This is a genomic window from Niveispirillum sp. KHB5.9 (assembly GCF_048066115.1).
GTDB lineage: Bacteria > Pseudomonadota > Alphaproteobacteria > Azospirillales > Azospirillaceae > Niveispirillum.
The window spans coordinates 1-47,895 of sequence record NZ_JBLTYX010000031.1; the positions used below are offsets into that span (position 1 = coordinate 1).

Here is a 47,895-nt window from a genome sequence, read left to right on the forward strand (position 1 = left end):
GAGACCCAAAATGACCGATATTCCCGGCCTGACCGCCGAACAGCTCGCCTTCGTTGCCCAGGCCCAAAAGGATGCGCGCAAAGCCTTCCGCGTGCTGCGGGAGACGCGCACCATCTCCCCCTCCGGCACGCTGGGTTTCACCATCCGCATTCCGGACAGCCAGATCCTGGCCAACCTGAACTATGCCGGCCCCTGGGGCGACGACCTGGACGAGGTGAAGACCAGCGTCGTCGGTTTCGACGGCACCGTCTATCTGGGCAAGGGCGGCGGGCCCGGCGGCGGGCGCTATACCAAGCTGTTCCGCCAGCATGACGACGTGGTCGCCATCAGCCATGTCCACACCCCGCATCTGGGCGCCTATTCCCAGGCGCATGCGGAACTGCCGCTGCTCTATGTGCCCAACCGCCGCTTCCGCAAGACGGCAGCATTGCCCGTCTATATCAACCGCCGTCAGGCGGAGGTGGATTTCATCCTGGACAGCATCGCCAAGGATGCGGAAGTCCCCGGCATCATCGAGGCCAATGGCGGCGCCACGGTGTGGAGCAAGAAGGGCATCATCGACCTGGCCAACACCATCCTGTTCCTGGAGGAAGGTGCGCATTTCCAGGTGCTGGCGGCGGCCCTGGGCGGGTCCAAGCCGTTCGGCTCCGGCGTGTTGCAGCAGCAATGGCGCATGGGCGGCCTGATCCCGTCCAACGCCACCGTCGATGATGACGGCACCATCCAGTACGCCGCTGCCGAGTAAGCGGGGTACGGAAAGGAAACCGGCCGGTGGATCGCTCCACCGGCCGGTTTTGTTTTCACAACATCCCGTACTGCTTCAAGCGATGGCGCAGGATATTGCGGGTGATGCCCAGCATCTTCGCGGTCTGCAGCTGGTTGCGGTGGCAATATTCATAGGCGGCCTGGAAAAGCTTGGCCTCCACCAGCTCATACAGGTTCTCTGCCCCGCTCTCGAACAAGGGCAGCAAGGCCGCCTCCAGCCCCGGCGCCACCGGCTCGGCCGCTTGCGTGAAGACCGGCGCCTCCACCGGCAACCTCTGCCCCGGCAGGTTCAGGTCGGTAGGTCCGATCGCCTCTCCGTTCATCACCAGCAGGGCATGATGGATGATATTTTCCAGTTCGCGGATATTGCCGGGCCAAGCATAGGCACCCAGCAGCCGTTCCGCCGCCGGCGACAGGCCGACCCGGCGCATGCGCAGCCGGTCGCCATACATTTTCAGGAAATGCCCGGCCAGCGGCAGGATGTCGGCCGGCCGCTCGCGCAGCGCCGGCACCCGGATCTGGGCGACGTTCAGGCGGAAGAACAGATCCTCGCGGAACCGCCCCGCCCTGACCGCCCCTTCCAGGTTCACATGGCTGGCGGCGATGATGCGGACATCGATGGGGATCGACGCGCGGCCACCCACCCGGCTGATCTCGCGTTCCTGCAGAACCCGCAGCAGCTTGACCTGCATGGTCAGCGGCAGATCACCGATCTCGTCCAGGAACAGGGTGCCGTGCTGCGCCGCCTCGAACCAGCCGCGCTTAGCGCTGATGGCGCCGGTGAAGGCCCCGCGCTCATGCCCGAACAACTCGCTCTCCACCAGGTTCTCCGGCAGGGCGGCACAGTTGATGGCGATGAAGGGCCGGGCGGCACGCGGACTCAGCCGGTGCAGCAGCCGGGCCACCAGTTCCTTGCCCGTCCCCGTCTCCCCGGCCACCAGCACGGTAGCCTCCGACGGGCCGATGCGGCCGATCCGGTCATAGAGTTGACGCGAGGCAGAATCCTCGAAGACCAGCGCGCTGGCCCGGATGCTTTGCGAATGAAAGCCCGGACTGTCGAAAGTCATCAAACCCGGCGGTTCGCCCCGCCCCTCCGGCTGCAACGGCATCGGCGCCCCCATCCTCCAGGCTCGTGATGTGCAGGGTTAATTCCTACTATCACGCTGTGGATTTTAAGGACGATTAAACGCGCGTGTCAAACAGTGAATTATAATAATATACAATCAATCAAGTGTTTATAAGAGGTATATCGCAGGTCACGGGTGAACGACCCCATACGGAGCCTCGGACTTGGCTCGACCTGACATGAGGGCCCTGCTATATCTCCCGCCCACGATGCAGGACATGGCGAACCGTTCAGATCAATTCTCCACCGGCCCGGTTTCCGTGGGCGGGTCGCTCCGGCGCATCATGGGGATGGTGTTGCGCAACTGGTTCCTGATCCGGCAGAGCTGGCCGCGCATTCTGGAGCTTTGCTACTGGCCCACGGTGCAGTTGATGGTCTGGGGCTTCATGTCCCAGTTCCTGCGCGGGCAGACATCGCTGCTGGCGGGAGCCGCCGGTGTGCTGATCTCCGCCGTGCTGTTGTGGGAGGTGCTGGTGCGCACCCAGATCGGGATGAGCATCACCTTCCTGGAGGAACTCTGGTCGCGCAACCTGGGCAATCTGTTCGTCAGCCCGTTGCGGCCCTGGGAATGGGTCGTGTCGCTGGTGGTGATGGGGTTCATCCGCGTCCTGCTGGGGCTAGCCCCACCGGTGCTGCTGGCCGTGCTGTTCTTCGATGTATCGATCTTCGAACTGGGGCTGCCGCTGGCGGCATTCTTCGCCAATCTGATGATGCTGGGCATCAGCGTGGGGCTGCTGACATCGGGCATGATCCTGCGCCACGGCTTGGGGGCGGAGTCGCTGTGCTGGATGGCGGTGTTCGTGCTGGCACCGTTCTCGGCGGTCTATTACCCGCTCTCATCCCTGCCGCCGCTGGTGCAGTATATCTCCGTCGCCATCCCCGCCACCCATGTGTTCGAAGGGATGCGGGCCGTGCTGTTCCATGGAACGCTGGACTGGTCCAGCCTGGCGCTGGCCGTCATTCTGAACCTTTTCTATCTGGGGCTGTCGTCCCTATACTTCCTTGGGGCGTTCCGCAATGCGCGGCGGCGCGGCGCCCTGTTGCAGGCGGGTGAGTGAGGGACGGCATCGGTGGCGGATCGGAAATATGCGGTGCAGCGGCCGAAGGGGGCGAAGTGGGAAACCCTGTCGCTGGTCGATGACCTCAAGGCGGGCAAGCAGGAGTTCCGCAACGCGATCAACCTGCACGGGGCCGGGCCCGTCCGCCTGATCCAGGTGGATTTCGTCAGTGACGAGGCGCTGGCCGATTTCGACTGGCGCCTGATCGAACTGCATGACCCGCGCAAGGATGGCAGGCCCAAGCCCACCCTGGTGGCGGGCAGTGAGCGGGCCAAGCCCAAGTCCAAGCCGGCGGCGCAGGGGACGGGCAAGCCCGGGCCGGACGAGAAGGTGCCGGTACCGGTGAAGACCTATATGCTGGCCTTCATGTTCGGGGTCGTGGCGCTGGGCGTGTGGGCATTGTTCTACAGAACGTGAGGGCACCATGGTGCGTATCGCCGTCATCGGGGCCGGTTCTATCGGCTGTGTGGTTGCCGCCCGGCTGGCCGCCGATCCGGGACGCGAGGTGACACTTTGCCTACGCAGCGGTGGGTTCACCGAGTTGCAGGTGACGGGACCCGATGGACTGGTGACGGCGCGGCCGGTGCTGCTGTCCGATCCGACGCAGGCCGAGCCGGTCGATTGGGTGATCGCCGCCACCAAGACCTATGACAGTTTGGCGGTGGCTGAAAGCTGGCTGCCCCGGTTGATGGGGCCGGAGACAAGGCTGGCGGTGCTGCAGAACGGGGTGGAGCATGTGAAACGTTTCACACCCTTCGTGCCCCCTGCCCGCATCCTGCCCGCCATGGTCGATATTCCTGCCGAACGCCAGGGGCCGGGCCGGGTCCTGCAGCGTAATGCCGGTACCATCATCGTGCCGGCGGAACCGGACGGAGAGGATTTCATCGGCCTGTTCGCAGGCACCGGGATCAGTGTGAGCGCCAGCCCCGACATCACGACGGTACTGTGGCGCAAGCTGTGCCTGAATGCGGCCGGGGCGGTGTCGGCCCTGCTGCTGCAACCGGGCGGCATCGTCCATCAGGCCGGGGCCGCGTCGGTGATGCGGGCGCTGGTGGCGGAATGCGTTTCCGTGGCGCGGGCAGAAGGGGCGCTGTTGGTCGAGACCGACATTGATAAGGTGATGGATGCCTGCCGCGCGGGCGCGCCAGACGGGATCAATTCGCTGCTGGCCGACCGGATGGCCGGTCGGCCCATGGAACTGGATGCCCGCAACGGGGTGATCGTGCGGCTGGGACGCAAGCACGGCATCCCGACGCCGGTGAATGAGACGGTGCGCGATCTGATCGAGGCGGCGGTGGCCAAGGCTCAGTAGAGCCGCGGCACCTCGATCATCGGGCAGCGATCCATGATCACCGTGCTGCCCAAGGCCTCGGCCTTGGCGGCAGCCTCGTCATTGCGGATGCCAAGCTGCATCCAGATATAGGGAATGCCGCGTTCGGCGGCGTCGACGGCCACCTGCCCTGCCGCATCCGGACGGCGGAAGATATCGACCATGTCCGGCTTTTCGGGCAGGTCGGCCAGGCTGGCATAGGCTTGCTGGCCCAGCACCGTCTGCCCGGCCAGCGCCGGGTTCACCGGGATCACCCGGTGGCCGCGATCGGCAAGGTACTTCATCACATAGAAGCTGGGCTTGGCCGGATCGGCCGTGGCGCCGACCACCGCAATGGTGCGCGCACTGTCCAGAACATGGCGGATCAGGTCGTCGGAATAATGGTCGTGGTTCATGGCGTCGGTCCCTGCCCTTTTCGCCGCAACAGCATGAGGGGGATTTGGGGGCGGGCCAAGCGCCTTGCCACCCGGCCCAAAGTCCAGGGTGCCATGCCGTATCCGCCTGCCTAGGATAGCCGCACCTTATAAAGGAGGGATCATGACGAGCCAGGAAAGGCCACCGGCGCTGGCGATCGCGGATTTCATCCACCTGCTGGACGAACACATGCCGCAGGTGCGGGCCGGCGGGTTCAGCGTCGTGGACATGGGCTGGGGAAGCTGCACCATGCGGGTGGCGGCGAGCGAACGGACCAGCCGGGCGGGCGGCACCATTTCCGGCCCCACCATGTTCGCCCTGGCCGACCTGGCGCTCTATGGCGCGGTGCTGAGTCAGGTCGGCAATGTGCCGCTGGCGGTGACCAGCGACATGAATATCCATTTCCTGCGCAAGCCGCCGCTGCGCCCACTGCTGGGCGAGGCGCGCATCCTGAAACCGGGCAAGCGCCTGGCCTATGGCGAGGTGCTGATCCGATCCGAAGACGACCCGGTCCCCGTGGCCCATGCCACGGGGACTTATGCGATACCCGTTGGTTAAGTTCCCTCAGGCGCCGGGCGCCCACATCCGTGGGCTTGGCTTCACGCCGCACGAGCGGCGCGGCGGCAGTCGCCGCCGGAGCGGTTTCCGGTGGACCGAAAACCGCTCATATCGCCCGACCCTGTATCGGCTTAGCGGCGGCGCTTCTTCTTGTCGTTGCTCTTGTCGACCTCGTTGACCACGGCGCCGGTGCCGGCACCCGCCAGGGCGCCGATGGCGGCACTGCCGACGCTGCCGCCCAGCACGGCGCCCGTGCCGGCGCCGATCAGCGCGCCGGACGCGACGCGTTCTTCCATGTTGTTACCGCACCCGGCCAGGATACCGATCAAAAGCAGACCAGCCGCAGCCGTTCGTCCGATAGTCGCGTACATTTTTGTCTCCGTCGTTATTGGACAACTGGCAAGTGAACGATGGCGACGGCGGGAGGTTCCCGCGCAACCGCACCATGTCACCACCGCATGCCCAGGCGGGAAGACGACAAACGGCCAGATGACGGTTTAAAAATATCCAATGAATTCAAAGGGTTTCTGAATAAGGTATTATAATACCGTTTGACAGCCCATTGGTGATGCTGCATTTTTTGCTTGCGATGGATGATGATTGGCCCTACATCACCATCCGCTTCGGTGCCAGCCCGGTGGTTGGCGCCTTCATCCGTATAAGCCCGAGTGCTCCGATGAAGACCTTTAACCTGAAGCCGTCCGAGATCGAGAAGAAGTGGATTCTCATCGATGCGGAAGGCGTTGTCCTGGGTCGTCTCGCCAGCCAGATCGCTCTGATCCTGCGCGGCAAGACCAAGCCCACCTATACCCCGTTCCTGGATTGCGGTGACAATGTCATCGTCATCAATGCCGAGAAGGTCGCCCTGACCGGCAACAAGCGCCAGGATGCCATGTTCTACTGGCACACCGGCTATCCGGGCGGCATCAAGGGCCGTTCCGCCGGCCAGATCCTGGATGGCCGCTTCCCCGAGCGCGTCATCATCAAGGCCGTCGAGCGCATGATCAAGCGCAGCCCGCTGGGTCGTCAGCAGATGAGCAACCTGCGCGTCTATGCCGGTGCCGAGCACCCGCACGCCGCCCAGACGCCCGTCGTGCTGGATCTCGCCGGCAAGAACGCCAAGAACAAGCGGAGCGCCTGATAAATGGCCACGATCAACAGCCTCGCTGACCTGAAGGCCGGCGCCGCCCCCGGCGTCGTCGCCACCGCTTCCGCCCCGGTCGAGCCCAAGCTGGACGCTTTCGGCCGCGCCTATGCCACCGGCAAGCGCAAGGACGCCGTCGCCCGCGTCTGGGTGAAGCCCGGCACCGGCAAGATCACCGTGAACGGTCGTGAGCTGGCGGTTTATTTCGCCCGCCCCGTGCTGCGCATGATGATCAACCAGCCGTTCCAGATCACCAACCGCGTCGAGCAGTTCGACATCATCGCCACCGTTTCCGGTGGTGGTCTGTCGGGCCAGGCCGGTGCGCTGCGTCACGGTATCTCCAAGGCCCTGACCTTCTTCGAGCCGGGCCTGCGTCCGCCGCTGAAGGCCGCCGGCCTGCTGACCCGCGATCCGCGCGTCGTCGAGCGTAAGAAGTACGGTAAGGCCAAGGCCCGCCGCAGCTTCCAGTTCTCCAAGCGCTAATCGCGTTTGGCCCCGGTTCGCCGGGTTTGTACGGAGAAAGGGCGTTCCCTGGTGGGAGCGCCCTTTTTCTTTGCCCGGCGCCGTGCGAATTTCCCCCATCGGAACTAAAGGGGTGGATGGTGCAGGCGGATAAGGACTGGCAGGGCGAACTGCGCCGGACGGGCATCGCCCTGCTGCGCGATCCCACCGATGCCCACGCCCTGAACGACCGCGCGGAGGCTGCGGGTGCACTGGGCAACTGGCCGATGGCGGTGGATTGCCTGGTCCGGCTACGGGACGTGATCGGCGACAATCCCGTGCTGCTGCGCAATCTGGCCCGCACCTATCTGAGGGTGCATGACACCGATGCCGCCCTGGCGGTGATGGAACGGCTGGTCGCATCCAATCCGGACAGCGAGGAAGTGGAGACCTGGGCGGTGCTGGGGGCGGTGCTGCTGACGGCCGGACGCACAGAGGCGGCGCTGGACGCCATCCGGCGCTGCGAGGCCCTGCACGGGCCCGGCCACGCGGCCAACGATATCAACCTGGCCACCGCCCTGATGCGTCTGGACCGTTGGCAGGAGGGGTTTGCCGCCTATGAACGGCGCTGGCAGGTGGTCGATGGCGAGACACGCGCCATCCGCAGCAGGCTGTCCAGCCTGCTCGACTGGAATCCCCGTGACGGGGTCGGGGCCGATCTGGTGATCGGGACCGAGCAGGGTTATGGCGACATGATCATGGTCGCACGCTGGCTGCCGATCATCGCGGCCCGCGCGCGCCGCGTGACGTTCATGGCGCGGCCGCTGCTGCTGGAACTGTTGGAAGGCAATTTCCGGCATATATCCAACCTGCGCTTCGCCCTGCCGGAGGATGTGAGGGAATGGACGTACACCCACCATCTGATGGCAATGTCCATCCCGCATGCCATGGGGGCGAAGCCGGACAATCTGCCGGGCCGTCACGGCTATCTGTCGGCGGCCCGCTGGGCCGGCCATCGCCGCCGCACACGGCAGCGCCCGGCCGTGGGCATTGTCTGGCGGGGATCGAACCAGCATGCGGAGGATAATGTCCGCTCCATTCCCGATGCCCTGGCGGTTTCGTTCCTGGTGCGGTCGCCGCATATCGATTTCTACGCCCTGTCGCCACCCGGCCTGCAGTCCTTGCGCGGATCGGTGCCGGACAATCTGTATTATCCCTTGAAGGACGGAGAAGGGTTCGAAGCGACGGCGGCCGTGATCGAGGAGATGGATCTGGTGATCAGCGTCGACAGTTCACCTTGCCATTTGGCCGGCGCGCTGGGCGTACCCGTTTGGACATTGCAGCGGCGCGAACCCGACTGGCGCTGGGGCAAGGCCGCGGAAGAGCGGACACCCTGGTACGCTTCCATGACCCAGCTGCGCCAGCCGGCGACGGGCGACTGGGCGGGATTGCTGGAGCAGGTGACGGCGCGGCTGGCGGGCCTGGGCGCCCGGGCCTGACTATGACGCCGCCGCCTGTTGCGGGATCAGGGTATCGACATGGGCTGCCACGGTGGCCCAGGCGGCGGGCGCCAAGTCCAGCAGGCGGGTTGCCAGCACGGTGCCCTGGTCATGATCGCCGGTGGCAAGGCTGGTTTCAATGCCGCCGGCCAGATGCTGGATCTGGCGCAGCCCCATATTGCCGGCCAGAGAGATCATGGAATGCGCCTCGCGCCGCAACGTATCCCAGTCCGCCTCGCCCAGCAGCCGGGCCATGCGGTCCGTGCGGTCGCGCCCGGCAGCCAGGAACCGCTGCATCAGGTCGGTGAATTCGGCAGCGTCGGTGAAGGAAAGCAGCCCCGCCAATACGGAAGGGTCGAGGACGGGATGGTCTGTCAGGTCCATGATGGGTTCCACGGGACTGCGGGGCCCGGCATGGACCGCGGCCCCGTCGCGGTTGCCGGCCCAATGCGCCGCCGCCAGCAGCAGCGCCTTGGGTTCATAGGGTTTGGAGACGTAATCGTCCATGCCCGCCTCCAAATAGCTTTCGCGCATGCCTACCATGGCATTGGCGGTCATGGCGATGATCGGGGTGCGGCGCTGGCCGGTCTGGCCTTCCTGGATACGGATCAGGCGCGTCGCCTCGATCCCGTCCATGCCGGGCATCTGCACATCCATCAGGATCAGGTCGTAACGGTGCTTCTCCGCGGCCAGGATGGCCTGCATCCCATCCTCCACCAGATCGACTTCATAGAGGTCGCGTTCCAGGATCAGGCGGGCGACATTGCGGTTGACGGGATTGTCATCCACCACAAGCACGCGGCGCCCCTTGCCCCGGTCGGCGGCCAGTGCCTCCACCGGGCGCGACGGTTCGGCGTTGGCGGGGGCGAACAGCCGGCCCAGCAGATCGCGCAGATCGGCGGGCCGCGCCGGCTTGGCAATCATGGCGTCGAACAGGTCTGAAGCCGGGTCCCCCGCATCCAGACCACCGGTGGAGGAGACGAGCACCAGCTTCATGTCCGCATAACCGGGATGGCCGCGCAGCCAGCCGGCCAGCGCGTCACCGGTCATGCCCGGCATCGTATGGTCGATCAGCACCACGTTGGGCCTGGCCGCCGCCAACAGGCTGCGTTCCAGTTCCGCCAAGGCGGCGGGCGCGCCATTGACGGCACTCACCTTCATGCCCAGCCGTTCCAGCTGTCGCGACAGGATGCGGCGATTGGTCTCCACATCATCCACCACCAGGGCGGCCAGGCCCTGCAAACGTTCCAGGATATCCTGCCGGTCGGGCAGCGGGGCGGCGGCGGGCGGCAGCGTGATGGTGAACCAGAAGCGGCTGCCCTCCCCCGCCTGGCTTTCCACCTGCACGTCGCTGCCCATCAACTGCACCAGCTGGCGGCAGATGGCCAGGCCCAGACCGGTGCCACCGAAGCGTCTGGTGATGGAATTGTCGGCCTGGGTGAATTTCTGGAACAGCCGGCCCATCTGGTCTGCCGTCATGCCGATACCGGTATCCGACACGGTGAAGCACAGGCGCGTGGCCCCGGGCAGCAGGACGGACCCGTCATCCACCCTGCGGACATCGATGGCAACCCCGCCCTCCTCGGTGAATTTCACGGCGTTGCCGGCCAGATTCAGCAGGATCTGGCGCAGGCGGGCCGGGTCGCCACGATAGGCGCGGGCAGCGGCGGGATCGATTTCGGCCGTGAGCGTAACCCCCTTCTGCTGCGCACGCGGTGCCAGCAGGGCGACGACCCCGTCCACGATCTCGTCCAGCGCGAAATCGATAGTGTCGAGGTCGAGCTTGCCGGCCTCCAGCTTGGAAACGTCGAGGATATCGTTGATGACATAGAGCAGGGCGTCGGCACTCTCGCGGATCGTCTCCGCGAAGCCGCGCTGTTCGGGCGAAAGGGCCGTATCCAGCAGCAGGCCGGTCATGCCGACGATACCGTTCATCGGCGTGCGGACCTCATGGCTCATATTGGCCAGGAACTCCGACTTGGCCTGATTGGCGGTCTCCGCAGCACTGGCGGCGGCCTCGGCCACGCGGCGCGCACGGTCCAGGTCGGCGGCCAGCGCCTGCAAACTGCCGGCCTGTTCGCCCAGCCGGTCACGGGCGGCACGCAGTTCCTGTTCCTGCAATACCCGTTCGCCCACATCGCGGGTGGCCGATACGATACGCTGCCCCGCCAGATCGTCGGCAGCCAGCGCGAAGGCCGTCTCCACCCAGATCCAGCGCCCGTCGCCGTGGCGCAGCCGGTAGGTCACGGGCGCGCAGGGCATGCCGGCCAGGAGGATGGGCGGCACGCGTTCAATGGTCTGTACGTCATCGGGATGACAACGGTCCTGCGGCGCGCCACCCACCAGTTGTTCAGGCGTATAGCCCAGCATCCAGGCGCAGGTGGGCGAGACATAGAGATAAGTCCCGTCCAGCCCGTGCAGTGCCACCACATCGCTTCCCTGTTCGGACAGGAGGCGGTATTGCGCGTCGCGGGTGGCAAGTTCGGCGGCCTGGCGCTGCAGGTTGGCCGCCATGTCGTTGATGGCACCCGCCAGCGCCCCGACCTCCCCCCTGCCGGCGGCGGCGCGCAGGCCCAGTTCACCCCGCCCCAGGCGGCGCACGGTACCGATCAGGCGGCGCAGCGGATCCAGGACCGTATGCGCCACGCCCACATAGACCAGCAGCATGGCCAGCAGCGCCAAGGCCAGCAGAATGCCCATATTGCGGCGGAATTCCCGATCCGCCCCCGCCAGCGCCTGTTCGCGCGGGTAGGAGACGATGATGCGCAGATCGCCGTTGGCCAGCGGCACGAAACCCATCAGCCGTTCCACCTGGTCCAGACCCGGCCCCACCCAGGTACCGCCGCCGGGCTGGTCCAGCACGGCACGGACGAACGGCACCTCGGACATGTCCTGGCCATTGACCCCAGCCAGGGTGGGATAGCGGGCGATGATGGTGCCATCGGCATGCAGCGCCACCAGGGTGGCGCCGGGCGTCACCTCCAGCAGGCGGGCGGCGATGCCATCCAGCCAGTCCAGCAACAGGCCGGCGAGAGCCACGCCCTCGATCCGGCGGCCTTCGGCCATGATGGGCTGGGCATAGACCATGACGGGCCGGCCCGTGGCCCGGGCCCGCAGATAACCGCTGATCGCCGGGCGGCCGGTTTCCAGCACGCGGCGGAAATAGTCCCGATCGGCCAGGTTGATTTCCGCATCGTCGGGTGCGGTCGAACAACGGATCGACCCGTCGGGGCGGGCGATGAACATGTTGGAGACCCAGGGCTGCGTGCCCTTCAGGGTCGCCAGGCCGCGGTCACAATCCTCTTCGCGTGAGACGCGGCTGGCGGCCACCGCCACCAGCCTTTGCAGGTTGGACATCAGGTCGGCATGCTGGGCGGCGGCGAAGCGGGCCATGTCCATGGCCCGGGCCAGGCCGTTGGCTTCCGCATCGGCGCGGCGCGACCGGTTCTCCAGCACCAGCACGACGGACATGGTCAGGATCACCGCCGACAGCAGCAGGACCAGCCTTCCCCTCAATGACAGTGATGGCAACCGCATCGGCATCGACCCATCGAACGGCGGCACAAGGGGCCGCGTTTCCAGGGGCAGAATACGCCGCTATGTGCCGCGTCGCGGCAGTGCATCGGGATAGATCGGACACCACCCGACGTGGAAACGGTATAGAAACAGCGAACCGTCCCGACCATAGGGATAGGGCGACATTCATTGGTGCTTTTAACCTTTCCGACTTCGGCTATATTCGATAGTGATTTCGCTGATCGACTGTCTTGGAAACGCCGGCCCCATATGGAAATTCTTGGTTTGTGCTTCACCAGCGCCGATGGCGCCGCAACCAGCCATGACAACTGGCTGGTGGCACTCTCCTTTCTGACGGCGGCGTTCGCCTCCTATGTGGCACTGGACCTGGCCGAACGGCTGCGCAGTGCCGAGGGGATGTTGCGCTGGGCCTGGCACGGGGCCGCGTCGGCGGCGCTGGGCGGCGGCATCTGGGCCATGCATTTCCTGGGCATGCTGGCCTTCAACCTGGACGCCCCCTTCACGTTCCATGGCGGGCTGACGCTGCTGTCGCTGGCCGTGCCCATCCTGGTGGTGGCCGTCGGCCTGTGGGTGGTGAAGAGCCGCATGAGCCCCATCCGCCTGCTGTTGGCGGGGGTGATCGTCGGCATGGGCGTCGTGGTCATGCATTATACGGGCATGGCGGCGCTGATGCTGCCCGGCACCATCGGGTACAAGCCCGGCCTGTTCGCGCTCTCCGTCGTCATCGCCCTGGTCGCCGCCACGGTGGCCCTTTGGCTGGCACTGACGCCGCAGCGCTTCAGCCTGCGCGTGGTGGCCGCCCTGGTCATGGGTGTCGCCATCTGCGGCATGCATTATACCGGCATGGGCGCCCTGGTCGTGACGCTGGACCCCACCCTGCCCGATGCACATGCGGGCATTCCGCGCCTGATCCTGGCCGCTGCCGTGGCGGCCGCCACCTACGGCCTGCTGGTGCTGGCCCTGGTGGCCGGTATCGCCGACCGCCGCATCTCCGCCGCCGCCGCGCGCGAGGCCGAACAGCTGCGTCGGTCCTTCCTGGCGCTGGGTGAGGAGATGCAGGCCCGCCGCCTGATCGAGGCGGAGCTGGAACAATCCAAGCTGGCGTTGGAACAGCGCGTGGCCGAGCGCACCGTCGACCTGGAAGAGGCGCGCGCCCGTGCGGAAGCGGCCAGCCAGGCCAAGTCCGACTTCCTGGCCAGCATGAGCCATGAGCTGCGCACGCCGTTGAACTCCATCATGGGGTTCGCGCAGCTGCTGCTCTATAACCGCGCCAAGGAACCGCTGACCACCAAGCAGGAGCGCGCCGCCATCCAGATCGAGAAGGCGGGCACCCATCTGCTGCACCTGATCGACGAAGTGCTGGACCTGGCCAAGGTGGAGGCCGGCCGCCTGTCCCTGTCGCTGGAGCCGGTGGATGCCGCCGCCGTGGCCCGCGACGTGGCGGTCAACATGCAGCCGGTGGCCGACAATGCCGGCATCGCCCTGGTACTGGACATAGCCGATGCCGGCACCGGCATCGTCGCCGACCGCACGCGCCTGGTACAGGTGCTGAGCAACCTGACCAGCAATGCCATCAAGTACAACCGTCCCGGCGGGCGGGTCACCGTCTCCATCCGGCCGGGCACGGACGGGCGGGTCACGCTGGAGGTCAGCGATACCGGCCTGGGCATTCCCGCCGACCGCATCGACCAGTTGTTCCAGCCCTTCAACCGGCTGGGCCGCGAGCATGGCGCGGTGGAAGGGACGGGCATCGGCCTGACCATCTGCCAGCGCCTGGTCCAGGCCATGGGCGGCACCATCATCGTGGAAAGCCGGGAAGGTATCGGCAGCCGCTTCCTGTTCGAGCTGCCTGCCGCCGCACCCGCCGTGGCGCTGGACGCGGCGCGGGCCAACCTGCCCCAGCGCGGCGCGGGAACGGGCGGGGACCGCACCATGCTGTATGTGGAGGACAATCCCGCCAATATCCAGCTGATGCGCGACCTGATCGACAGCCTGGGCGGGTTCCGCCTGCTGGTGGCGGCCGATCCGGGATCGGGGCTGCAACTGGCACGCACCCATCTGCCCGACATCATCATCCTGGACATCAACCTGCCCGGCATGGACGGGTTCGAGGTGCTGGCCCGGCTGCGCGCCGATCCGGCCACGTCCGGCATTCCGGCGCTGGCCTTGTCGGCCAATGCCCTGCCGCGGGAAGTTGAACGCGGCAAGGCCGCCGGCTTCCACCGTTACATGACCAAACCGCTGCGCGTGCCGGAATTCATGGCGGCATTGGACGAGGCGCTGGCCGGAGGGGCCGTCGCATCATGATCGAACTGTCCTCCCCGCTCAGCGACGAACTGTGCGCCGCGCGCATCCTGGTCGTCGACGACCTGCCCGCCAATGTCGAGCTGCTGCTGGGCATGCTGGAGATGGCGGGGTTCGAGAGTATCGAGAGCAGCACCGACCCCTTTGAGGGGCTGGCCATGGCGGTGCGCAATCCGCCCGACCTGATCCTGCTGGACTACCGCATGCCGGGACTGGACGGTCCGTCCTTCATCACCCGCCTGCGCGCGGAGATGGGCATCGATGCCCCGCCCGTGCTGGTCGTCACCGCCCAGAGCGATGAAGGTTCCCGAAAGCGCGCTCTGGAGGCGGGGGCGCGTGACTATGTCACCAAGCCCTATGCCTTCTGGGAACTGGTGGCGCGGTCGCGCAACCTGCTGGAACTGCATCTGCTGCACAAGGAACAGCGCCAGCAGGCCGAAAGGCTGGAGCGCCAGGTGCAGGACCGCACGGTGGAACTGGAACGCACGCGGGCCGAGATCATCCGCCGCCTCTGTTCGGCCGGGGAGTTTCGCGACGAGGATACGGGCCAGCACGTCACTCGTATCGGCCGCATGGCGGGCGAGCTGGCGCGGCTGGCCGGGCTACCGCCGCTGATGGTCACCAAGATCGCCAGTGCCGCCCCGCTGCACGATATCGGCAAAATAGGCATCCCGGACCGCGTGCTGCTGAAGCCCGGCAAGCTGGACGCCGAGGAATGGGCGATCATGAAGACCCATGCCGCCATCGGCCAGCATATCCTGGCCGGCAGCGGCCTGCTGCTGCTGGACCTGGCGTCGGAGATCGCCGGCACCCACCATGAGAAATGGGATGGCAACGGCTATCCCAACGGGCTGGCCGGGGAGAATATCCCCGTCAGCGGCCGCATCGTCGCCATCTGCGACGTGTTCGACGCCCTGCTGTCCCGCCGGCCCTACAAGGAGCCATGGAGCGTGGAAGCGGTGCGCGCGCATCTGGAACAGGGGGCCGGCAGCCACCTGGACCCGAAACTGACTCGCCTGTTCCTGGACAATATGGATCAGATGCTGGCCATCCGGGCGGAGCTGGCGGATTAATTAAGTCATCTCTGTCGTCATCCCAGTGAACGCCGAGATGACGGAGAGGGGGGCGTTCACAGGCTCTGCTCCATCACGCCCCCAGATGCTGCACCAGGATCTTGGTACCCAGCAGCACCAGCCCGACCCCGCCGATGCCCACGGCCCAGCGGCCAAGCAGCGGGCCCACCGCACGGCCCAGCATGACGCCGAGCGTGGACAGCGCGAAGGTCACCAGGCCGATGACCAGGGAAGAGGCCAGGATCGGCTCATCGAAAAAGGCCAGCGGCACGCCGATGGCCAGCGCGTCCACCGAGGTGGCGAATCCGGCCATGAAAAGGGCCGACATTGTCAGGGCCATGCCGGCGGCACCATCCTCCCCCGCCTCGTCACCGCCCTTCCAGGCTTCCAACGCCATGCGGCCACCGACGACGGACAACAGCACGAAGGCGATCCAGTGATCGACGGCGGCAACGATATCGGCGAACGCCATGCCCAGCGCGAAGCCGACCAGCGGCATCACCATCTGGAAGCCGCCGAACACGGCCCCCACAGTCAGGGCGTGGCCCATATGGGGACGGCGGAGTGCGGCGCCCTTCCCCAGCGCCGCGGCGAACGCATCCATGGCCAGACTGATGGCCAGGGCGAAGGTGGTGGTGGCGATCACGGCATTATCTCCGGGGACGAGCGGGCGACGATGCACGCGATCCTTCCCCGGGTCCCTGCCGGGGGGATCGCGCCATCGGTCTCGTCGAACAGGCCTGTGCCGGCCTGTCGTCCGCGCCATGAGGCGAACCCCAAGTCTGTTGACACGGACACCACCGGTTGGGGCCGGTGGCGGACTACTCCCCAATTGACGGGGGCGGTATAGGTGTGGGGCCCCCGGCCCGTCAAGCCCGATCGGGTGCGGTCAATTGCCCCCGCCGCTGCTTTCCGCAGCCAGCCAGGCCAGATAATCAGGCAGGCCGGCCATGATCGGCAGGGCGATGATGCAGGGCAGGTCATAGGAGTGCAGGGCGCGCACGCGGGCGGACAGGGCATCGAACCCGTCGGCACGACATTTCAGGATCAACACCACCTCCGTAGCGCGCTCCACCACGCCCTGCCATTTATAGACTGATTCCATGCCCGGCAGGATGTTGGCGCAGGTGGCCAGCCCTTCCTCTACGATCCACGTGGCGATGGTCCGGGCCATATCGGCATCGGGCGTGGTGACATAGACGAGGCAGGTGGCGGTTTGCATGCAAGGGATTCCTTGGGTTTGCGCCCTGACGGCAGCACAGGCCGGCGGCACTTTCCGCCATGATGGCGGAAGGCTTGCCCCGCGCTCCGGGCAGGTCAGGCAGGAAAATGCATTTTCCCCGACACAAACGTTGCATCCCCAAAAACTCGTGTCTATATTCCGCGCCCGAACGACGGCCGGCCCAAACCGGACGATGTTCGATCGAGAGGTCGGAGCGTGGCGCAGCCTGGTAGCGCACTAGACTGGGGGTCTAGGGGTCGCAGGTTCGAATCCTGTCGCTCCGACCATCTCTCGATAGCCTGATCAAAGGGTTACGCGAAAAGCCGCCGTCAGGACTGACGGCGGCTTTCGTGTTTTTACCGGCCCTCAGCCACCCGACGGGTCCACGCGCTGCCATTCACGGTCGACACATTTCACGCTCTTGCCATCACTGTCGCGCTCCAACTGGCCGGGGCGGGGGCAGAAGCCGCCGGCGCGGACGCTGCCGGAGCTTTCCGACGGTGGCGGGGCACCACCGGTGGCAACCACCCAGACGGTATCGCAGCGGACCAGCCCCTCCTTCACGACCTTCGACATTTGCATGGCGCCCTGCGGCCAGCATTTCTCCCCGATCGTCTGCGCCGCACCGGGTGATGTGAACAAGGCCAGGGCCAGGCCGGTCGTCATGATCGCCTTCATGGCGTAACCCCCTTCCCGTCAAGTCCCAGCATTTCCATGAATTCCGCCTCGTCCAGCATACGCAGGCGGCCATAACGGCGCTGACGTGCCTGAGCGGCGGTCAGCTTGGTTCTGCCTGGCGACAGGCCCACCACCAGCCAGTCGGTATCCTGGCGGATATAGGCCTGGAACGTGCCGCCGGCCCGGGCGATGGCGCGGGCCGCGTCGGGGCGCGAGCAGGCCACCAAAGTGCCGGTAACGGCGAAATTCTGTCCGTCAACGCGACGGGTGGGCGATGGCAAGGCAACGGAGGTCTGAACGGTAACGGGAGGACGGCCGGGACGGCGGGCACCAACACCCAGGCGGTCGGCGGCTTCCGCCACGGTGGCCACGCCCAGCATGTCAGCCACATGCCGGCCGATGGCGGCGCAGGCGGAGGCATCGCTGCCGGCCTCATGATGGTTCAGTTCTATGCCCAGGTGGTGGGCGACAATGTTCAGCTTGTGGCTGCGCAACTGCGGGAAGGCGGCGCGGGCCAGATCGACCGTGCAGATGAAGCGCAGGGGCGGCACGGACAGGCCCGCGGCCAGCAGGCAGGCGTTCAGCACCCCGGCATCGAAGCTGGCATTGTGGGCCAGGATCGTCGCCCCCTCCAGCAGGGGCGCCAGATCGGGCCAGATACCGGCGAAGACCGGTTCGTCGGCCACGTCGTAGGGGCGGATGCCGTGCACGGCCACGCAGAACGGGGAGAATCGTGCAGGTTCCGGGCGGATCAGGCGGCGAAAGATGGGGGTGTCAGGCTGGAACACATCGGCCAGGCCCACGGCGCAGGCGCTGTCCCGCCGTTCATTGGCGGTTTCGAAATCGATGGCGCGTTCGATCAAGCGGAGCTCCTGTCATTCCGACCATCGGTTTAGCCTATTCCTTGCGCGCCTTGAAGGCTGTGATGGCGTCGGCAGCGAAAGCAGGTACGGGGGCGGCGATGGCAGGTGGTGCCGGTGCCAGGACCAGATTCATGGGCATGGCATAGCCGCCATAGAGCGACGGGTTGCTGCCATCCAGCGACAAGCGGGAACCGTGCGGGGTAAGCGACAGTTCCAGCGCCCGATAGCGGTAATCAGCCAGGGCACGGGTGACCAGGGCCAGACTGTCATTGCGGGCCGCATCCAACCAGTGTGCACCGCCGGTCAGGGACAGGCGGCCAGGGGTGGTGGCGCGCAAGGCCCCCGGACCGGGACGGGCGCCTGTGGCATTGATTAGAACCGGTATCGAACCGATCAAGGTTCCGTCGGCATTCAGATCATCCACGCCCAGAGCTGCAAGGGCAGATGACAAGGGTGTGGCAGGGATATCCACCGTCAGGTCCAGATGATCGTTGCCCAGACGGAACAAGGTCGGCGGGATGGCGACACGCTGGCCCGCCCACAGGAAAGGTTCCGGAACCAGGCGCAGCACACCGTCGCCCGGCATCGACAGGCCCAGGGATCCGCCGGTCAGGGACAGGCCAGGATCGAACAGACCGATGGCGACGGATTGCTGGGGCATGGAAAGCGGCGACAGCCGGTCGAAATGCAGGACGCCGTTGATGCCGGCGACGCGCAAGCCCGGCAGGGTCAGGCCCGCCCCCTCCAGCAGCAGATCGGCGGAACCATCGGTCGAAGAGTCGGTCCAGCCGGCGGACAGGCGACCGGCGATCGTGCCGTGGAAGCCCGCCGGCAAGGGCGCGCCGGGGAACAGCCGGGGGGTGTCGCCAGATTCCAGGCGGAGCGGTGCCAGCCTTGCCACCAGCCGGCCGCCGGCAGGGTCCAGGTCGATGCCGCCGCTGAGCTGGGCGCCGCCATCCTTGCCGGTGGCCTTCCATTCCAGGCGCAGGTCGCTGGCGGGATCACCGCGCAGCCTGGCCGCCAGCGACGCGGGCGCCAGCCAGGGCAAGCGCAGGCTGGCGGCACGAAGATCCAGGTCCAGCGGCAGAGCGGCGCGGCCGGTCAGCAGCAGGCCCTTCGCCTCCACCCCCAGGGTGGGGATGGACAGGGCGCCGGGCTGGTCCGGCGCCGCCGACAGCCACCATTGTCCCTCGATCCGCCGGGCCGTGGCACCCAGCGACAGTGCGTTGTCGCGCGGTCCCCGGCCCAGGCCGATGTCGCGCGCATCCAGACGCAAGGACAGGTCGGGCCAGATGGCAGGCAGTGCTGCCAGTGAGAAACCCCGGGCCGACAGGGTGACCTCCAGCGGGCCGCCGGTGAAGCCGGGGTCGGGTTGGCCCGCGCGGGCGGCAAAGGCGGCGAGGTCGGTGACCCGCAGCTGGGCGTTGAAACGATGGCTACCCTGGTCATCCGGGTCCAGCAGCGCATCCAGGCGGGCGGCCCCCTTCCAGTCCAGCACCGCCTGTCCCTGCCCGTCCTTCCAGCGCAGCGACAGGTCGGGCAACTCGTCCGGCAGGCTGGCGGCCGTCACGTCCAGGTCGCCGGTCCAACTGCCGGTAGCAAGACGGCGCAGATTGCCCTGGCCCGACAGACGGGGGCCACCGGGCGTGGGGGTGAAGGAGAAGCCGGCCGCAACCAGGCCACCGTCGCGCCAGTCAGCGGTGAAGCGGGCGGGCACGCCGGTGGCGCCCAGGGCAACGATCCCCTGCCCTTCACCATGCCAGCCATCGGGCCCGGGCGTGAAACCGGCATCCAGGGTCAGTGGCAGGATGCCGATACCGCCGGGCAAGGCCAGGGTCAGCCGGGCATCCTGGAAATAAAGGGGGCCGTCCAGGGGCATGTCGGCCGGCAGGCCGGAGCCGGACAGGCCGACCGGCCGGGACAGGCGCAGGGCACGCACCATCAGACCCGACAGGCGGCCGCGCCAAAGGCCGATGGGGGTGAAGTCGGCCTCGAACCGGTCCGCCCCCTCCTCCCCACCCAGGGAGAAGGCACCGGTGGCATGCGTCCAGCCCAGATCGTCCACGGCCAGTTCGGCCTGGGGATATCCCAGCCCCCGCAACTCCGCCGTCCAGCGCGTGGCAAGCAGGCCGGGCGCCGCCAGCCACAGGGCCAGCAGCGCCAGGGCCGGCAGGCCGGCCGCGATCATCGCCTTCTGTTTCAGACGCAATTCGATAGTCCCGGCAAATTCCGCCGCCCGGCGCGGCAACCCGCATCTTTCCATGCAAGGATGCGGCCGCTATCGTGGCGAACGCAACGCAAGAGAGACGATGCCGCCCATGCTTCCGCGCCTTCTGCTTTTCCTCTGCCTGATCCTGGCCGTGCCTGTGGCCGAGGCTGCCCGTCCGCCGGCCAATCCCGACGACACGCTGGTCATGGAGCTGAAATCCGGCACGGTCATCATTCAGATGCGGCCTGATCTGGCACCCATCCATGTGGCGCGGATCAAGCAGCTGGCGCGGCGCGGATTCTATGATGGGGTGCCCTTCCACCGCGTCGTGGCCGGCTACATCGCCCAGGCCGGCGACCGCAGCGGCACCGGCCGGGGCGGCACCGGCCGATGGCTGGAACTGGAACCCAGCAAGGAACCGCATGTCCGCGGCTCCGTCTCCATGGCGCGCGGCCTGAACCGCAACAGCGCCGACAGCCAGTTCTTCATCCTGATGCGGTCGCAGGAACCCACGCTGGACGGCAATTACACGCTGTGGGGCCATGTCGTGAAAGGCATCGAGCTGATCGACAAGCTGAAATCCGGCGACAAGACGAAGGATGGCTGGGTGAAGGAAGCGGACCGGATCATCAGCATGCGGGTGCAATCGGACCCGCCAGCACCGCCCAAGCCTGCTCCCGCCAGGCCCCAGGCTCCCCCGAAATAGCAGGTGGGCCATCCCCTGCCCCCTGTTCACATACCGGCGACATATCGCTATGGTGCGCAACGGCATGCAACCGAGAGCCGGGGCAACCGGTGCAAGGATGATTGAAATGGATCTGGAAAATACCCTCTATCTCGACCTGGCCGGCGGCCGCGTCACCATCCAGCTGCGCCCCGATCTGGCGCCCAAGCATGTGGCCCGCATCAAGGAGCTGGCGCGCGAGGGCTTCTATGACGGCCTGACCTTCCATCGCGTCATCGAGGGCTTCATGGCCCAGGGCGGCTGCCCCGACGGCAATGGCATGGGCGGTTCCGGGCAGAACCTGCCGCAGGAATTCTCGCGCGAGCCGCATGTGCGCGGCACCTGCTCCATGGCGCGCGCCGCCAATCCGAACAGTGCCGACAGCCAGTTCTTCATCTGCTTCGCCGATGCCCGCTTCCTGGACGGCCAGTACACGGCCTGGGGCAAGGTGACGGACGGCATGGAGCATGTGGACGCCATCAAGCGCGGTGCGGGCCGCAATGGCGAGGTCAAGGACCCCGACATCATCGTGAAGATGAGCGTCGCCGCCGACGTGGACGCCGCCTGATTTTTGGGCTTGGTTTCAAGTACAAACGCCGCCGCGGAGGATTCCGCGGCGGCGTTTTGCTATTCTGGTATCCCAACGACGAAGCGGGGGAACCGGGATGCATAGCACCAATTATCACAACACCCTGATCACCGTGTCGGCGGATTGCCCGGTCAGTGTCGGCACGCCGCCGGCAAAGCCGGGGACCATCGCGGAACGGCAATTCGCGCTGTTGGCCCAGAACCCGTACCAGCTGACCTCCGACGCATTGCTGCTGGCGGTGGAGAATGAACGCAAGCAGCCGGTGACGGCGGAAACGTTCTTTGCCAAGCCCCAAGCGTGCCTGCGCGCCTCACCGCTGGTCAAGAAACAGGGATATGGCCTGCATCATGATGCCGAGGGGTGTGTGGCGCTGGTGCCGGTGGAGAGCGAGACCTATGCCAACCTGCTGGCCGATGCTTCGGTGATAAAGCGGCCGGGAATGCGTAGCGCACGAGGGTGATAGGTAACAAGGCTTCAATCCGACCGGGATTATTGTTAACTATGTCTTCCCTTTGGCATTACCCCGGTCGTGACAGATGAACCAAGCCGCCCCCGCCCTGGAAATCCGCGGATTGCGCAAATCCTATGGCGAGAAGGAGGCGGTGAAGGGCATCGACCTGACCATCCGGCCGGGTGAATTCTATGGGCTGCTGGGCCCGAACGGGGCCGGCAAGACCACGACTCTGAAAATGGTGGTCGGGCTGCTGGCACCCAGTGCCGGCACCATCAGCATATTCGGCATCGACAACGCCGCCGACCCGGTGGCGGCCAAGCGGCAGGTCGCCTGGTTGCCGGACGAGCCCATGCTCTATGACAAGCTGACGCCGCTGGAATATCTGGAATTCGTGGCCGGGCTATGGGGCATTGACGCGCGCACGGCGGCCGAACGCGCCGAGGAACTGCTGACCCGGCTGGAGCTGCATGAGCATCGCAACGAGCGGTGCGAGGGTTTCTCTCGCGGGATGAAGCAGAAGGCGGCATTGGCCGGGGCGTTGATCCATGATCCGCGCCTGCTGATCCTGGACGAGCCGCTGACCGGTCTGGATGCCGCCATCGCCCGGCAGGTGAAGGATTTGCTGGCAGAGAAGGCGCGGGCCGGCTGCACCATCATCCTGACCACCCATATCATGGAAGTGGCGGAACGGCTGGTCGATCGGATCGGCATCATCCAGCATGGCAAGCTGCTGGAGGAAGGCACGCTGGCGGAGCTGCGCGCACGGCACGGGCGCGACGGCGCCTCGCTGGAGGAGCTGTTCCTGGACCTGGTTTCCGGCAAGGCGGTGGCGGCATGAGCCTGATGGCACCGGGCAGCCTGCCCTGGCTGCTGCGGCATGAGCTGCGGCTGGCGTTTCGTACCAAGAAGACGGGGCCCTGGGCCTGGGCCGTGCTGATCGTCGGTGTGCTGTTCATGCACGGGATCGGCTTCCTGTCGATCTACGGATTGTCCAAGCTGAAGGTGACGGAGGAAGGCATCCAGCTGATCTTCGGCAGCATGGGCCTGTTCGCCGCCGCCATCATGCTGGCGGCGTCGCTGCAGCTGACGGTCAATGCCATCTATACGCGCGGCGATCTGGACCTGCTGCTGTCCTCCCCCTTGAAGCCCGGCACGATATTGCCGGTGCGACTGCTGGCCGTGGGGCTGGCGGTGATGGTGGGCAGCGTGACCATGTCGGCTTGTTTCATGAATCCCGGTGCCATCATGGGGTCGGCGCGCTGGCTGGTGGGCTATGTCACCCTGCCCGCACTCTGCATGCTGTCGGTGACGCTGTCCTTCCTGCTGGTGCTGGCGCTGGTCAAGCTGGTGGGCGCGCGCCGTGCGCGGACGGTAGCGCAGGTGATGGGCGGGGTGATCGGCATCGGTGCCGCCCTGGCCGCCCAGATCCCCAACATGAACAGCACCGCCGACAAGGCCACGCAGAAGCGCAATTTCCAGGCGCTGGCCGATCTGGGCGACAATCCCGCACTGGAACCGCTGCGCTGGCTGGGGGCCGCGATTACCGGTGAACCGCTGCCGCTGCTGATTCTGCTGGTCGTCTCCGTCGGCGGGTTCGCGCTGGTGACGATGAGCCTGGGACCGGCCTTCGTCCGCTCCATCAACGCCGCCGCCGGGGCCGATGCCACGCCGCGCCGCAAGGTGGGGGCCGATACCGGTCCGCTTTCCTTGGCGGTGCGGGGCGTGACCGGTACCGTGCTGTGGAAGGAATGGCGCCTGATCTTGCGCGATCCCAGCCTGTTGACCCAGGTCTGTTCCATCCTGCTGGTCGCCGCCCCGATCGCGCTGCCCGGCCTGGGCAAATCCGTCAGTACGGCGTCGGGAGAAGTGATGGCCTTCGGCTGGATGGGTGTGGTTCCGGTGGCGGGGCTGCTGGCCGGCGCCCTGGTCTGGCTGGCCTTCGCCGGGGAGGATGCGCCCGACCTGCTGGGCACGGCACCCGTACCGGCGCGGCGCATGCTGCGCGACCGGCTGCTGGCCGCCGCCTTGCCGGCCATCGTGCCGGCAACGGTCGCGTGCCTTTACGTGGCGACGGTGACGCCCTGGTCGGCGCTGATCCTATGGCTGGTGATGCTGCTGTCGGTAATCCTCTATCTGCTGATGGATATGCGGCAGGGACCGGTGCTGGGCGGGCGCAAGGCGTTCCAGAAACGCTATCAGAGCAATGTCATCGCCCTGTTCGGGGAGATGCTGCTGGGCTTTGCCGTGACCGGGTTGGGCTGGCTGCTGCTGAAGTTCGTGCCGCCGATGCTGGCCGTGCCGTTGCTGGTGGTGTTGGTGGCGGGGGGAGTGGCCGGGGTGCTGCTGCCCAAGCGGGCGGTGGCGTAGGCGACGTTCCCCTTCCCACCGTCCATGTCCGAAAACCGCGAGCCGTGAGGCGGGTTCCATGACAGGATCAGGCCCATGGAAACGCTCGACCCCATCGCCTGCTACCGCGCCGTTGAAACCAGGGACGTCCGCTTCGACGGGCGGTTCTTCACCGCGGTGCTGACCACCGGCATCTATTGCCGGCCGATCTGCCCGGCGCGCACGCCCAAGGCGGAGAATTGCCGGTTCCACCCCACGGCCGCATCGGCGCAGGAGGCGGGGTTCCGGCCCTGCCTGCGCTGCCGGCCGGAAGCCGCCCCCGATCTGGCCGTGTGGCGCGGGACGTCCAATACCGTCTCACGCGGGCTGGCCCTGATCGCCGAGGGGGCGCTGGACGGGGAGGATAGCTCCGTCGATGTGCTGGCCGGGCGGCTGGGCGTGGGGGAACGGCAGTTGCGGCGGCTGTTCAAGCAGCATCTGGGTGCCAGCCCCATCGCCGTGGCCCAGACAAGGCGGGTACTGTTCGCCAAGCAGTTGCTGCATGAAACGGCACTGCCCATGGCGGAGGTGGCGCTGGCGGCGGGGTTCGGCAGCATCCGGCGCTTCAACGAGACGTTCCAGTCGCTCTATAGCCGTGCGCCGCGTGAGCTGCGACGTCAGGCGCTGGCATCCGACAAGGCGGAGGGCAGTGTGGCCCTGGACGGGGTGGTGCTGCGCCTGCGCTATCGCCCACCTCTGGACTGGCCGGACCTGCTGGACGCGGTGGCGGCGCAGGCAGACGCGGCTGAAAAGGTGGTGGATGGCGTCTGGCGCCGGTCGCTGGCGGATGGAGAGGTGACGGTGACCGCCCTGTCCAGCCAGGACATGCTGAAGGCGGTGATCCGCACCGGCGATATCAAATCCCTGTCGGGCATCGCCACCCGGCTGCGGCGGCGGTTCGACCTGTCGGCCGATATGGCCGTGATCAATGCGCACCTGGCGCAGGACCCGGCGCTGGCCCCACTGGTGGCGGACCGGCCCGGACGGCGCGTACCGGCACCCTGGGACGGGCCGGTACCGATCTATGAAGGGGAGCGACGATGGCACCCCTGGGGCGCCTATGCCCGCCGTCACCTGAACCTTCCCGACTTCCCGCTTTCCCTGGAAAAGGCATCATGAGCGACAATTTCTCCACCTTCCACACCCTTCACACCGGCGAAAGCCCGCTGATCCTTTGCAATGTCTGGGATGGCGGCAGCGCGCGGATGATGCGCAGCCTGGGTGCCAAGGCCATCGCCACCACCAGTGCGGGCCTTGCCTGGGCCCTGGGTGTCGCCGATGGCAACAAGCTGCCGGCCGGCCTGCTGCTGGGTGCCGCCGCCAATATCGTGCGGATCGTCCCCGACCTGCCGGTCAGCATCGATATGGAGGCAGGCTACAGCGACGATCCCGCCGCCGTGGCCGATCTGGCGCGGCGCATCGTGGCGACCGGTGTGGTCGGCGTGAATATCGAGGATGGGGCGGGCACGCCGGAACTGCTGGCCGAAAAGATCAAGGCCATCCGGGCCGCCGTGGGGCCGGGCCTGTTCATCAATGCCCGCACCGATGTCTATCTGCGCGGTCTGGCCCCGGTGGGGGAACGGGCGACGGAAGTGGTGCGGCGCGGCGCGATCTATGCGGCGGCGGGCGCGTCCGGCCTGTTCCCGGCGGGCGTAACCGATCCTTTGGAAATCAAACACATCGTGACCGGTGTTAACCTGCCGTTGAATGTGATGGCGCGGCCCGGCCTGCTGCCGGCGGCGGAGCTGGGCAAGCTGGGCGTGAAGCGGCTGTCGGCGGGATCGGCGCTGACCGAGCATATCTGGGGCCGGGTGGCTTCACTAGCGGGGCCGTTCCTGGCAGACGGGATTTCCGATCCGATCTGCGCCGATGCCATGCCCTATGGTCAGGTCAACGCGCTGATGGCGGGGGGACAGGGCTGAATTCGGCGGCAAGTGCCAGCAAACGGTCCCGCGCCTCCGCCACGGCGGGGCGCGGGGTGCCGGTGCGGGTGACCAGATGGTAGAGGTACGGGTTGGGCACCCAGAGCGGGCTGATGGGTACCAGCCGCCCGTTGGCCACCCAGGGATCGCCCAGGGGTGAACGCAGCATGCCGATGCCCAACCCCGCCTCCAGTGCCGCCAGCACGGTATCGTAATCCTCGAACCTGATATCCTGGGGGCGTGGCTTGCTGTAGGCGACGCCATGCGCCGCCAGCCAGGCCCGCCAGGAGGTGACGGTACTGTCATGGACCAGGGTTTCGGCCAGGATAGCCTGTACACCGGCGTCACGGCCCAGCCGGGCGGCGAGCGACGGGGCGGCCACGGGATAGACCATTTCGCGGAACAAAGGCGTGGCGCTGACATCGGCCCATTGGCCGTTGCCGCAGCGCACGGCGATATCCACCTCCCCCTTTTCCAGGTCGGCGAGGCGATGTTCCACCTGCATGTCGAAGCGCAGATGCGCGTCCTGAAGCTTGTCGAGTGCCCGGAACAGCCAGAGCTTGGCAAAGGCCGGCAGGATGGACAGGCGCACGATCTCCGTTCCCCGCCTTTGCCGCCACTGGTCGCCGGAGCGGGCGATCATGGTGAACGCCTCCCCCACCCGCGCGATGAACCGGTCGCCGTCGGGCGTGGTGCGCACGCCGCGCCCATGCCGTTCGAACAGGGCCACGCCCAGCCAGGCCTCCGCCGCCTGTACCCGGCGGCTGATGGCGGCGTGGGTGACGCCCAGTTCCAATGCGGCGGCGGAGAAGGACCCGGTACGCCCGGCCGCCAGCACGGCGGTCAGGCTTTCCAGCGGCGGCAGGGACAAGCTGTGCGTCATGCGTACAGGTGTCGCCCTATCGGTGCGCTATGTCAACAGCTCGCGATGGGGCATGATTTCCCCATCGACCCATCCACGGACCCATCATGACCGCGATCTGCACCGAAACGCCCCGCCCCAGCCTGCTGCCGGCCCTGGCCGTGCTGGTCACCGTGACCAGTTGGGGCAGCGCCTTTCCTGCCATCCGGGTCGCCCTGGGCGGCATGGACCCACTGCCGCTGGCGGCTTTGCGCTTCGCGCTGGCCGGCCTGTTGGTGCTGGGCTTTCTGTTGTGGAAGCAGCCGGTGCTGCCGCGCGGGCTGGACGCAGTGCGGTTTGCCGCCTGCGGCGGCATCGGCATCGCCATGTACAATATGCTGTTGAATACCGGGCAGAAGAGTGTGTCGGCGGGGGCGGCCAGCTTCATCGTCAATGTCGCCCCGGTGCTGACCGTGATCTTCGCCACCCTGTTCCTGAAGGAACGGTTCCGGCGCTGGGCCTGGGTGGGCATGGGGATCAGCATGGCGGGCGTCGGCCTGATCGCGTCGGGCCAACCGGGGGGCTTGCGCCTGGGCAGCGGGGCCAGCCTGCTGCTGGGGGCTGCCGTCTGTACGGCAACCTATTTCGTGCTGCAACGGCCGCTGGTCGGGCGGTACGGGGCGCTGACTTCATCGGCCCTGACGCTGTTGACCGGTGCGGTCTGGCTGTCACCCTGGCTGGGCGAAGGGGTGCGGCAGTTCCTGGCGGCACCGGTGACGGTGCAGGGGGCACTGCTGTTCCTGGCCTTGTTCCCGGCCGCCATTGGTTATGCCGCCTGGACCTATGCCCTGGGCCATTTCGGCGCGGCACGCGGGTCGAACTTTCTCTACATGGTGCCGGTCGTCGCGTCCGCCGTGGCCGTGCCGCTGACCGGGGAATTGCCCATATGGACAACCCTGGCCGGCGGAGCGATGGCGCTGGGCGGGGTCGCGTTGGTCAATACCAAGGGGCGGGGGTGAGGTGTTTGTCAGGGCTCGCCTTCGGCTCGACCTGACCTACGGCATCAAGCCGTCACCGTAGGTCAGGTCGAGGGGTATTACCCCGAGCCCTGACAGACCACATCCCCGAAAACTCACACCTGACCGGCGACCAGAACCTTCCCAGGATCATAGGTCACGCGGTCGCCGCTGGGGTCGCTTTCCAGCGACAGCAGCGGGGCGGTGACGCGGCCCAGGACGCGGGAGCCGCCCTCGGACAAGCGGATCACTTCCGCTTCTTCCGCCATGATGGCGGACTGGCAGCCGGCGGCGCGGGCCAGACGGGCATGGGCCTCCAGATGCATTTCCGTGCCGTGGACCGGCAGGGCGATGCGGGGGCGGACCAGGGCGTAAAGGTCGCGCAGTTCATTGGCACCGGGATGGCCGGAGACGTGCAGCGGCTCGCCCCCCATCAGGTCGGTGCCCATCAGCACCTCCACACCGCGCGCCCGCAGCTTGGAAACGACCTTCTCCACCGCTTCCTCGTTACCGGGAATGATACGGGCGGAGAGGACGACGGTGTCGCCGGCGCCGAACGGCGGGAAGCGGCGTTCGCCGCGCGCCAGCTTGGCCAGGGCCGCTTTCTCTTCACCCTGCCCGCCGGTGCAGATCAGGGCGACCTTGTCGCGGTCCAGACCCTTCAGGTGGGCGGGTTCGGCCAGCGGTACCGGCACATGGTCCAGCATGCCCAGGTCGCGCGCCGTCTCCTCGCTGTTGCGCATGGAGCGGCCGGCCAGCGCCACATGGCGGCCAGCGGCCTCCGCGGCGGAAATGGCCGAGGCGACGCGGGCCACGTTGGTGGCAAAGCAGCAGATGGCGATCTGGCCCTTGCGGGTGGCGAACAGCTTGTCGAAAGCGCGGCGGACCTGCGCTTCCGACGAAATGGGCATGTCCTTGTGGGCGTTGGTGCTGTCGCACAGCATGGCCAGCACGCCCTCGTCACCCAGCTTGCGCAGGGCGTCGATATCCGTGGGCTGGCCGATGCCGGGCTCCGGATCGAACTTCCAGTCACCCGTGTGCAGGACCGTGCCGGCATCCGTGTCGATGGCCAAGGCCACCGGCTCCGGGATCGAATGAGTCATGCGGATGGTGCGGAAGCCGAAGGGGCCGATCTTGAACGACCCGCCCACCGGGTAGGTGTTCAGCGTGACCTTGTCCAGCACCCCAGCCTCATCCAGGCGGCGCGCGATCATCTTGGTGGCGAACGGCGTGGCCCAGATCGGGCAATCCACACCCTGCGGCCACAGCCGGTCGATGGCGCCGATATGGTCCTCATGCGCGTGGGTGACGACAAGCGCCAGCAACCGGTCGCGAATGGGGGCCAGGAAGGCCGGGTGGGGAATGACGCAATCAACGCCCTCGACACCCTGATCGGGGAAGGCGATGCCGGCATCGACCAGGACCCAGGCGCCGTCATGGCCGTACAAGGTCCAGTTCATGCCGATGCGGCCCAGGCCGCCCAGCGGCACGACCAGCACTTCACCCTGACCCGGCACGGGCCAGCGGCGGTCGAAATCGGTATAGCGGTGGAAGGGGATGACCGTGGCATCCGCCCGGTCCATGTCCGCGCCGGCCCCGATGCGGGGGAACGCGGTGGCGCTTTCATGCAAAGCGTCGAAATCAGTCTCTTTCATGCATCGCCCTTATCCCGCAATGCAGCAGCCTTGTCAAAGGCGCTGCACGCGGGTCAGGCATCGGCTTTCATTGGCCGTTCTATGCGGATGCGCGCTGGATCATGTCATTCTTAAACCCAACCATTGTCGCCCCTTCCGCCATTGCCGCAGCAGGGCCAGATCGATCAGCGCCACGATGATCACCGACAGGCCAAGCAGCGGCAGGAACAGCGCGAAACCCAGCAGGATCAGCCCCATCACTGCCGAGCTACCCTTGATGCGCAAAGGCGGCGGGGCGCCCAGCGCGCCCGACGGCCGGCGCTTCCACCACATCACCACGCCGCTGACCGACAACAGCACCAGGCCCAAAGCGGCCAGCACGCCCAGCAACTGGTTGAAGGCGCCGAACAACTGACCCTCATGGGCAGCGATGCCGACGCCGACGACGCGGTCGATGACATGGCGGTCGGCGAATTCCTCCCGCCGCAGCAGGTCGCCGGTGGTGCCGTCCAGGTCGATGGACACGCGTTGCGGCCGGTTGGCAGTCAGGGAGCGTACGGCCCATGGGGCACCGGGCTTGTTGGGCAGGTTGATATGGACGGGGGCCGGTAAGTTCAGGGGGGCGATGCGGGTCACCACATCCGACAAGGTGGCGGCACCGACCATCATGTCGTCCATCGACAAGGAGCCGTGGTCCATGGGTGCGGTATCAGCATGTTCGTGCACATCATGGGCGGCGCGTTCGGCACTGCGGCTGGTGGTCCAGTCCTGTTTGACGGCGGCGGTGCCGGTGGCTTCGCGGACCATCTTGAACGCTCCGCCCCAGACCCCGGCCCAGGGCAGGCCCGTTAGCAGCAGGAACAGGGCCAGGAACGACACCCAGATGCCGACCACCCCATGCAGGTCACGCCAGAACATGCGGCCGCCGGCCGACAGGCGGGGGTAGATCACCCCCGCCCAGCCGGACCGGTCACGCGGCCACCACAAATAAAGACCGCTGGCCACCATGACGATGCCCCAGCACGCCGCCAGTTCCACCAGCCAGGAACCGCGATCGCCCATCAGCAACTCACCATGGAAGGTCTTCACCTGTTCCATCAGCCGATCCTCCTCCCGCACCTTGTGCAGGATGGACAGGGTCTGCGGGTGGACATAGACGCGCCAGAGAGCCCCCTGCCCGTCCCGGATCTGGACACGCACGGCGTCAGTCGGGTGTTCGGACAGGATATAGGTCTTCAAGCTGCCACCCGGCACGGCGGCCAGCGCCGCCAGCGCCTGGGCATTGGCATCGGCGGCGGGACCGGTCAGGGTGAGGTTGTCATAGGGGCGGTCGATCCAGGCCTCCACCTGCGGCTTGAACAGATAGAGGGAGCCGGACAGGGCCAGGGCAATGATGAAGGGCACACAAAACAGGCCAGCATAGAAATGCCAGCGCCAGATGGTGCGGTGATCCAGCCATTTGCGGTTGGACATGGCCCTTTTTACCCCTTCCATTTCAGTTCAAGCGTGAAGGTGCGCTGCGGATAGGGGTGGAAGACCCAGGCGCGGTCATTGCCGATATTGTCGACGCCGACGGAAAGCCGGGTCACCTCCGTCATGTCCCAGGACAGTTTGGCATCGAAGATCATCAGTTCCGACGTGTAGCCATAGGTGTCGCCGCGCTGTGTGCCCTCCAGGTTGGTGTTGGGGCGCGACGCGTAGCGCCAGCCGGTGGAGAACTGCCAGTCGGTGGCGAACCGGTAGCGGGCATTGCCGTTCAGGCGCCATGTCGGGATGCGGGGGAACTGCACGCCCTCCGATGCCGGCACCGACCGGTTGCGGATTGTTTCGGCATTGATCCAGGCAGCGTTGAAATCAACATCCAGCCCGTCGATGCCGGCGATATCCACCGCTTCGGCAATCGCCTCCACACCCCATTGGCGGGTGATGTCGATATTCTTGAACGACGAGGTGACGATGCCGAACTGGTTGAAGCCCTGCTGGCTGAAGATCGCGTCCTTCACCCGCTGATAGAAAAGGCTGCCGGTGAAGCGGACATCACCGAAGGACCGGCGCAGCATCAGGTTGGCGTCGCGGGATTTTTCCGGCTTCAGGTTGGGATCGAAACTGTTGATGTCGAATTCGCCATTGCCGTCCAGGCGACCCTGGAACAGCTCCCCCACCGTGGGGAAGCGGGTGGCCGTGGCCAAGCTGAGTTGGCCCATCCAGTCATCGGGCAGGTCGGCCTGGATACCAATGGACGGGCTGAGGGCGGTATCCTTGCGGTCGGTATAGGATTGGTATTTCGCGCTGCCGGCGACGCGGGTGCCGATGCGGCCGTCGAAGGCCCGCCATTGGTCGACGCGCAGGCCGCCGGTCAGCTTCACGGCCGGTGTCAGCTGCCAGGCATCGTCGATGAAGGCGCCCAGCTGGCTGGTGCGGCCGCCGGTGCGGGTGCTGAAAGCCGGCGTGGCGGCGCTGCGCCAGTTGCTGACCGCGTAAATGGTCTGGTCGGTTTCATAGAGGCTGGCATTGAAACCGATCGCCAGGTCATGGTCGCCGATGGTGCGTTCCAACTGCCCGTCGCCGGTCCACCAGCCGGTATCGCCCTGGCGCGTATCGGTGCCGGCACCGTTGGTGATGCCGTTCTGATAGCCGGTGGAGGTGCGTACACGCTGCTTGTCGGTGAGAAAGCGCGACAGGTTCAAGGTGGCCTGCCAGTCGGCCAAGGGGCCTTCCAGCTTCAACCCGCCCAGCATTTCCCGCCGTTCGGTCAGGGACAGGTTGATGGCGGGCATGGAGTAGAGCGCACCATTCACCGACACACGGCCGGTGAAGATCGGATTGCCGGCCGCGTCGCGCAGATATGTCGAGGGGTTGGTACCGTCATAATCGCTGGTCCACAGCATGGCCAACAGGCCGGCCGACCAGCCATTGGCGAAGTCGTAGCCGATGCGGGCGCGGAGCTGGTCCTGGCTGGTATCTTCCACCGTATAAGCACCAGCCACGGGGGTTTTGGTGATCAGGTTGGGGTCGGTGACGGCGCCCGTGACGGCGGTGGCAGGGGCGGTGCCCGTGGCCGGGGTCAGCTGGTAGAATTGCTGGGGGTGGCCTTCATTCTCCAGATGGCGATAGGAGAGACGCGCACTCCAGGGACCGTCCTTCCAGCCGAAGCCGGCTTCGCCCGTATAGCCGTCGAAACTGCGGTCGGTACCGTACTGTTTATAGGGCTGCACGAAATACTGGGCGGTGGCGAAGCTTTCCAGGCCGTCCCTGGGCGGCTTGGTGGTGATGGAGATGATGCCGCCCATGGAATTGCCGGGATAACGGGCCGAATAGGGGCCATAGACGATGTCGAACTGCTGCACCTCCCCCGGACCGACCACACCCCATTTCGGCGGGAAGGAGAAGCTGTTGCCCAGCAGGTTCGACACGACAAACCCGTCCACCAGCACCAGGGCGCGGGCCGATTGGGTGGAATGGGTTCCGCGGAAGCCAGGGACGGCATTGGCATCACCGATGAAGCGCTTGCGCACGAAGAAATTCGGTGCGTATTTCATCAAATCTTCGACATTCACGGCATTGATCGCCGCGAACTGTTCCTGACCGAGCGAGACGGACAGACCGCGCGGGACGATGGTGATGGGGACGTCGCGCTGGCCGATGACGATCACTTCAGCGATCTGGTTGTCTTCGGCAAAGGCGGGCGGAGAAAGGGCGATCAACGCCGCAGCGCTTAGGCAGCGGGCGCGTAAGGTTGTGCGGGGCACGTATGTGTCCTCCGGCGGCCAGACCCGCGATGAAGCTAAAGTCGGGCGGGCGGCGCCTGTCGGAAATGTCCGGGAATGGGTGGTCGGTCAGACAGCCCAGGACATTGGCGGCGCGCGGGCACCCAAAGGCGCCCCGGCCCAGAGCCGGCGGCGGACGGGTTCGACGAAGGGCCGCAGGACAAGGAAGTCGCGGCGCGCCGGCAGCAGCAGGGCCAGCAGCAGCAGGATGGGACCCAGTAGGGTCATGGCCATGAAGGGACAAAGGCCCTGGTGACCGGTATCGACCGGCGCATCATCCCCATCACCGGTCTGGATCATGGAAGAACCGGCACCGGTACAGATGACCAGCCAGCCCTTACCATTGTCGGGGTCCGTGTTCGGCATGTAGCCGCCGGGGATCATCCCGCGCAGAAGCAGGGCAAGCAGCAGCAGCCACGGTGCCAGACACCGCGCCGAACCCGCCACGTTTGAGAGAATTGCCCTGGTCATGTTTCTTTTAATGATCCCAAGCCCGGTTCGGGTCAACGCCCACCTGCTGCGACCGAACGACCACGGGTGGGAAGCGGTCGATTGACCCGGTCCTGGCCGCTGCATATGGTAGCGCTATCAAAAATAAAACATGTCCATCCGGGGGAACCGATGCGCCAGCCGACACGGGGCCTCAGGGCCTTTCTGTCCCTTTCCGTCTGTCTGTCCTTGCTGGCCCTTCCCGCCATGGCGCAGGAGGCGTGGCGTGATCCGGGGTTGGACCCGGCCAAGCGTGCCGCCGATCTGGTGGGGCGGATGACGCTGGAGGAAAAAGCCGGTCAGATGCGCCATGCTGCCCCCGCCATCCCGCGCCTGTGCATCCCCGCCTATAATTGGTGGAACGAGGGGCTGCATGGCGTGGCGCGGGCGGGTGAGGCCACGGTGTTTCCCCAGGCGGTGGGGCTGGCCGCCACCTGGGATGTGGGGCTGATGCGGCAGGTGGCCGATGTCACGGCCACGGAATTCCGTGCCAAATACCTGAAGACGCGAGGGGTGGACGGGGCGTCGGCGCAATATCGCGGCCTGACCGTCTGGTCGCCCAACGTCAATATCTTCCGCGACCCGCGCTGGGGCCGGGGACAGGAGACGTTCGGGGAGGACCCGTATCTGACATCGCGCATGGGCGTGGCCTTCATCAAAGGTTTGCAGGGCGATGATCCGCGCCATCCCAAGACGGTGGCGACCGTGAAGCATCTGGCCGTGCATAGCGGGCCCAACGCCGACAGTGTCGATGCCCTGGTCGGCAATTACAACGGCACCCCTTCACAGCCCATCACCATCCTTGCCGGCATCAAGGAGCGGTTTGCCAAGGCGGAGGTGATCTATGTCGCGCGATCGGATCACGGCCGGCGAGGGCGTGGAACTGTCGATGAAGGTGCGAAACAGCGGCCGGTGGGCGGGGGATGAGGTGGTGCAGCTTTACGTTTCCCACCTGACCCGCTATGCGCAGCTGCGCGCCTTGGCGGGATTTCAGCGGTTGACACTGAAGCCCGGCGAAAGCCGCACCTTGCGCTTCACCCTGGATGCCAAGGCTCTGTCGATCGTGGCAGCGGATGGAAAGCGGGTGGTGCCGGAGGGGGCGGTGCGGATCTGGGTGGGCGGTGGCCAGCCGCTGCACCGGGCGGGATTGCCGGTCGTGGCGGGGCAATCCGTGGGTTTGATCATTGAAGGCAACAAGCAATTATCTGACTTTTAAACCACAACAGAGCAATCAAGGGCGATTATTCACGCAAAAGCAGGGCCGGTGATTGCGCAGGCAAGTCAGCAAGGCGGTAGGACCGAATACTCATACCACATACGAATGGATGCATTGGAAACGCATCATCAGGCAGAGGATAATGACCGGAGCCGGCCCTTTGTGACCGTTCCATTACCACCCTTGATGGTGCGATGCGATTGCCCATCCTGTTCTTGCAGGATACGATCCATCGACGGAGGAACGGTCCCACAGTGACCGGTCCGGTGGTGGTGGTAAAGACGAGCAGTGGCGATGATCGGGCAAGAAGCGGCGGTACCTAAGGAATTCCTGGCGCGCATGTCCAGCGCCATGGTTTCGGCCGGCAATGTCGAACAGTTGACGCGGCCGCTGCTGGAACTGCTGGAATTGATGACGGGGCTGGAAAGCACCTATCTGACCCGTATAGACGGCGATGCCCGGGTACAGACCATCCTGTTTTCACGCAACAGCCGGGTGATGCAGATCCCCGAAGGGCTGTCGGTGCCGTGGAACGACACGCTGTGCAAGCGGGCGCTGGAGGAAGGGCGCAGCTATACCGACAATGTCGCCGATTGCTGGGGCGATTCGGATGCGGCGAGGGCGCTGGGTATCCAGACCTATGCCAGCGTCCCGGTCTATGTCGCCGATCAGGCGCTGTACGGCACACTGTGCGCGGCCAGCAAGGACAGCCGGCCGATGTCGGCGCAGGGGCAGCAGGTGCTGTCGCTGTTCTCCAGCCTGATTTCCCAGCAATTGCAGCGTGAACAGCTGCTGGACAAATTGCAGAAGGCCAATGCGGCACTGGAGGTGGAATCCTCCACCGATGCGCTGACCGGCCTGCCCAACCGGCGCTTCGCCCTGTCGGAACTGGACAGGCTGTTCGCGCTGGCGCAGCGGACGAGGCAGCAGGTGCTGCTGGCCTTCATCGATCTGGACGGGTTCAAGGGCATCAACGACACGCATGGGCACGATGCCGGCGACGAATTCCTGATCGCCGTGGGCCGCCGCCTTTCGGCCGGCCTGCGCCGGGGGGATGTGCTGGGCCGGCTGGGCGGGGATGAGTTCATCTTCATGGGCCTGACGGCGCCGGGGGAAACGAACGGGTTGAAGGCCGATGAGGCGGCGTACCAGCGCCTGGCCCCGCTGCTGCGTGGGCGGTACGATTTGGGGGCCTGCGCCCTGGACTATCCCGGCGCCAGCTTCGGCATCGTCGTGGCCGATCCGGATGCGACGACGCCGGAAGAGGCGCTGCGCGAGGCCGATGCCAGGATGTATATCGACAAACGGGCGCGGCGCGCGGGTGGTTGATGGGAAGAGCCCCGGCGGACAGAACCCGCCGGGGCTTTTTTGATCAATCTGCGAAGCTGATCAGATCATCCTTCACCGAAGCCGGGTCCAGGACGAAGGGCGTGGTGCGGACATCGCCCTCATCCGCCGGCACCGTGTCGGCCAGCGGCAGGTCCAGCCGGTGGCGTTCCACCAGCGTGGCCATGCCGAAGACCGGGCGGTCGGCGAACAAGTAGGTGCCGGAACGCGTACCGTCGATTCGGATCAGGTCGGCGGCATCGGTGCCGGACACGCCGACCACGGTACCGGAAGCGGCGAAGCGGCCGGTTCCGCGATAGGTCAGCGACCCGACCCGCACATCCAGGCCGGTGACCGTACCCGCCGTTTCCAGCACCAGGGCGTTGGACAGGCTGAGCGTGCCGGTCGATGCGATACGCGTACCCGCGGTCAGCACCGCCCCCTGCCCCGTCACGCCGGCCAGCGTCAGGTTGGTGCCGGCAGTGGCGGTCAGGTTGCGGGCGGTGACACTGCCCAGGGTGACAGCCTTGGCACCGGTGATGGCGGTGTCCTGGATGCTGGTGATGGCGCCGGTGGTCAAGGTGTCACCGGCAGTGACGGTGACGTTGCGGCCGGCAACATTGGCCAGAGCGGCGCCCTTGCCGGCGGTTACGCGGACATCCTGGCTGGCGGTGATGGCACCGGCGGTCAGGACATCGGTGCCCGACAGGGTGATGCTTGCGGCGGCAAGCGTGCCCGTGGACAGCCGGGAGGCGCTGACGATCAGGGCGTTGGTGACGCTGACCGGTGTTGCGAAAGCCACCGTGCCGCCGGCCACGTCCAGGCCGGACAGGCCGGTGACGACGCCATTCAGGCCGACGGCACCGGTGCCGGCGCGGACGGTCAGGCGGTAGGGGCCGGAGAGCGCACCGGTCACCGCGACATTGTCGGTGGCGGCACCGGCGGTGGTGATGGTGCTGTCGCTGGCCAGCGTTACCGGACCAGCCAGGCGGATCGTACCGCCGCCGGTGCTGGTCAGGTCGCCATTCAGGGTCAGAATGCCGGCATAATCCTGCTGGCCCGTGGTCTTCAAGCCGCGCAGGGCGATGGTGGAGCCGCCGACGGACAGCAGCTTCAAAGCACTGGTGCCGCCCACGGTGCCGTCCAGGGCCACCTTGCCGCGACCGGCATCGACGACCAGGGCGTAGGCACCGTTGATCGTGCCATTGACGCGGATATCGTCGGTGGCGGCACCGGCAGTGACGATGGCACTGTCGCCCGCCAGGGTGACGGGGCCGCCGACCCGGATGGACCCGCCCAGGGTGGAGACCAGGTCGCCCGACAGGGTCAGGGCACCGGCATGATCCTGCAGCCCCGTGGTGGTGACACCGCGCAGCGACAGGCTGCCGCCGCCGACCGCAAAGCTGGACAGGGCACGGGTGGCACCCACGGCACCGACGACATCGACACGGGCCGTGCCGGCATCCAGCACCAAGGCGTAGGGGCCATCGACGGGGCCGGTGATGCGGATATCGTCGATGGCGGCACCGGCCGTCACAATGGCGCTGTTGCCCGTCAGTTGGGTGGTGCCGGCGATGCGGATGGCACCACCGGTGGTGCTGACCAGATTGCCGTTCAGGCGGATGGTGCCGGCATAATCCTGGGCGCCGCTGGTGGTGATATCGCCCAGGGTGACCGTAGAACCACCGGCCGACAGCAGGGTCAGGGCGCGGGTGGCACCGACGGGACCGCCCAGGGTGAGCTTGCCGGCACCGGCATCGGCGACCAGGGCGTAGGGTCCATCGACGGTACCCTGGATGCGGATATCGTCGCTGGCGGCGCCGGCGCTCACGATGGCGCTGTTGCCGGCAAGGGTGACGGGACCGCCCAGGCGGATGGTGCCGCCGACGGTGCTGGCCAGGTCGCCGTTCAGGGTAAGGGCGCCGGCATAATCCTGAAGGCCGGTGGTGGTCACGTCGCGCAGGCTGACGCTGGAACCGCCGGCGGAGAACAGTTTCAGGGCGCTGGTCGCACCCACGGCACCGTCCAGCATGACCTTGCCGCGGCCGGCATCGACCAGCAGGCCATAGGCGCCGTTCACCGGACCGGCAATGCGGATATCGTCGGTGCCGTTGCCGGCAGTAACGATGGCGCTGTCGCCCGCCAGGGTCACGGGGCCGCCCAGGCGGATGGTACCGCCAATGGTGCTGGCCAGGGCACCGGACAGGGTGATGGTGCCGGCATAATCCTGCTGCCCCGTCGTAGTGACGTCGCCAACGCTGACCGTGGCACCGCCGGCCGACAGCAGCATCAGCGCAGAGGTGGCACCGATGGCGCCGCCCAGGGTGACCTTGCCGGTGCCGGCATCGGCGACCAGGGCATGGGCGCCGTTGATGGCGCCGGTGATCTGCACATCGTCACCGGCGAAACCGGCGGTGACGATGGTGCTGTCGGTGGCAAGGGTCACGGGGCCGGCCAGGCGGATGGCACCGCCGGTCATGCTGACCAGATCGCCGGACAGGGTGACGGCACCGGCGATATCCTGGCGACCACTGGTGCGCACGCCGTTCAGCGTGACCGTGGAGCCCTTGGCGGCCAGACCGGCCAGGGCCTGACTGGCGCCGACCGTGCCCAAGCTGACACTGCCGGTGCCGGCATCGATGGTCAGGAAACCGGCGCCGTCGATGGCGCCCGCGACATTGACGCTGTCGGTGGCAGCACCGGCGGTGACGATGGTGGCCAGATCGCCAACGGTCAGGGCACCGGCGAGCGTGACGCTGCCACCCAGTACATTGCCGGACAGCGACAGGTCGGTATTGGCACGGACGGTGCCAGTGCCCGCATCCAGCGTGCCGGAGACGGAAACGCCGCCCTGTCCGCCGTCCAGGATGATGTCGCCACCGTCCTGGCGGACGCTGTGCGCCTGGACGATGCCGGTCATGTCGATGACATTGTCGACAACGCGCGCGGCGGTGGAGGCCGACAGCAGCATGGAGCCGCCCTGCACCAAGCCCGCCTGTTCCAGCTTGGCACCGCTCACCGCGGAACCGGCATCGAAGCTGATCAAGCCATCGCCTGTCAGGTCCAGAGTGAAGCGCTGGGCGGCACCCAGGGTGACACGGCCCAGTTCGGCGCGGATGGTGCCGGTGTTGCGCACATGCGGGGCGACCAGGGCGGCCAAGCCGCTGCTGGCAGTGATGGTGCCGTTATTGGTGATGGTGGCACCGGCGACGGTGGATGCGCTGTCGAACCGATAGTCGCCGGCAATGAAGCGTTCATTGGTGATGCCGGCCGTGGTCGCCACCAGCGAGCCGACATCCACCACCGACCCGGCGCCGAACAGGATGCCGTTGGGATTGATCAGGAAGATGCGGCCATTGCCGGTCAGCGAACCGTCGATGGTGCTGACCTGACCGCCGGTGACGCGGTTCAGCGCGATGGAACCGGTGCCGGGCTGCACGAAGCGCGTCGTTTCCCCGGCGGCGATGTCGAAACCGCGCCAGTCGATGATGGCCTTGTCGCTGCCCTGCCGCACCTCCAGCACCGATCCGGTGGTGTCAAAGCCGACGGTGCCATGCACCACGGTCGGGTTCACGGGATTGGCGGCAGCGGCACCCGCGAAGGCCAGGATCACGCCGGTCAGGGCGGTGCCGGCCAGCAGGTGGCGGCGGCTGGAGTGCATGTCACGGACCATGGGTTCATTCCCCTTGTGCATCGGGCGCGCGGATCAGAAGCGGGTGGTGACGGCGACGAAGAAGCGGGCGTCGCGGTCGCCCTTGGTCGCCACGTCGCGGCGCAGCGGCTTGGCCACGGCCAGATCGGCCGACATTGTATCGTCCAGATTGGCGCGCAGGCCGGCCCCGACCGACGCCATCTTCACCCCGTCTATCTGGGTCACGGGATCGTCGTTCCAGACCTTGCCATGGTCGTAGAAACCGTAGAGCTGCACGCCCACCGCCTCACCCACCGGCAGCGCGTAGCGCAGTTCCACCAGACCGGCGACGCCCTGGTCGCCCGACAATTCGCCATCATCGAAGGCGCGGCCGAAGGCGGCCCCGCCCAGCTTGAATTCCTCCTGCGCCAGCAGCGCCCGGTCGGCGATCTGGGCGGTCAGGGCCAGACGGGCCGACATTCCGTTACCCAGGGCCTGGACGCGTTCCGCCTCGAACGTCATGCGGGTGAATTCGGACGACCCGGCGGCGCGCGACTTGTCGGTGGAGCCGTCACGGGTGGCGCCCATCATGTCCAGACCCTGCACGACACGGGCGGCGAAACGGTTGGCACCGCCGGCCTGATCCAGCAGGGTGAAGTCTGCCCCCAGCGACAGGGTACGCACCACATCCTGGGCGAAACGCTGGCCGAAGAAGGCGGTGCGCGTCTCATACGCGTTGAATTCGGCATCGACCATCAGGCTTTTGGCCCGGGTGCGCAGGAACGGGTGGGCGGCGCGCAGCGTCACGCCGCTGTACCGCGTGGTGACCTCCAGCGCCTCCAGGCTGTCGCCCGGTTCCCCGCGCTGGATGGACCCGCGCACGCCCAGGATGGTGCCTTCGCTGCCCACCTGCTGATCCCAGGACAGGGTCAGACCCTGCTGCTCCTCGGGGTCTTCCAGGGCGGTCAGGCCAGAGATGGTGAAGCGGCCGCCATCGGCGGCGGTGTTGAACGCCGCACCGGCCGACAGGCGCCAGGGGCCGGCATAGACGGAGCCGCGATTATCGATGGCGGCATAGGCCTGGACCGTCTGCTGTTCCACCTTCAAGGTCAGCACCGAACCACCCGTCTGCCCGACGGCGGGTGACAGCACGGCGCGGGCGGAGACACCCGGCAGATCGTTGACCAGCAGCAGCCAGCGTTCCAGGTCCTGAATGTTCAAGGCGCCCTTGGTGGCGGTCAGATGGTCCAGGTAGGACTGGATACGGCCAGCATGGGCACCGGTATCGCCCTCGACCACCGTCTTGGCGATGAAGCCTTCGACCACGCGGATGGTGGCGACCCCGTCGGTGATGCGCTGGGCCGGAACCACGGCGCGGGCCAGGACCCAGCCGGCATCGCGGTAGCGGGCGGTGATGGCATCGGCCGTGGCGTAGAGGTCGGCCAGGGTCACCGGCTTGCCCGTGATGGCGGCGGTCAGGTCATCGAAGCTGCCGGCTGGCATCGTGTCGGCCCCTTCCACCGCAACCCGTGACAGGGTCAGCGGCGTGGTGGCGGCACCGGCCACGGGGGCGACGCCGGGGGCCGGGGCGATCTCGATCCCGCCCTGGGCCGGGGCGGCGGGACGGGCGGGGGCGGCAAGGTCGGGCCGGCGCGGTTCGGCCACCGGGGGCAGCGTCTGCTGCGCCAGGGAGGGACCGGCCAGCAGCAGCAGCATGGCCGTGCCCGACGCCAGTTTCCGCCCGAACCGGCGGGAGCCCCGCGAAATCGATTGAATAGCCATGGTCGCCGCCATCTGAGATCGGGATGATGAAAACGCATCGCCGGTTCCAGGATGAAACCGGACGCTTGAAACGTCCCTGGCTTCTAACTGGATTTTGTTACGGATTAATGAGAGTTCCGGGATGTATAGAGATCAGCTTATACATAGATATTGATAATCATTCTCAAATCTATGCTGTATATCGTTCGTACAGGCGGCACTTTCGATAATAAAACTGACGCATAATCTTCACGCATCCCCAAAATTACCGTCTTGTTCGCCGGTGTAGACGAGGGGCCGACAAAGGCGACCCCCGCCTCTCGTTTTTTGGCGCCTCATATCCAGGGAGCAAGTCCGTGAGCCAGATCGACGTCCCCGAAATCGACCGCGACAATCTTGAAGAACGTGGCATCGGTGCGGACAAGACCTTCGACAAGGTGCTGGAAGCCAGCGTCGGCCGCCGCCATTTCTTGCGCGGCACGGCCACGACGGCCGCCGCCACGGCGGCCCTGTCCGCCCCCGGCATCTTCCTGACCGGCAACGAGGCACAGGCCGCAACCCTGCCGCTGACCTTCGCGTCGGTGGCCGAGACCAAGGCCGACAAGGTGACCGTGCCCACCGGGTACGAGGCCAACACCCTGATCCGCTGGGGCGACCCGCTGTTCCCCGGCATGGCGCCGTTCGACCCGACCAAGCAGACCCCGGCCGACCAGGCCAAGCGCTTCGGTTTCAACTGCGACATGGTCGCGGTGTTCCCCGAGCGTTTCGGCGCGCCGGCCAAGATCGGCCGCCTGCCCTACCCGTCCTACCTGATGTGCGTGAACCATGAGTATACGACGGGCACCAACATGTTCCCCGGCTATACCGGCAGCGAGAACGAGTCCCTGGTCGAGATCGAGGCGCATGGCATTTCCGTGCTGAACGCCCGCATCCTGAACGGCCGCTGGAGCTACGACGTCACTTCGCCCTATAACCGCCGCATCACCGGCACCACGCCGATCCGCGTCACGGGCCCGGCCGCCGGCCATGCCAAGCTGAAGACCCCGGCCGACCCGACGGGTACGCTGGTCCTGGGCACCTTCAACAATTGCGCCGGCGGCTTCACGCCCTGGGGCACGTACCTGGCGGCGGAAGAGAATTTCGACCAGTATTTCGCCAACCGTTCCAAGGTTGCCGACGCCAAGATCGCGCTGGACCATACCGATTACACGGTCACCGCCGGTGCCACCGGCCGCAAGTGGGAGAATTACGTTCCCCGCTTCGATTGCGGCAAGCCGGAAGGCGTGAACGAGCCCTACCGCTTCGGCTGGATGGTCGAGGTCGATCCGTACGACCCGACCTCCATGCCCAAGAAGCGTACCGCCATGGGCCGCTTCAAGCATGAGGGCGCCACCATCGCCCTGACGCGCGGCACCAACAAGGTCACGGCCTATTCCGGCTGCGACACGGTGTTCGAATATGTCTACAAGTTCGTGTCCTCCGGCACCTACAATACCAGCAACCGCGCCGCCAACATGGACCTGCTGGAGAACGGCACGCTCTATGCCGCGCGCTTCAATGCCGATGGCACCGGCGTCTGGCTGCCGCTGGACCTGAATGACCCGGTGTCAGGCCCGCTGCTGGCCGCCGCCACCTATCCGGACGGCACCCGCCGCTTCCAGACCCAGGCCGACGTGCTGATCAACAGCCGCCGCGCCGGCGACGCTGTCGGCGCCACGCCGATGGACCGTCCGGAAGACCTGGAAGCCACCGTCGATGCCGATTTCTACGGCAACGGCAAGATGTACATCATCCTGACCAACAACAGCAGCCGTCAGGCCGCCAGCAGCACGGCGACCGTGACCAGCGGGTCGCGCGCCGGTGCCGGCCGTGCGGTGCCGGCCAAGGCCGATGCCGCCAACCCGCGCGGTCCCAACCGCACGGGCCATATCGTCGAGGTGACGGAGGCCGGCAACGATCATACGGCCAAGACCTTCACTTGGCGCATCTTCCTCTTGGCCGGTGATCCGGCCGCGGCGGCCACGGCGGTGGACAATGTCGCGCTGAACGGCGTTTCCACCTTCACCGGTGATCGTTTCGGCTCCCCCGACAATGTCACCTTCGATGCCAGCGGCAACATGTGGATCGCCACGGACGGCACGCCGTCCAGCTATCCGTTCAATGACGGTATCTATGCCATGCCGCTGTCGGGCACGCCCGGCCAGCCGGTGGCGGTGAAGCGCTTCCTGTCGGTACCGGCCGGTGCCGAATGCTGCGGTCCGCTGATGTCGCCGGACAACACCTCCTTCTTCATCGCCGTGCAGCATCCGGGCGAGGATGTCGCGGGTGTGTTCGACAATGCCCAGTCCAAGTGGCCGGACGGCGAATATCCGCGCCCGTCGGTGGTGTGGATCCGCCGTACCGACGGTGGCCGCATCGGGTCTTGATACCGAGCTTGATTGAATGTTGGATTGGGCCTTCCATCGCGAGATGGAAGGCCCTTTTACATTTCCGGCTGACCGTATACCCCCGATGCTGCCACCCGAACCCTATCCCTGGCCCTTTGACGGTGACACCTATCGCATGGGCATGGGGCTGCGCACGCAGGACCCGGCACAATGGCTGGCACCCGATGCCGGCTGCCCCGTACAGCTGGCCGAGCGCGCCCGGCTGTTACGCGAGCGCAAATGGGATGTGCTGGCCCTGATGCCGGAAGCGCGGGCGGCAGCGGCGGAACTGCTGGAACTGGTGATCGCGCATCTGACGGGGCGTTTTCCGGACTGGTTCAGCGCCGTGGAAGGCGGGATCGACAGCAGGGTGGCGGGAATGGTGCTGAAGCCAGCGGATTTCGACCATCCGCTGCACCTGCTGGGCCATCTGCTGCCCGATGATCTGTGCCTGCTGTCGAAGACGCCTGGCGGATGGCGGCTGATGGGTGGGGCGGTGTGCTTTCCGTCCCACTGGTTTCTGCCGCATATGCTGGGCAAGCCCCTGCCCGGCATCCACCGGCGGGTGCCCGGCTATGACGCTTCGCTGGCCACGCCGGTGGATCGGTTCTTCGACACTCTCGCCCCCGGCCGTACCGCCTGGCGCGCCAACTGGACCCTGGCCGATGATCCCACCCTGTTCCAGCCGGGAACCCAGGCGCATTCGCCGCCCGATGCCGACATCGATGCGGACAATGCCGGGGACAGGCTGTATCTGCGGGTGGAGCGGCAGACCTTGAGCAAGCTGCCGGGCAGCGGGGCGGTGCTGTTCACCATCCGCACGCATCTGCGGCCGCTGTCGGCCCTGGACGGGGAACAGCGGCGGCAGTTCGCGTCGGTGCTGCGATCGGTGCCCGAGGATGTAGCTTCCTATAAGGGGCTGCGGCGTACGGGAGCGGTGGCGTTGGGGTATCTGGAAGGGTAACCGTAGGTCGGGGTGAGCAATGCGAACCCCGACCTACGAATTACGTCAACACCTCAAGCGCTGCCCGCAAATCCGCCGGCAACGCGGCCGGACGGCGGCTGTCGCGGTCGACATAGACATGGGTGAAATGGCCGGCGGCAGCGGCCGTCCCCTCGCCTTCCTTGAAGATCGCCACCTCATAGCGCACGGAGCTGTTGCCCAGATGCGCGACACGGATCGCCACTTCCAGCGTATCGGGGAAGGCGACGGAGGCGAAATAGCGGCAGCCGGTTTCCACCACCAGCCCGATGGTCGTGCCGGCATGGATATCCAGCACGCCCTTTTCGATCAGATAGGCGTTCACGCCCGTGTCGAAATAGGAATAGTAGGTGACGTTGTTGACATGACCATAGACGTCATTGTCCATCCAGCGCGTGTCCAGCCGGCGGAAATGGCGGTATTCGTCACGGCCGGGGGCGGTGGGACGGGACATGGGCTGGGCTCCTCTTAATTGAGTAACTGTCAGGCCGGCGACCGCCGGCCCGCGACCACGTGGTCGCGTGAGCCAAGCCGCCGGATGGCGACGCCCGGCACCTGAGGGAATATTATATCATGCGGCGTATCACGCCTTCCTGGGCCGTGCTGGCGATCAGGCGGCCGGTGCGGTCGAAGATGCGGCCATGGTTCAGGCCGCGCCCACCACCGCTCCAGGGGCTATGCGTGCTGTAGAGCAGCCAGTCATCGACGCGGAAATCCGGCTCGTGCAGCCAGACGGCATGGTCCAGGCTGGCGCCCTTGGCCGTGCCGGTCATCCAGTTGACGCCATGCGGCAGCAGGGACGAGCCCAGCAGCACCATGTCGGTGATATAGGCCAGGGCCACACGGTGCAGGTCGGCATCATCGGGCAACGGCGCCACGACGCGGAACCAGACATGCTGCACGGCGTCGTGCGGCTGCCCGTCGGTCGGATCGACACGATTCACATAGCGCAGTTCCACCGCTCGGCGGCGGCGCAGGAAATGCTGGGCCATGGGCGGCAGCTTGTCGATGAAACCCTTCACGATCTCCGCTTCCGGCGGCAAATCCTCCGGCAGGGCCACGGCCGGCATGCGGTAATCGGCATGCTCCAGCCCCTGTTCGGGCCGCTGGAAGGAGGCAGACAGGGTCAGGATCGGCTCCCCGCCCTGGATGGCCTCCACCCGGCGGGTGGCGAAGCTGCGCCCGTCGAAATCACGGTGGACACGCAGGTCGATGGGATGGTCCTCATCCCCGCCGCGCATGAAATAGGCATGCAGCGAATGGGCGATGCGGCCGCCATCGACGGTGCGCATGGCGGCAGCCAGCGCCTGGGCCACCACCTGCCCGCCGAACACCCTTCCCTTGCCGCCGATCTGGCGGGAGCCCTGATACAGGTCCGGTCCCAGCTCATCCACCGTCAACAGGCGGACCAGCCGTTCCACCGTCTCTTCCGGGCCTGGGCCCATATTCGCCGCTTCCATCGCGGTACCCCATGTTCAAACACGCGTATCACTATTTGGAGTGCAAGGGCCGCTGGCAAGCATGGTGGCAGCATGGGTGATTTGCTTGTAGAAGGGTGGCCCCTATGCTCGAGCGCCCTTGAGGAAGCAAATGGACCGCCTGACCATCGATGCCGCCCCCCGCACCCTGATCGAAGGGGCCGTGCCCGTCTCCGCCCTGGGCTGGGGCATGTGGCGCTATCACGACGATGACGTCGTCGCCGCCACGGCACGGTCGATGGCGGCGCTGGAAACCGGCATCACCCTGTTCGACACGGCCGACATCTATGGTTTCGGGCATCCGCACGGGTTCGGGGCGGCCGAGGCCCTGTTCGGCCGGGTGCTGGCCGCCAATCCGGGCTTGCGCGACAGGATCGTGCTGGCCACCAAGGGTGGCATCCTGCCCCCGATCCCTTATTGGGCGCGCGGTGAGCGGTTGGTGGAATGCTGCGAGGCATCGCTGAAGCGGCTGGGGGTGGACTGCATCGATCTCTACCAGATCCACCGCCCCGACCTGCTGGCCCATCCGGCGGAACTGGCCGCCGCGCTGGACAAGCTTCGCCAACAGGGCAAGATCAAGGCGGCCGGCGTGTCGAACTATACACCGGCACAGGTGGCGGCCCTGGCCGCGCACATGCCGTTCAAGCTGACCTCCATCCAGCCGGAATTCTCCCCCGCCTATGTCGATCCGCTGTTCGACGGGGTGCTGGACCAGGCGCTGGAACGCGATCTGGCGGTGCTGACCTGGTCGCCCCTTGGTGGCGGCGATCTGCTGGGCGAACCCAAGGATGAGCGGGCGGCCGCCGTGATCGCGGTGCTGGACAAGATCGCGTCGCGTCAGGGTGTCGGCCGTGCAGCCGTGATCTATGCCTGGGCCATGGCCCATCCCGCCCGCCCCATCCCCCTGGTCGGCAGCCAGACCCCGGCCCGCATCCGCGAGGCGGCAGAAGCCTTCAAGCTGGAAATGAGCGGGGAGGATTGGTACGCGGTGCTGGTGGCGGCACGCGGCAAGCCGATGCCGTAAGAGGACACC

Annotated in this window: 42 protein-coding genes and 1 tRNA gene; 25 read left to right on the forward strand and 18 right to left on the reverse strand. The window is 66.7% G+C overall.

Translation table 11 applies throughout. The annotated features are described in order from the left end of the window. A partial coding sequence (locus ACM9HJ_RS28725; RefSeq protein ID WP_416575234.1) for a class II aldolase/adducin family protein occupies window positions 1-745 on the forward strand: 745 nt, incomplete at its 5' end. 55 nt (window positions 746-800) lie between these two features. Here the strand turns inward: ACM9HJ_RS28725 and ACM9HJ_RS28730 are convergent. Beyond that, window positions 801-1,874: a sigma-54 interaction domain-containing protein gene (locus tag ACM9HJ_RS28730; RefSeq protein WP_416575235.1), complete on the reverse strand. Its 1,074-nt coding sequence runs from the start codon at window positions 1,872-1,874 to the stop codon at window positions 801-803. Between the two features lie 235 nt (window positions 1,875-2,109). On the opposite strand from ACM9HJ_RS28730, the gene ACM9HJ_RS28735 reads away from it, so the two are divergent. Genes ACM9HJ_RS28735 through ACM9HJ_RS28745 form a run of 3 tightly spaced genes read left to right on the forward strand, consistent with a single transcriptional unit; the run spans window position 2,110 to window position 4,261 of the window. After that, the gene (locus ACM9HJ_RS28735) at window positions 2,110-2,949 is read left to right on the forward strand and encodes an ABC transporter permease (RefSeq protein WP_416575236.1); all 840 of its coding nucleotides are present in this window, start codon (window positions 2,110-2,112) and stop codon (window positions 2,947-2,949) included. A gap of 33 nt (window positions 2,950-2,982) precedes the next feature. Next, window positions 2,983-3,366: a hypothetical protein gene (locus ACM9HJ_RS28740; RefSeq protein ID WP_416575237.1), complete on the forward strand. Its 384-nt coding sequence runs from the start codon at window positions 2,983-2,985 to the stop codon at window positions 3,364-3,366. Between the two features lie 7 nt (window positions 3,367-3,373). After that, entirely contained in the window at window positions 3,374-4,261 is an 888-nt protein-coding gene (locus ACM9HJ_RS28745) for a 2-dehydropantoate 2-reductase (RefSeq protein ID WP_416575238.1), read from the forward strand. Here the strand turns inward: ACM9HJ_RS28745 and ACM9HJ_RS28750 are convergent. Beyond that, complete coding sequence (locus ACM9HJ_RS28750; protein WP_416575239.1) at window positions 4,255-4,674, reverse strand: CoA-binding protein; 420 nt, start codon at window positions 4,672-4,674, stop codon at window positions 4,255-4,257. The genes ACM9HJ_RS28745 and ACM9HJ_RS28750 overlap by 7 nt on opposite strands. A gap of 142 nt (window positions 4,675-4,816) precedes the next feature. Here ACM9HJ_RS28750 and ACM9HJ_RS28755 point away from each other — a divergent pair, with 142 nt between their 5' ends. Next, window positions 4,817-5,251 carry a PaaI family thioesterase gene (locus ACM9HJ_RS28755; RefSeq protein ID WP_416575240.1) on the forward strand — a complete coding sequence of 145 codons (435 nt, stop codon included), beginning with the start codon at window positions 4,817-4,819 and terminating at the stop codon, window positions 5,249-5,251. A 131-nt stretch (window positions 5,252-5,382) separates the two neighbouring features. Here the strand turns inward: ACM9HJ_RS28755 and ACM9HJ_RS28760 are convergent, their stop codons facing one another. After that, window positions 5,383-5,547: a YMGG-like glycine zipper-containing protein gene (locus ACM9HJ_RS28760; protein ID WP_416575241.1), complete on the reverse strand. Its 165-nt coding sequence runs from the start codon at window positions 5,545-5,547 to the stop codon at window positions 5,383-5,385. A gap of 380 nt (window positions 5,548-5,927) precedes the next feature. On the opposite strand from ACM9HJ_RS28760, the gene rplM reads away from it, so the two are divergent. The 3 genes from rplM to ACM9HJ_RS28775 all read left to right on the forward strand — a co-directional run bounded on the left by rplM (window position 5,928) and on the right by ACM9HJ_RS28775 (window position 8,335). Further along, window positions 5,928-6,392, forward strand: a complete 465-nt coding sequence (gene rplM, locus ACM9HJ_RS28765; protein ID WP_416575242.1) for a 50S ribosomal protein L13 — start codon at window positions 5,928-5,930, stop codon at window positions 6,390-6,392. Window positions 6,393-6,395: 3 nt separating this feature from the next. Continuing rightward, window positions 6,396-6,878 (forward strand): 30S ribosomal protein S9, encoded by a 483-nt coding sequence (rpsI, locus tag ACM9HJ_RS28770; RefSeq protein ID WP_416575243.1) that lies wholly within the window; start codon window positions 6,396-6,398, stop codon window positions 6,876-6,878. Between the two features lie 116 nt (window positions 6,879-6,994). Beyond that, window positions 6,995-8,335 (forward strand): glycosyltransferase family 9 protein, encoded by a 1,341-nt coding sequence (locus ACM9HJ_RS28775; RefSeq protein WP_416575244.1) that lies wholly within the window; start codon window positions 6,995-6,997, stop codon window positions 8,333-8,335. Here ACM9HJ_RS28775 and ACM9HJ_RS28780 read toward each other — a convergent pair whose 3' ends face one another. Continuing rightward, window positions 8,336-11,872, reverse strand: a complete 3,537-nt coding sequence (locus ACM9HJ_RS28780; protein WP_416575245.1) for a response regulator — start codon at window positions 11,870-11,872, stop codon at window positions 8,336-8,338. A 249-nt stretch (window positions 11,873-12,121) separates the two neighbouring features. On the opposite strand from ACM9HJ_RS28780, the gene ACM9HJ_RS28785 reads away from it, so the two are divergent. Both ACM9HJ_RS28785 and ACM9HJ_RS28790 read left to right on the forward strand, forming a co-directional pair. After that, on the forward strand, window positions 12,122-14,179 hold the full coding sequence (locus ACM9HJ_RS28785) for an MHYT domain-containing protein (RefSeq protein ID WP_416575246.1): 2,058 nt from the start codon (window positions 12,122-12,124) through the stop codon (window positions 14,177-14,179). Then, window positions 14,176-15,249, forward strand: a complete 1,074-nt coding sequence (locus ACM9HJ_RS28790; RefSeq protein ID WP_416575247.1) for an HD domain-containing phosphohydrolase — start codon at window positions 14,176-14,178, stop codon at window positions 15,247-15,249. The genes ACM9HJ_RS28785 and ACM9HJ_RS28790 overlap by 4 nt, the downstream gene beginning before the upstream one ends. Before the next feature lie 73 nt (window positions 15,250-15,322). Here the strand turns inward: ACM9HJ_RS28790 and ACM9HJ_RS28795 are convergent, their stop codons facing one another. Both ACM9HJ_RS28795 and cutA read right to left on the reverse strand, forming a co-directional pair. Continuing rightward, the gene (locus ACM9HJ_RS28795) at window positions 15,323-15,895 is read right to left on the reverse strand and encodes a manganese efflux pump MntP family protein (RefSeq protein ID WP_416575248.1); all 573 of its coding nucleotides are present in this window, start codon (window positions 15,893-15,895) and stop codon (window positions 15,323-15,325) included. Between the two features lie 243 nt (window positions 15,896-16,138). Beyond that, complete coding sequence (gene cutA / locus ACM9HJ_RS28800) at window positions 16,139-16,471, reverse strand: divalent-cation tolerance protein CutA (RefSeq protein WP_416575249.1); 333 nt, start codon at window positions 16,469-16,471, stop codon at window positions 16,139-16,141. Window positions 16,472-16,681: 210 nt separating this feature from the next. Between cutA and ACM9HJ_RS28805 the strand changes: the two genes are divergently transcribed. Then, window positions 16,682-16,758 (forward strand) — tRNA-Pro (locus ACM9HJ_RS28805). Between the two features lie 79 nt (window positions 16,759-16,837). Here the strand turns inward: ACM9HJ_RS28805 and ACM9HJ_RS28810 are convergent. From ACM9HJ_RS28810 to ACM9HJ_RS28820, 3 genes are read right to left on the reverse strand one after another with little or no spacing between them, the layout of a single operon-like run. Further along, entirely contained in the window at window positions 16,838-17,149 is a 312-nt protein-coding gene (locus ACM9HJ_RS28810; RefSeq protein ID WP_416575250.1) for a hypothetical protein, read from the reverse strand. Continuing rightward, window positions 17,146-18,012 carry an exonuclease domain-containing protein gene (locus ACM9HJ_RS28815; protein ID WP_416575251.1) on the reverse strand — a complete coding sequence of 289 codons (867 nt, stop codon included), beginning with the start codon at window positions 18,010-18,012 and terminating at the stop codon, window positions 17,146-17,148. Before ACM9HJ_RS28815 ends, ACM9HJ_RS28810 begins: the two co-directional genes overlap by 4 nt. A gap of 34 nt (window positions 18,013-18,046) precedes the next feature. Continuing rightward, the gene (locus ACM9HJ_RS28820) at window positions 18,047-20,221 is read right to left on the reverse strand and encodes an intermembrane phospholipid transport protein YdbH family protein (RefSeq protein WP_416575252.1); all 2,175 of its coding nucleotides are present in this window, start codon (window positions 20,219-20,221) and stop codon (window positions 18,047-18,049) included. Between the two features lie 109 nt (window positions 20,222-20,330). Here ACM9HJ_RS28820 and ACM9HJ_RS28825 point away from each other — a divergent pair, with 109 nt between their 5' ends. The 7 genes from ACM9HJ_RS28825 (at window position 20,331) to ACM9HJ_RS28855 (ending at window position 26,295) form a co-directional block, all read left to right on the forward strand. Next, window positions 20,331-20,927 carry a peptidylprolyl isomerase gene (locus ACM9HJ_RS28825; RefSeq protein ID WP_416575253.1) on the forward strand — a complete coding sequence of 199 codons (597 nt, stop codon included), beginning with the start codon at window positions 20,331-20,333 and terminating at the stop codon, window positions 20,925-20,927. A 106-nt stretch (window positions 20,928-21,033) separates the two neighbouring features. After that, window positions 21,034-21,513: a peptidylprolyl isomerase gene (locus tag ACM9HJ_RS28830; RefSeq protein ID WP_416575254.1), complete on the forward strand. Its 480-nt coding sequence runs from the start codon at window positions 21,034-21,036 to the stop codon at window positions 21,511-21,513. 97 nt (window positions 21,514-21,610) lie between these two features. Then, window positions 21,611-21,994 (forward strand): DUF6157 family protein, encoded by a 384-nt coding sequence (locus ACM9HJ_RS28835; RefSeq protein ID WP_416575255.1) that lies wholly within the window; start codon window positions 21,611-21,613, stop codon window positions 21,992-21,994. Window positions 21,995-22,070: 76 nt separating this feature from the next. Continuing rightward, entirely contained in the window at window positions 22,071-22,826 is a 756-nt protein-coding gene (locus ACM9HJ_RS28840) for an ABC transporter ATP-binding protein (protein WP_416575256.1), read from the forward strand. Next, a complete protein-coding gene (locus tag ACM9HJ_RS28845; protein WP_416575257.1) occupies window positions 22,823-24,355 on the forward strand; it encodes a hypothetical protein in 1,533 nt (510 codons plus the stop codon). The genes ACM9HJ_RS28840 and ACM9HJ_RS28845 overlap by 4 nt, the downstream gene beginning before the upstream one ends. Before the next feature lie 75 nt (window positions 24,356-24,430). After that, complete coding sequence (locus ACM9HJ_RS28850; RefSeq protein ID WP_416575258.1) at window positions 24,431-25,492, forward strand: bifunctional transcriptional activator/DNA repair enzyme AdaA; 1,062 nt, start codon at window positions 24,431-24,433, stop codon at window positions 25,490-25,492. Continuing rightward, window positions 25,489-26,295: an isocitrate lyase/PEP mutase family protein gene (locus ACM9HJ_RS28855; RefSeq protein ID WP_416575259.1), complete on the forward strand. Its 807-nt coding sequence runs from the start codon at window positions 25,489-25,491 to the stop codon at window positions 26,293-26,295. The genes ACM9HJ_RS28850 and ACM9HJ_RS28855 overlap by 4 nt, the downstream gene beginning before the upstream one ends. Here ACM9HJ_RS28855 and ACM9HJ_RS28860 read toward each other — a convergent pair. Beyond that, window positions 26,264-27,178, reverse strand: a complete 915-nt coding sequence (locus ACM9HJ_RS28860; protein ID WP_416575260.1) for a LysR substrate-binding domain-containing protein — start codon at window positions 27,176-27,178, stop codon at window positions 26,264-26,266. The genes ACM9HJ_RS28855 and ACM9HJ_RS28860 overlap by 32 nt on opposite strands. Before the next feature lie 86 nt (window positions 27,179-27,264). On the opposite strand from ACM9HJ_RS28860, the gene ACM9HJ_RS28865 reads away from it, so the two are divergent. Then, window positions 27,265-28,155, forward strand: a complete 891-nt coding sequence (locus tag ACM9HJ_RS28865; protein WP_416575261.1) for a DMT family transporter — start codon at window positions 27,265-27,267, stop codon at window positions 28,153-28,155. 113 nt (window positions 28,156-28,268) lie between these two features. Here the strand turns inward: ACM9HJ_RS28865 and ACM9HJ_RS28870 are convergent, their stop codons facing one another. The 4 genes from ACM9HJ_RS28870 to ACM9HJ_RS28885 all read right to left on the reverse strand — a co-directional run bounded on the left by ACM9HJ_RS28870 (window position 28,269) and on the right by ACM9HJ_RS28885 (window position 34,024). Continuing rightward, window positions 28,269-29,807, reverse strand: coding sequence for a ribonuclease J (locus ACM9HJ_RS28870; protein WP_416575262.1), 1,539 nt, complete (start codon window positions 29,805-29,807; stop codon window positions 28,269-28,271). A gap of 99 nt (window positions 29,808-29,906) precedes the next feature. Next, window positions 29,907-31,259: a PepSY-associated TM helix domain-containing protein gene (locus tag ACM9HJ_RS28875; protein WP_416575263.1), complete on the reverse strand. Its 1,353-nt coding sequence runs from the start codon at window positions 31,257-31,259 to the stop codon at window positions 29,907-29,909. Window positions 31,260-31,267: 8 nt separating this feature from the next. Continuing rightward, entirely contained in the window at window positions 31,268-33,490 is a 2,223-nt protein-coding gene (locus ACM9HJ_RS28880) for a TonB-dependent receptor (RefSeq protein WP_416575264.1), read from the reverse strand. Window positions 33,491-33,622: 132 nt separating this feature from the next. Next, window positions 33,623-34,024 carry a DUF2946 family protein gene (locus tag ACM9HJ_RS28885; RefSeq protein ID WP_416575265.1) on the reverse strand — a complete coding sequence of 134 codons (402 nt, stop codon included), beginning with the start codon at window positions 34,022-34,024 and terminating at the stop codon, window positions 33,623-33,625. Window positions 34,025-34,174: 150 nt separating this feature from the next. On the opposite strand from ACM9HJ_RS28885, the gene ACM9HJ_RS28890 reads away from it, so the two are divergent. From ACM9HJ_RS28890 to ACM9HJ_RS28900, 3 genes are all read left to right on the forward strand, one after another. After that, the gene (locus ACM9HJ_RS28890; protein WP_416575266.1) at window positions 34,175-34,969 is read left to right on the forward strand and encodes a glycoside hydrolase family 3 N-terminal domain-containing protein; all 795 of its coding nucleotides are present in this window, start codon (window positions 34,175-34,177) and stop codon (window positions 34,967-34,969) included. Further along, on the forward strand, window positions 34,887-35,258 hold the full coding sequence (locus tag ACM9HJ_RS28895) for a fibronectin type III-like domain-contianing protein (protein WP_416575267.1): 372 nt from the start codon (window positions 34,887-34,889) through the stop codon (window positions 35,256-35,258). The genes ACM9HJ_RS28890 and ACM9HJ_RS28895 overlap by 83 nt, the downstream gene beginning before the upstream one ends. Before the next feature lie 294 nt (window positions 35,259-35,552). After that, window positions 35,553-36,587: a sensor domain-containing diguanylate cyclase gene (locus tag ACM9HJ_RS28900; RefSeq protein ID WP_416575268.1), complete on the forward strand. Its 1,035-nt coding sequence runs from the start codon at window positions 35,553-35,555 to the stop codon at window positions 36,585-36,587. 43 nt (window positions 36,588-36,630) lie between these two features. Here ACM9HJ_RS28900 and ACM9HJ_RS28905 read toward each other — a convergent pair whose 3' ends face one another. Both ACM9HJ_RS28905 and ACM9HJ_RS28910 read right to left on the reverse strand, forming a co-directional pair. Then, the gene (locus ACM9HJ_RS28905) at window positions 36,631-40,257 is read right to left on the reverse strand and encodes a beta strand repeat-containing protein (RefSeq protein WP_416575269.1); all 3,627 of its coding nucleotides are present in this window, start codon (window positions 40,255-40,257) and stop codon (window positions 36,631-36,633) included. 33 nt (window positions 40,258-40,290) lie between these two features. Further along, window positions 40,291-41,997, reverse strand: coding sequence for a ShlB/FhaC/HecB family hemolysin secretion/activation protein (locus ACM9HJ_RS28910; protein WP_416575270.1), 1,707 nt, complete (start codon window positions 41,995-41,997; stop codon window positions 40,291-40,293). 335 nt (window positions 41,998-42,332) lie between these two features. Here ACM9HJ_RS28910 and ACM9HJ_RS28915 point away from each other — a divergent pair, with 335 nt between their 5' ends. Together ACM9HJ_RS28915 and ACM9HJ_RS28920 are read left to right on the forward strand one after the other, a co-directional pair. Then, window positions 42,333-44,402 (forward strand): PhoX family protein, encoded by a 2,070-nt coding sequence (locus ACM9HJ_RS28915; protein WP_416575271.1) that lies wholly within the window; start codon window positions 42,333-42,335, stop codon window positions 44,400-44,402. 85 nt (window positions 44,403-44,487) lie between these two features. After that, window positions 44,488-45,366: a heme-dependent oxidative N-demethylase family protein gene (locus tag ACM9HJ_RS28920; RefSeq protein ID WP_416575272.1), complete on the forward strand. Its 879-nt coding sequence runs from the start codon at window positions 44,488-44,490 to the stop codon at window positions 45,364-45,366. Window positions 45,367-45,406: 40 nt separating this feature from the next. Here the strand turns inward: ACM9HJ_RS28920 and ACM9HJ_RS28925 are convergent, their stop codons facing one another. Together ACM9HJ_RS28925 and ACM9HJ_RS28930 are read right to left on the reverse strand one after the other, a co-directional pair. Next, complete coding sequence (locus ACM9HJ_RS28925) at window positions 45,407-45,838, reverse strand: acyl-CoA thioesterase (RefSeq protein WP_416575273.1); 432 nt, start codon at window positions 45,836-45,838, stop codon at window positions 45,407-45,409. 112 nt (window positions 45,839-45,950) lie between these two features. Continuing rightward, window positions 45,951-46,844, reverse strand: a complete 894-nt coding sequence (locus tag ACM9HJ_RS28930) for an acyl-CoA thioesterase (protein ID WP_416575274.1) — start codon at window positions 46,842-46,844, stop codon at window positions 45,951-45,953. A gap of 130 nt (window positions 46,845-46,974) precedes the next feature. Between ACM9HJ_RS28930 and ACM9HJ_RS28935 the strand changes: the two genes are divergently transcribed. Next, entirely contained in the window at window positions 46,975-47,886 is a 912-nt protein-coding gene (locus tag ACM9HJ_RS28935; protein WP_416575275.1) for an aldo/keto reductase, read from the forward strand. The last annotated feature ends 9 nt before the right edge of the window (window positions 47,887-47,895 follow it).

Excerpts from the sequence above, each read along its gene's own strand:
- ACM9HJ_RS28730 (WP_416575235.1), bottom strand. The coding sequence starts at position 1,874 with ATGCCGTTGCAGCCGGAGGGGCGGGGCGAACCGCCGGGTTTGATGACT.
- ACM9HJ_RS28735 (WP_416575236.1), top strand. The coding sequence starts at position 2,110 with ATGGCGAACCGTTCAGATCAATTCTCCACCGGCCCGGTTTCCGTGGGC.
- ACM9HJ_RS28745 (WP_416575238.1), top strand. The coding sequence starts at position 3,374 with ATGGTGCGTATCGCCGTCATCGGGGCCGGTTCTATCGGCTGTGTGGTT.
- ACM9HJ_RS28750 (WP_416575239.1), bottom strand. The coding sequence starts at position 4,674 with ATGAACCACGACCATTATTCCGACGACCTGATCCGCCATGTTCTGGAC.
- ACM9HJ_RS28755 (WP_416575240.1), top strand. The coding sequence starts at position 4,817 with ATGACGAGCCAGGAAAGGCCACCGGCGCTGGCGATCGCGGATTTCATC.
- ACM9HJ_RS28760 (WP_416575241.1), bottom strand. The coding sequence starts at position 5,547 with ATGGAAGAACGCGTCGCGTCCGGCGCGCTGATCGGCGCCGGCACGGGC.
- rplM (WP_416575242.1), top strand. The coding sequence starts at position 5,928 with ATGAAGACCTTTAACCTGAAGCCGTCCGAGATCGAGAAGAAGTGGATT.
- rpsI (WP_416575243.1), top strand. The coding sequence starts at position 6,396 with ATGGCCACGATCAACAGCCTCGCTGACCTGAAGGCCGGCGCCGCCCCC.
- ACM9HJ_RS28775 (WP_416575244.1), top strand. The coding sequence starts at position 6,995 with ATGGTGCAGGCGGATAAGGACTGGCAGGGCGAACTGCGCCGGACGGGC.
- ACM9HJ_RS28780 (WP_416575245.1), bottom strand. The coding sequence starts at position 11,872 with ATGCGGTTGCCATCACTGTCATTGAGGGGAAGGCTGGTCCTGCTGCTG.
- ACM9HJ_RS28785 (WP_416575246.1), top strand. The coding sequence starts at position 12,122 with ATGGAAATTCTTGGTTTGTGCTTCACCAGCGCCGATGGCGCCGCAACC.
- ACM9HJ_RS28790 (WP_416575247.1), top strand. The coding sequence starts at position 14,176 with ATGATCGAACTGTCCTCCCCGCTCAGCGACGAACTGTGCGCCGCGCGC.
- cutA (WP_416575249.1), bottom strand. The coding sequence starts at position 16,471 with ATGCAAACCGCCACCTGCCTCGTCTATGTCACCACGCCCGATGCCGAT.
- ACM9HJ_RS28810 (WP_416575250.1), bottom strand. The coding sequence starts at position 17,149 with ATGAAGGCGATCATGACGACCGGCCTGGCCCTGGCCTTGTTCACATCA.
- ACM9HJ_RS28825 (WP_416575253.1), top strand. The coding sequence starts at position 20,331 with ATGCTTCCGCGCCTTCTGCTTTTCCTCTGCCTGATCCTGGCCGTGCCT.
- ACM9HJ_RS28830 (WP_416575254.1), top strand. The coding sequence starts at position 21,034 with ATGGATCTGGAAAATACCCTCTATCTCGACCTGGCCGGCGGCCGCGTC.
- ACM9HJ_RS28835 (WP_416575255.1), top strand. The coding sequence starts at position 21,611 with ATGCATAGCACCAATTATCACAACACCCTGATCACCGTGTCGGCGGAT.
- ACM9HJ_RS28840 (WP_416575256.1), top strand. The coding sequence starts at position 22,071 with ATGAACCAAGCCGCCCCCGCCCTGGAAATCCGCGGATTGCGCAAATCC.
- ACM9HJ_RS28845 (WP_416575257.1), top strand. The coding sequence starts at position 22,823 with ATGAGCCTGATGGCACCGGGCAGCCTGCCCTGGCTGCTGCGGCATGAG.
- ACM9HJ_RS28850 (WP_416575258.1), top strand. The coding sequence starts at position 24,431 with ATGGAAACGCTCGACCCCATCGCCTGCTACCGCGCCGTTGAAACCAGG.
- ACM9HJ_RS28855 (WP_416575259.1), top strand. The coding sequence starts at position 25,489 with ATGAGCGACAATTTCTCCACCTTCCACACCCTTCACACCGGCGAAAGC.
- ACM9HJ_RS28860 (WP_416575260.1), bottom strand. The coding sequence starts at position 27,178 with ATGACGCACAGCTTGTCCCTGCCGCCGCTGGAAAGCCTGACCGCCGTG.
- ACM9HJ_RS28865 (WP_416575261.1), top strand. The coding sequence starts at position 27,265 with ATGACCGCGATCTGCACCGAAACGCCCCGCCCCAGCCTGCTGCCGGCC.
- ACM9HJ_RS28870 (WP_416575262.1), bottom strand. The coding sequence starts at position 29,807 with ATGAAAGAGACTGATTTCGACGCTTTGCATGAAAGCGCCACCGCGTTC.
- ACM9HJ_RS28875 (WP_416575263.1), bottom strand. The coding sequence starts at position 31,259 with ATGTCCAACCGCAAATGGCTGGATCACCGCACCATCTGGCGCTGGCAT.
- ACM9HJ_RS28885 (WP_416575265.1), bottom strand. The coding sequence starts at position 34,024 with ATGACCAGGGCAATTCTCTCAAACGTGGCGGGTTCGGCGCGGTGTCTG.
- ACM9HJ_RS28890 (WP_416575266.1), top strand. The coding sequence starts at position 34,175 with ATGCGCCAGCCGACACGGGGCCTCAGGGCCTTTCTGTCCCTTTCCGTC.
- ACM9HJ_RS28895 (WP_416575267.1), top strand. The coding sequence starts at position 34,887 with ATGTCGCGCGATCGGATCACGGCCGGCGAGGGCGTGGAACTGTCGATG.
- ACM9HJ_RS28900 (WP_416575268.1), top strand. The coding sequence starts at position 35,553 with ATGATCGGGCAAGAAGCGGCGGTACCTAAGGAATTCCTGGCGCGCATG.
- ACM9HJ_RS28905 (WP_416575269.1), bottom strand. The coding sequence starts at position 40,257 with ATGGTCCGTGACATGCACTCCAGCCGCCGCCACCTGCTGGCCGGCACC.
- ACM9HJ_RS28910 (WP_416575270.1), bottom strand. The coding sequence starts at position 41,997 with ATGGCTATTCAATCGATTTCGCGGGGCTCCCGCCGGTTCGGGCGGAAA.
- ACM9HJ_RS28920 (WP_416575272.1), top strand. The coding sequence starts at position 44,488 with ATGCTGCCACCCGAACCCTATCCCTGGCCCTTTGACGGTGACACCTAT.
- ACM9HJ_RS28925 (WP_416575273.1), bottom strand. The coding sequence starts at position 45,838 with ATGTCCCGTCCCACCGCCCCCGGCCGTGACGAATACCGCCATTTCCGC.
- ACM9HJ_RS28930 (WP_416575274.1), bottom strand. The coding sequence starts at position 46,844 with ATGGAAGCGGCGAATATGGGCCCAGGCCCGGAAGAGACGGTGGAACGG.
- ACM9HJ_RS28935 (WP_416575275.1), top strand. The coding sequence starts at position 46,975 with ATGGACCGCCTGACCATCGATGCCGCCCCCCGCACCCTGATCGAAGGG.